This window comes from Lactobacillus kimbladii (genome assembly GCF_000970755.1).
In the GTDB taxonomy this organism is placed as follows: domain Bacteria; phylum Bacillota; class Bacilli; order Lactobacillales; family Lactobacillaceae; genus Lactobacillus; species Lactobacillus kimbladii.
This window is the reverse complement of sequence record NZ_KQ034007.1, coordinates 1,409,453-1,459,239: the sequence shown is the minus strand read 5'-3', so window position 1 is coordinate 1,459,239 and position 49,787 is coordinate 1,409,453. Positions and strand designations below refer to the sequence as shown.

Here is a 49,787-nt window from a genome sequence, read left to right as displayed (position 1 = left end):
ATTTAAGTTTTACTCAACCTTTTTAAAACTCGTATTAAAGGTTTATTATTCTGAATCTGATTATTTCTATATTCATGTATAAGTTGTTCTTCTTGTTTACTTCTAGGCCTAGATGATTTTCTGATTTGTTCTTCAGAAGGAGAAATTAATCTAAATTTATTTTCCATGATGTTATCCTCCTACCTTCCTAATTCTACAAACTACCACAATTAAATTCAACTGTCTATTATTTTAAACTGTGGAACGTAAGTTATAAGGTAATTAAGCATATCAAAATCTACTATAACATGGTCCTTAATAAATAATTTGACGTTTTCTTCCGAATACTCATCATTAGCAATTTTAAGTGAAACGTTATAGAGCTGTTTTTCTAAGTCCGTTTTTGGCCCTAAATTAAAGATCAAAAAATTATTTTGCAAAAAGTCTACAGTTGCTAATAAAGCTGTTCTTTTGTTCCCATTGCTAAATGCCTGGTATCTGGCGATTGTATACCATAGACTAGCAGCTTTAGTGATTATTGTTGGTAGACGATTTTCTCCGAAAACAATTGAATTCTCAACTCTGTATAATAAGTTTTCAATTATGCCAGGCTCTTTTAAATAATAGTCACCGCTATATGATTCTTCATTAAAAATTTCTTGAGATTTAAAGTTTAGTTCACAAGTTCGTTTTACTGTTAAATAACTTATCGGCTGAGCTATAGCCAGTAACTTCTTTAAACCATTTAAAGTTGGAATTTCCATAATTGATGTACCATCTTCATTTGGCACTATCTTATTCCTATTGCTTTCGGTAGGTATTGGTTTCCACTTTTCTTTGGTAAGTAGTCCTTCACCAATTATTTCAGCAAATTCATTTAATTGCATTGTATTATCTTTTGCGTTGGGATCAAAAGGAAAAATTACAAGTCCATCATATTCTTGGTTTTTATAGTGAAATCTTTGCATACTGTTTCTCATATAAAAATTATATTATGTTCAAATTTTATCATTATCTTTAGGAAGCGTATTGGCATTATAACTTCTTCTGTTTAGTTCTCGAGTATAAATTCTTGTCACTAACCATTTAGAATACTCAAAGCAATAATATAAAAAAACAGTTATAAAAGCTAGTTTAAGGAAATAAATATATTGAATTTTATTAGGTGAAAACAATACATTTATTTTTAGATTAGGGCAACATTTGTTAGCATAACCAGCTGTAATCAATTATTTTATAGTTTTTTAACTTAATGGTTAGTATTCTTCAATGTACGAAATATCTTATACGTCTGGAAAGGCTAAAATCGACTTCATATGTCGAAATTATTGCTATAATCGTTGATATAAAGGTATTTTAAGAACTGAGTACAATATCTGTTTTCCCAATAATATGCAGTTACATTCTCATGTTGGTAATTTATTTTTGCTAGTATGAGAATTTTTAGTTTTTTGGAAGTTATAACAGCCCACTAAGATTCTTGCACAAGTATTCTGTTGAAAAATTATTTCTAATTTAAATAATAAAGAAGGATTGGGTCGCACGAACTGCTTGTATTTGATATAATGATTGCAAAGTTTTTTGACACTAAGATTTCTGCTGCAAACAGAATATTTTACAAATTGTCAAAAAGGTTTATAGTGTATACACGTCATTTTTTAAAGGTGGTGCAATGATGAAAAAATCTTATACAACCAGTGCAAATCAAGTATTAGAAATTGCACGTGAACAAGCACAGAATTTTCATCATCGTTTAATTGGTACTGAACACGTACTACTTGCGATGGTAATTGAATCTGATGGTGAAGCCGGCAAGAATTTGCGGGCCTGGGGTGCAACACCGAAAGCGATTCGTGAAGAAATTGAACGTTATACAGGCTATGGTTCAGCTGGTAAAACCAGTTACATGCAAATGTCACCGCGCCTCAGCATGGTCTTGGCATATGCTGGCACTTTAGCAGAACGTGAGGGTTCCTCTAAGATTAGAACCTGCCATATTCTGTTAGGCATGGTGCTCAATGAACAAATATTGGCATCTGTAATCTTACGTAATTTAAATATTGATCTTGATGGTTTGCGTAATGACATTTTACACAGTTTAGGTGAAGACGAACAAGACATGGATAACAGTGATCAATCTGATGATAGTAGCTGGTCCAGTTTTAATGGCACTGAAGAAAGCACTAATAAAAATTCAAGTACGCCAACTCTTGATCAGGTTTCAGTTAATTTAAACGAACGAGCTGAAAATGGTGAAATAGATCCTGTTATTGGTCGAGATCGAGAAGTAGCTCGAGTTATTGAAATTTTATCTCGGCGTAATAAAAATAATCCGGTTTTAATTGGGGAACCGGGTGTTGGTAAGACGGCAGTGGCAGAAGCGATAGCAACTGCAATTGTTGCGAAAAAAGTCCCACACGATTTATTAAAAAAGCAAGTGGTGTCACTTGACTTAGGTGGTCTTGTTGCCGGCACTAAATACCGTGGTGAATTTGAAGACCGCATGAAAAAAATCATTAAAGAAATCACTGCAAATGGCAACATCATTCTTTTTGTGGATGAAATGCACACTCTCATTGGAGCCGGTGGCGCTGAAGGCTCAATTGATGCAGCTAATATTTTAAAGCCATCTTTAGCGCGTGGCGATATTCAAATGATTGGTGCCACAACTTTTGATGAATATCAAAAATATGTTGAAAAGGATCAAGCATTAGCACGTCGTTTTCAAATTGTACGATTGAATGAACCTTCTCGCACTGAAACGCTGGCAATTTTAAACGGACTGAAATCAAAATATGAAAAATTTCATCACGTAAAAATATCACAGTCTGCATTAGAAAATGCTGTTGATCTTTCAAGTCGCTATATTTCTAATCGTTACTTACCGGATAAAGCAATCGATTTGATTGATGAGGCAAGTGCTGCTGTTAAAATTAAATCCGGTAAAGGCTCTAATAACCAGTTGCTGCAAATTAATGACCAAATTGAAAAAGTTATTAGTGAAAAAAATCATGCTGCTGTTAATCAGAACTTTGTCAAGGCTGCGCAACTCCAAGAAAGACAAAATAGCTTACAAAGAAGACAGGACGAATTAACAGCCAAATTTGATTTGGCAACTAACAAGGATGCTACAGTGCAAGCAGAAGATGTTGCAAAGGTAGTTTCAAATTGGACTGGTGTTCCTGTTACCCAAATGAATCGTGATGAAACTAAGCATTTGGCTAACCTTGAAAAAGACCTGCATAAACGGATTATTGGTCAGGAAAAAGCAGTTTCTGCTGTTAGCCGGGCAGTGCGCCGTAGTCGCAGCGGTATTAAAGATGAAAATAGACCGATTGGTTCCTTCTTGTTTTTGGGACCGACAGGTGTTGGTAAAACCGAATTGGCAAAAGCAATTGCCGCAGCCATATTTGGTTCTGAAAACAATTTGATTAGAATTGATATGTCTGAATATATGGATCAAATTGCTAATAGTAAGTTAATTGGTTCTGCTCCAGGATACGTTGGCTATGATGAAGGCGGTCAATTGACTGAACAAGTTCGTCGGCATCCATACTCGGTCGTACTATTTGATGAAGTAGAAAAGGCCCATCCAGATGTATTTAATTTATTGTTACAAGTTCTGGAAGATGGCTTTTTGACTGATTCCAAGGGCCGGAAGATAGACTTTAAAAATACAATTATTATTATGACCTCTAATCTGGGTTCCCGTTCGCTGTTTGAAACTAAGGCTGTAGGATTTAATGCTGATAATACGAGTCAGATAAAACTGCGACAGGATCGTGTTCGTGAAGCATTAAAACAGTTCTTTAGACCTGAATTCTTAAATAGAATTGACGAAACAGTCATTTTTGATGAGCTTAATCAAAAACAATTACGTCAAATTGTTACTCTTTTAACTCGTAAACTAATAGATCGTTTGCATAAGCAAGGCGTACAGCTCAAAATTTCTCGTGCGGCTCTAGATAAAATTGCAAAAGATGGTTATAATCCCGAAATGGGCGCAAGGCCCCTGCGTCGTGCAATTCAAAAAGATATTGAAGATGAAATTGCTACAATGTTGATCAAGGGCGATCTTAATAGTGGTGATATTCTAAAAATTGGTTGCAGTCACAATCATTTAAAATTTGAAGTTAATAAAGAAGATAAAAATAACTTAGTAGGAGCAAAGTAAATTAATTGACACACTTGTAATAGTTTGTTATAGTAGTGCGTGATTAAAAGGCTGATTTTCAGGATTTTGCTGATCTATTGTCCAGCAAAATAATAAAGGACAAAAACGACAATTGTTGTTTTTGTCTTTTTTATGCATAAAATTCCGGCTTTTTGAATTTGTAATCAAAATGTAATATTAGCTTTCTCTGACAGAAAGGGTGTTTTCTCCTTGTTAAATGGACACGTAGTGAATTTTGGCAAACATCGGACAAGACGTAGCTTTTCCCGCATTAAAGAAGTGCTGGAACTGCCTAACTTGACAGATGTGCAGACCGAATCATACCAATGGTTTTTGGATGAGGGTATTAAAGACGTTTTTGACGATATCATGCCAATTAGTGACTTTTCAGGTAAGCTTTCCCTGGAATATTTGGGCTATAAACTGCAAAAGCCAAAATATACCGTTGACGAAGCACGTGATCATGATGCAACTTATGCTGCTCCCATGCACGTTACTTTAAAATTAACTAATCAAAAAACCGGTGAGATTAAAACTCAAGATGTTTTCTTTGGTGATTTGCCATTAATGACTGAATCTGGCTCATTTATTATTAATGGTGCTGAAAGAGTTATCGTTTCGCAGCTGGTTAGGTCGCCAAGTGTTTATTATTCTGGCGATTATGATAAAAATGGTCGCCAAATATTTGGTACTACAGTAATTCCTAACCGTGGTGCCTGGCTTGAATATGAAACTGATGCTAAAAATGTTTCCTATGTTCGAGTTGACCGTACTCGTAAGTTGCCTTTGACTGTTTTAGTCAGAGCTCTTGGAATTGGTTCAGATGATGAAATTTTAGATCTTTTTGGCCAAAGCGATACATTACAATTTACTTTGGATAAGGACGTCCATAAGAATCCAGCTGATTCTCGTGTAGCTGAAGCATTAAAGGACATTTATGAACGTCTACGTCCTGGTGAGCCAAAGACAACTGATTCTTCAAGATCACTGCTTTATGCACGTTTCTTTGACCCACGTCGTTACGATTTAGCACCTGTTGGTCGCTACAAAGTTAACAAAAAGTTATCTTTAAAGAGTCGCTTATATGGTCAAACTTTGGCAGAGACATTAGCAGATCCTGATACAGGTGAAATTATTGCTAAAAAAGGTACTATTGTAACACACGAAGTGATGGATACACTTGAAAAGTATCTTGATCGTGATGATTTTAAGATGGTTACTTACCAACCATCTCAAGAAGGCGTATTACCTGATCCAATTAACGTCCAGGAAATTAAAGTTTACTCCAAAGTAAATCCAGAACGTGTTGTCAAATTGATCTCTAATGGTCATATTGATAAAAAAGTTAAGTATTTGACACCAGCTGACGTTCTAGCATCAATTAATTATTTCTTCCTATTACAAGATGAAATTGGTACAACCGATGATATTGATCACCTTGGTAATCGTCGTATTCGTCGCGTGGGCGAATTATTGCAGAATCAATTTAGAATTGGTTTGGCTCGTATGGAACGTGTTGTAAGAGAAAGAATGTCAATTCAGGATCCTTCAACCGTTACACCACAACAATTGATTAACATTAGACCAATTGTAGCCAGCATCAAAGAGTTCTTTGGTTCATCACAATTGTCACAATTTATGGACCAGCATAACCCGCTTGGCGAATTAACGCATAAGCGTCGTATGTCAGCTTTAGGGCCTGGTGGTTTAACTCGTGACCGTGCAGGATATGAAGTGCGGGATGTTCACTATACTCAATATGGTCGTTTATGCCCAATTGAAACTCCTGAAGGTCCAAACATTGGTTTGATTAACTCTCTTGCTACATATGCAGTGATTAACAAATACGGTTTTATTGAGACACCGTACCGTCGTGTTTCATGGAAGACACACAAAGTTACTAACAAGATTGATTATCTTACAGCTGATGTTGAAGATAACTATATTATTGCTGGTGCTAATACTCCACTTAATCCGGACGGTTCATTTAAAGATGATCTTGTTTTAGCACGTCACAAAGAAGATAACGTCGAAGTTAGTCCAGATAAAATTGACTACATGGACGTTATTCCTAAGCAGGTTGTTTCGGTTGCCTCTGCATGTATACCTTTCTTGGAAAATGATGACTCTAACCGTGCATTAATGGGAGCTAACCAGCAAAGACAAGCTGCACCTTTGATTAATCCTCATAGCTGCCTTGTCGGTACAGGTATGGAGTATCGTGCGGCTCATGATTCAGGAGCTGCTGTTTTGGCTAAAGCTGCTGGTACTGTTGAATATGTTGATGCTAACACAATTAGAGTTAGACGCGATGACAGCACATTAGATAAATATACATTGGAAAAGTATCGTCGTTCAAATAATTCAAAATCTTACAATCAAACTCCTAACGTTAATTTAGGTGATAAGGTTGAAAAAGGTGAAGTTATTGCCAATGGTCCGACAATGGATCATGGTGAACTTGCTCTTGGTCAAAATCCTGTTATCGCCTTTATGACTTGGAATATGTATAACTACGAAGATGCCATCATGCTTTCTGAGCGGCTTGTTAAAGATGATGTTTATACTTCAATTAGTATTGAAGATTATGAATCTGAAGCTAGAGACACTAAACTAGGTCCTGAAGAAATCACTCGTGAATTGCCAAATGTTGGTGAAGATGCACTTAAAGATCTTGATAGTCAAGGTATTGTTCGTGTAGGTGCCGAAGTACATGATGGAGATATTCTGGTTGGTAAAGTTACACCTAAAGGTGTTACTGAATTATCAGCAGAAGAGAGACTTCTTCATGCTATCTTTGGTGAAAAAGCACGCGAAGTTCGTGATACATCATTGCGTGTTCCTCACGGTGGTGGCGGTATTGTCCGCGATGTCAAAGTTTATACCAGAGAAAATGGTGATGAACTTTCTCCTGGTGTTAATACTTTAGTAAGAGTTTATATTGCACAAAAGAGAAAAATCCAAGTTGGAGATAAGATGTCTGGTCGTCATGGTAATAAAGGTACTGTTGCCGCAGTTGTGCCAGAAGAAGACATGCCTTATTTGCCAGATGGAACTCCAGTAGATATTTGTTTAAACCCGATGGGTGTTCCTTCACGTATGAATATTGGACAACTTTTGGAATTACACCTTGGCCGTGCAGCAGATAACCTAGGTATTCATGTCGCTACACCAGTATTTGACGGAGCCAATGAAGATGATGTTTGGGATACTGTTCATAAGGCTGGTATTGATAAAGATGGTAAAACCGTTCTTTACGATGGCCGCACCGGTGAACCATTCCATAACCGCGTTTCCGTTGGTATCATGCACTATTTGAAATTGACTCACATGGTTGATGATAAGATTCACGCACGTTCAATTGGGCCTTACTCATTAGTAACGCAACAACCTCTTGGTGGTAAAGCACAGTTTGGTGGGCAGCGTTTTGGTGAAATGGAAGTTTGGGCCCTTGAAGCATACGGTGCTGCATATACTCTGCAGGAAATTTTGACCTACAAATCAGATGATGTTGTTGGTCGTGTTAAAGCATATGAAGCAATAGTTAAGGGTGAAAGAATTCCTAAGCCAGGTGTTCCGGAATCATTCCGTGTTCTTGTTAAAGAACTGCAATCATTAGGTTTGGATATACGTGTTCTTGATATGAATCATAAAGAAATTGAATTGCGTGATATGGATGATGATTCAAATGAGCATTTGAACATTGATACCCTATCCAAGATGGCGGAAGAGCAACAACGTAAGAAGTTAGCCGAAGAAACCGCTGATTCTGAAGATAATAAAACGGAGACAGAAGAACCGAAGGTCCCTGTAGATAAATCTGACGATGATAATAAGATTTCTCAATAAGTAGGAGGTTAAACTTTTGATCGACGTAAATAAATTTGAAAGCATGCAAATTGGTCTTGCCTCTCCTAATAAAATTCGTAGCTGGTCATACGGTGAAGTTAAAAAGCCGGAAACTATCAATTATCGAACTTTAAAGCCGGAAAAAGACGGTTTATTTGATGAACGAATTTTTGGACCGACTAAAGATTGGTCATGTGCATGTGGTAAATATAAGGGTGTGAGATACCGCGGGATCGTTTGTGATCGCTGTGGTGTTGAAGTTACCTCCTCTAAAGTTAGAAGAGAGCGGATGGGTCATATTGAATTGGCTGCACCTGTTACTCATATTTGGTACTTTAAAGGTATTCCATCAAGAATGGGACTTATTTTGGATATTTCTCCCAGACTTCTTGAAGAAGTAATCTATTTTGCGGCTTATATTGTAATTGATCCAGGTGATACTGAGCTTGAATTTAAACAGCTTTTGACTGAAGCTGAATATCGTGAGCAAAAAGCAAAATATGGCAATCGTTTTACTGCCAAAATGGGTGCAGAAGCAATTCGTGACTTGCTTCGGAAGGTTGATTTAAATAAAGAAGTTACCGATTTAAAGAAAGAATTGGAAACTGCAACTGGTCAAAAACGGACTCGGGCAATCAGAAGACTTGATATTCTTGATGCCTTTAAAGATTCCGGTAACAAGCCAGAATGGATGGTTATTGATGCAGTACCTGTTATACCACCAGATTTAAGGCCGATGGTGCAACTCGAAGGTGGTCGTTTTGCAACTTCTGATTTAAACGACTTATATCGGCGTGTTATCAACCGTAATAATAGGTTAAAGAGATTACTTGACTTAAATGCTCCTAATATCATTGTGCAAAATGAAAAACGAATGTTGCAAGAAGCCGTTGATGCATTGATTGATAATGGTCGTCGTGGTCGTTCTGTGGTCGGACCAGGTAATCGTCCGCTGAAATCTTTATCACACATGCTTAAGGGTAAACAGGGACGTTTCCGTCAAAACTTATTAGGTAAACGTGTTGACTATTCCGGTCGTTCAGTTATCGATGTTTCACCAAAATTGAAATTCTATCAATGTGGTGTTCCTCGTCCAATGGCTCTGGAATTGTTCAAACCATTTGTAATGCATGAACTCGTTAAGCGTAAGATTGCTACTAATATTAAGAGCGCTAAGCGGAAAATTGACCGCGAAGACGATGATGTCTGGGATGTACTTGAGGATGTCATTAAGGAAAGAACGGTGTTACTAAACCGGGCACCTACTTTGCACCGTTTAAGTATTCAAGCTTTTGAACCTGTTCTAGTGCCGGGCAAATCTATTCGACTGCACCCTCTTGCCTGTGAAGCATATAATGCTGACTTTGATGGTGACCAGATGGCTATCCATGTGCCATTATCTGACGAAGCTGTTGCTGAATCACGGATGTTAATGCTAGCTGCTCACCATATTTTGGCTCCTAAGGATGGTAAACCTATTGTTACTCCATCACAGGATATCGTTTTGGGTAATTATTGGCTAACTCAAGCTGAAAAAGGCCGTGAAGGTGAAGGAATGATTTTCAATTCACCTGATGAAGCTACCGTTGCTTATAATAATGGTGACATTCATTATCACACTATTATTGGAATGTCTGCAGATTCAATGCCAAAAAAGGCATGGCCTAAAGGTTATGAGCATGGCATCTTTGTCACTACTTATGGTCGAATCATCTTTAATCTGATTTTCCCAGATGACTACTTCTACGTTAATGAGCCAACTGAAGAAAATTTAAATAACCCACTTGCTGCCAAGTATTTCTTGGAACCAGGCGAAGATATCCATGAAAAAATTGATAGTGTCGCAAATGATTTGATTTCTACACCATTTAAGAAGTCATTCTTGTCCGATTCAATTGCTACAATTTACAAATATTATAAGGTTCAAAGAACGTCTGAATATCTTGATGACTTAAAGACTTTAGGTTATACCAGTTCAACTACTTCTGGTATTACAATCGGCATGACCGATGTTCCTGAAATTCAAGATAAAGATGAAAAAGTTGCTAAAGCCCATAAACAAGTAGATGTTGTGTCTAAACAGTTTAGACGTGGTTTAATCACTGAAGATGAGAGACACGACCGGGTGATTAGCATTTGGAATGATTGTAAAGATCAAGTTCAAGATGAAATTGCCCAGATTTATGACCCACGTAACCCTATTACTATCATGGCAGACTCCGGAGCTCGTGGTAACATTTCCAACTTTACTCAACTTGCTGGTATGCGTGGCTTAATGGCAACACCAAATGGTGGTTTGTTTGAAATTCCAGTTACTTCTAACTTTAAAGAAGGTTTATCAGTTCTAGAATTATTCATGTCCACTCATGGTGCTCGTAAGGGAATGACCGATACCGCCTTGAAGACTGCTCAGTCTGGCTACTTGACTCGTCGTCTAGTAGATGTTGCACAGGATGTTATTATTCGTGATGACGACTGTGGTACTGACCGCGGTATTAATGTTCATGCAATCATGGAAGGTGACGAATTAATTGAACCGCTCTATGATCGTTTACTTGGTCGTTTTACTGCTGAAACAGTGAAGGATCCGAAGACTGGGGCGACAATTGTTGGTCGCAATGTCATGATGGATGAAGATTTAGCACATCAGATTTGTGATGCTGGTGTAACTAATGTTAAAATTCGTTCGATTTTAACCTGTGATACGCCACATGGTGTTTGTCGCAAATGTTACGGAATGAACCTTGCTACTGGCGAAGAAGTTGAAGTAGGTGAGGCAGTTGGTACGGTTGCTGCTCAATCTATTGGTGAACCTGGTACTCAGCTTACTTTACGTACTTTCCATAACGGTGGTGTTGCCGGAGCTGAAGATATTACTCAAGGTCTTCCTCGTGTGCAGGAATTGTTTGAAGCTCGTAATCCTAAAGGACGTGCTGTAATTTCTGAAGTAGATGGAGTAATTGACTCAATTCAGGAAAATCCTGCTGAACATACTCGTGAGATTACCGTCAAAGGCAGAATCGATACTAGAAGTTACAGCGTGCCTTATACTGCTTCAGTTGCTGTTGCCGAGGGTGATGAGGTTCATCGTGGTGACAAATTGACTCTTGGTTCTATCGATCCCAAAGAATTGATTCAGGTTACTGATACCTTAACTACTGAAGAGTACATTTTGGTTGAAGTTCAAAAAGCATATAGAATGCAAGGTGTTGATATTTCTGATAAACACGTTGAAGTATTGACAAGACAAATGTTGCAAAAAGTTCGTGTGCTTGATCCAGGTGAAACTGATCTTTTACCGGGTGAGGTAATGGATATTAATCAGTTTAAGGATCGTAACAAGTCTGTGATTATTTCAGGTGGTATTCCTGCAACTGCACAAAGTGTAATTCTGGGTATTACTAAGGCTGCCCTTGAAACTAACAGTTTCTTATCAGCTGCTTCATTCCAGGAAACAACTCGTGTTCTAACAGATGCTTCTATTCGTGGCAAGAATGATCCATTACTTGGATTAAAGGAAAACGTTATTATCGGTAAGATCATTCCAGCTGGTACTGGTCTTCCAATTTATCGTGATATGGAACCTGAGTCAGACGTAAAGAAACCTAAATCTGTATACTCAATTGCCGATATTGAGAAAAAGATGAAGGAAGCAGACCAAGCTAAGAAATTATAATCTTATTCATTTAAAAAACTGCTCCGTTAGAAATTACTAACGGAACAGTTTTTGTTTACCCGCAATTTTTACTTTAAAATCTTACCAAATAGAATATATGATATTGTCCATAAAATAATGCCAACAATCAGAAAGAAACCAAATATTTTTACTAAGTCTAGTATTGATTTAGTTGGGAACCAGCCACTGAATACTAAACAAGGATATATGGTAACCAGCATGATTAGAAAATGAACGACAGATTGTTTTGTTAATGATCAACTTTTGACATCATAAATAACAGAGGTTGCTGCAACTGCAGTTATTATTAGTCCCGTGATAAATGTCGATTTAATGCTATAATCATCGATATGTTGTAATTTCATAATCCATGAAAATATACTCATAATGATAAAAGGTATGGCGCCACGTATTGCTGCAGATAAAATATAGTGCATCGTTTTTCCTCAATTAATTTTAAATGTTTTTTATACATAAGATTTTATCATAGGTTAAAACGCAAAAGAAAATAGGTGATAAAACTGGATTATATTTAATGAGAAAAAGTGCCGTATATATTTTATAATTTGGAATTTTATGAATAATTAGTGATATTATGATTAAAAAATGATATAATCAGAAAAAATCATGAGAGGGATGTTGAAATTGAGGGAAAATGATTTTTCTTTAAAGAGACTTGTATTATTAGCATTATTAACTGCGATTAACGTTGTTGTTAGTCGAATTTTCATTATTCCAATGCCCCTGACTCATGGAAATATTAATTTGTGTGATGCAATTATTTATTTAGTGGCACTTTTGTTTGGTCCTGTAGCTGGAGGTGTAGTTGGTGGTCTTTCAGGATTTTTACTTGATCTTCTTGGTGGATATGGCCAGTTTATGCTCTTTTCTCTTGTTGTCCATGGTTTAGAAGGCTTCTTTGTCGGGTTTATCTTTAAATACTGGAATTTAAGAAATCAAATGGTCAAGGGGGCAATTGCCGGAGTAGTAGGAGTATTTTTTATGGTAGCCGGATATTTTATCACTAATACAGTTCTTTATACATGGGCTGCAGGCTTTGCCAGCCTTTTTACAAATACAATTCAAGGAGCAGTTGGGGTTGTATTAGCCCTAGTACTGCTGCCAAGTTTTCAGAACTTGATGGCAAGATACAGTTAACACATACTTGAAAAATAATTTTAATAGTTTATAAGAGTTGCTGTCTCATTCTAACTGGGCTGCAGCTTTTTATTTGCATAAAAGTTGAATGATTAATCCAATGTAAATAAAAGGAATAAATGCTATGGGCTGCTTCTCACTCATTTTGTTGCTGAAAAAAATGATAAGCAGAGTTATTGAAGCAATTAAAAAAGTTAAATTTGCCAATTTAGAACTAAAGTAAAAGGATAAGATTAAATAAACTATTAAATCTCCACTACCACATTTTTTTCTAATTATTTCAAAAAGCAAAAGCAAAAAGATGGGAAAAAACTGAATAAAACCAATAATACTAATACTATTTAAATTATTCATTATATGCAGAACCGAAATAACAAGTGCAGGCAGTACCAAGATAATATCGAATTCCTGAACTTGATAATCGCTGATTGCAGTCAATAGTAAACTAAATAAAACAATCGCTGTATATACCCCATGGATGTTACTGAAATTTATTTTACTAAAAGCGAAACCTCCTAAAAATTCTGTAAAAAAATATTCACAGGGTATATGAACTTTACAATAACGACAACGACCTTTAAGTACCAAATAGGAAATTAAAGGTATTTCGTCAAGTAAACACAGCTGCTGATTACAATTAGTGCATTTTGAGCGACTGAAGATAAAGTCTTCTTTGCCGGCTCTTTCGACAATCACACATGCATGAGAAGCTAGGCATGTGCCGATTAAAAAATTGCTAATTTCAAAAATCCATTCCATAATTATTTACCTCGCATAATCAGATACGCAAAAAATTTACCATGCTTTTTAATTAATAAAAATAATTTGCTTTTTTGTGGCAAGCGAGTACAATAGTCATTGTGTATTTTGAAGATTTATCTAGGACTAAAAAAAGAAACTCCTGGATGTGTGAACAAAATAATAAATTTTTTAGGAGGAAAATTTAATGCCAACCATTAACCAATTGGTAAGAAAAGGCCGTCATACTAAGACGACTAAATCAAAGTCACCAGCTTTAAGCTATGGCTACAACAGTATGAAGAAAGAGCTAGTAGCTAACCCAGCACCTCAAATGCGTGGAGTTGCAACTCGTGTCGGTACCATGACTCCAAAGAAGCCAAACTCAGCTTTACGTAAGTATGCTCGTGTGCGTCTTTCAAACTTAATTGAAGTAACTGCTTATATTCCGGGTGAAGGTCATAATTTACAGGAACACTCTGTTGTTTTAATTCGTGGTGGTCGTGTAAAGGACCTTCCTGGTGTTCGTTACCATATTATTCGTGGTGCCCTTGATACTGCTGGTGTTGAAGGCAGAAAGCAAGGCCGTTCCAAATACGGTGCCAAGAAAGATTAAGGAGGAGTTAAATAATGCCTAGAAAAGGACATGTAGCTAAAAGAGATATTTTAGCGGATCCAGTATATAATTCAAAGCTCGTAACTAAGTTGATCAACCATTTAATGATTGATGGTAAAAGAGCTAAGGCTTCTTCAATCCTTTATGATGCTTTTGATATCGTTAAAGAAAAGACTGGCAAAGAGCCACTTGATGTTTTTGAAGAAGCTATGAATAACATTATGCCAGTTCTGGAAGTTAGAGCACGCCGTATCGGTGGTTCAAACTACCAGATTCCAGTTGAAGTTCGTCCAGAAAGAAGAACAACTTTAGGTTTAAGATGGTTAGTTTCATACGCTCGTTTACGTAATGAACATACTATGGATGAACGCTTGGCTAACGAAATTATTGATGCTTCCAACAATACTGGCTCAGCTGTTAAAAGGCGTGAAGATGTTCACCGTATGGCTGAAGCCAACCGTGCATTTGCACACTATCGTTTCTAATTTTTTAGAGAAAGGAAAAAATCTATGGCTAATAAGCGTGAATTTCCATTAGAAAAAACACGTAACATTGGTATTATGGCCCACATTGATGCGGGTAAGACTACCACAACAGAGCGTATTCTTTATTACACTGGTAAAATCCATAAAATTGGTGAAACCCACGAGGGTGATTCCCAAATGGACTGGATGGATGAAGAAAAAGAACGTGGTATTACTATTACTTCTGCAGCTACTACTGCGCAATGGAAAGATTACAGAATTAACATCATTGATACTCCAGGACACGTTGACTTTACTATTGAGGTTGAACGTTCACTACGAGTACTTGATGGTGCTGTAACTGTTCTTGATGCTCAAGCTGGTGTAGAACCTCAAACTGAAAATGTTTGGCGCCAAGCTGAAACTTACGGTGTTCCTCGAATTGTTTTTGTTAACAAGATGGACAAGATTGGGGCAGACTTTGACAAGTCTGTTAAGTCTTTACACGAACGTTTAAATGCCAATGCTTTAGCTGTGCAAATGCCAATTGGTTCTGCCGAAAGCTTCGAAGGTGTTATTGATTTACTTAACATGGTAGCTGATGTTTATGATGAAGATAAACTTGGCTCTAAATGGGATACTATTCCTGTTCCTGATGAATACAAAGAAGAAGCGGAAAAGCGTCGGGGTGAACTGATTGAACAGGTAGCAGATGTTGATGATGACATCATGGAGAAATACCTTAACGGTGATGAGATTTCTGTTGATGAATTAAAAGCTGCTATTCGTAAAGCTACATTGGATTTGAAGATCTTCCCTGTATTTGCAGGTTCAGCTTTCAAAAACAAGGGTGTACAAATGATGCTTGATGGCGTTGTGGACTACTTGCCATCTCCATTAGATGTTAAACCTTATGTTGCTCATGATCCAAAGACTGGTGAAGAAGTTGAATTAGTTGCTGGAGATGAAAAGCCATTCTCCGCATTAGCATTTAAGATTGCTACTGACCCATTTGTTGGTCGTTTAACTTATATTCGTGTTTACACCGGTTCACTTGAATCAGGGTCCTACGTTTTAAATGCTTCTAAAAATAGCCGTGAACGTGTTGGTCGTTTGTTGCAAATGCATGCCAACTCCAGAAGTGAAATTCCTGAAGTATTTTCCGGTGATATTGCTGGTGCCATCGGTTTAAAGAACACTACAACTGGTGATTCATTAACTGACCCTGATCATCCATTGATTTTGGAAAGTTTGGAAGTTCCAGATCCAGTTATTCAAGTTTCTATTGAGCCTGAATCCAAAGCTGATCGTGATAAACTTGACATCGCTTTGCAAAAGTTGACTGAAGAAGACCCGACTTTTAGGGCTGAAACAAATGCCGAAACTGGTCAGACTTTAATTTCCGGAATGGGTGAGTTGCATCTGCAAATCATGGTTGAGCGTATGAAACGTGAATTCCATGTTGAAGCTAAGATTGGTGAGCCACAAGTTGCTTATCGTGAAACCTTCACTAAACCTGCTAAGGCACAAGGTAAATTTGTCCGTCAGTCTGGTGGTAAGGGTCAATACGGTGATGTCTGGATTGAATTTACACCAAATGAAAGAGGAAAAGGTTACGAGTTTGAAGATGCCATTGTCGGTGGTGTTGTTCCTCGTGAATTTATTCCAGCTGTTGACGCAGGTTTGCAAGAATCAATGAAGAACGGTATTCTTGCTGGTTATCCATTAATTGACGTCAAGGCTAAGCTTTATGATGGTAGTTACCACGAAGTTGACTCTTCTGAAGCTGCTTTTAAGGTTGCTGCATCATTGGCATTGAGAAATGCTGCTCCTAAAGCAGGTGCAGTTATCCTTGAACCTATTATGAAGGTTCAAGTAATTACACCTGAAGACTATCTTGGCGATGTAATGGGTTCAATTACAGCTCGTCGTGGTACGATGGACAATATGCAAGATCGTGCTGGTGCTAAAGTTCTAAATTCAATGGTTCCACTTGCCGAAATGTTTGGCTATGCAACTACTTTGCGTTCTTCAACACAGGGTCGTGGTACATTTACAATGGTCTTTGATCACTATTCACCAACTCCTAAGTCCATCCAAGAAGAAATTATTAAAAAGCGTGGCGGCAACGCAGAATAATTTTTAATAGTTAAACAAAAATAAATACAATAATTGAGCTGTTGGCTTTGCCAATAGTTCTTTTTTATTCTGTTTAAAACTTTTTAATTAAGCTTATTAGGAACCAAAAGTTTAAAAATCTAAAAGTATTTTTAAATGGAATTTTGGGACCACATTAATCTTTCTTACACTTATTAAATTTATTATTATAAATTCAGGCAAATTTGTTGAAATTATTCTAGTTGGAGCTTATTTTGTTTACTGCTAGTAATTACATTTTTTAATTTTTATAAAAATTGTTAAAGTTCTAGTATTTTAGCGTTAATATCAAGAAAAGTATCCTTTAAGCCTTGATATTCAGGCATAAAACAGGTATACTATTTTTTGTGTGTCTAGGGCGTATTCTGCCTTAAAGCACATTTTGTTGTAAAGCGTTGATACAAAAGGTTGCGGCACACCAGGCTGCATTGCCACAGAGGTGGTGCTGGGAATTTTTGTGGAAGCTAGTCATCTTTTAAAGAAGACGTTGAGGAGGTAATTTAATGGCAAGTCAATCAATTCGTATCAGACTTAAGTCATACGAACATGGTATTCTCGATGAATCAGCTGCTAAAATTGTAGCTACTGCAAAGAGAACTGGAGCTGAAATCTCAGGTCCAGTTCCATTGCCAACAGAAAGGGTATTGTTTACTGTTTTGCGTTCACCACACAAGAACAAGGACTCACGTGAACAATTTGAAATTCGTACGCATAAGCGTTTAATCGATATTTTAAATCCAACACCTAAAACTGTTGACTCTTTAATGAAGCTTGATTTACCAAGTGGTGTTGACATCGAAATTAAACTTTAATTTTAAAAAGAAAGAGGTGTAATCATGACCAAAGGAATCTTAGGAAGAAAAGTTGGTATGACCCAAATCTTCACTAAAGATGGTATCCTTGTGCCCGTAACTGTTGTTGAAGCAACTCCTAACGTAGTTATGCAAGTTAAGACAGTTGAATCAGACGGCTACGAAGCAGTTCAATTAGGATATCAGGATAAGCGTGAAGTTTTGAGCAACAAACCAGAAAAAGGTCATGCTGCAAAAGCAAAGACTTCGCCTAAGCGCTTCATACGTGAAATCCGCGGAGTTGAGCTTAAGGACTACGAAGTCGGCTCAGAAGTTACTGTGGACACATTTAAGGAAGGTGACGTAGTTGACGTCACTGGTACTACAAGAGGTCATGGATACCAAGGTAACATTAAACGTTGGGGCCAATCACGTGGACCAGAAACTCACGGTTCAAGATACCACAGAATTCCTGGTTCAATGGGTTCCATCATTAACCGTGTACCTAAAGGCAAGCGTTTGCCAGGCCACATGGGAATGAAGAAAGTTACCATTGAAAACTTAGTAATTGAAAAAGTTGTAGCAGATAAGAATGTATTGTTAATCAAGGGCAATGTTCCTGGTGCTAAGAATTCATTGCTTACTGTTAGATCTGCTGTTAAAAGTAATAAATAGGAAGGAGGACTAGAATGGCTAATTTAAAGGTTATTGATCAAAAGGGCAAAGATGCTGGTGAAGTTACTTTAAATGATGAAGTGTTTGGTATTAAGCCAAATGAGAGCGTAGTTTTTGACGCAATTATCAGACAAAGAGCTGGCAGACGTCAAGGCACCTCGAAGGTTAAAAATAGATCCGCTGTTCGTGGTGGTGGTAAGAAACCTTGGAAACAAAAAGGTACAGGACGTGCTCGTCAAGGTTCCATCCGTTCACCACAATGGCGTGGTGGTGGTGTAGTTTTCGGACCAACTCCACGTTCCTATGCGTACTCAATGCCAAGAAAGCAAAGGCGCTTGGCTATTAAGTCTGTTCTTTCTCAAAAGTTGATTGATAAAGATTTAATTGTTTTAGATCAATTGACAATGTCAGCTCCTAAAACAAAAGAATTCAAGTCAATCTTAGACGGCTTAAAAGTTGAAGGCAAAGTTTTAGTTGTTTCTGAAGATAAGAATGTTCAATACTCAGCTAAGAATTTGCCAAATGTTAAGGTAATCACTGCAAATGGTTTGAATGTTGAAGATGTTGTCAACTATGACAAATTAATCTTGACAAAAGAAGCCGTTGAAATGATTGAAAAGAATGTTGAGGGGGCTTCGACGAAATGAGTGCACACGATATCATTTTAAGACCTGTCATTACTGAAAAGTCAACGAACTTAATGGATGATAAGAAATACACTTTCAACGTGCTTTTAACTGCAACCAAGACTCAAGTTCGTGATGCTGTTGAAGAAATTTTTGATGTTAAGGTCAAAAAAGTTAATATCATGAATGTTCGTGGTAAGGATAAGCGTGTTGGTCGCTATTCAGGTAAAACTGCTCGTACACGTAAAGCAATCGTCACCTTAACTGAGGATTCAAACGACATCAAAATTTTCAAAGACGATAACGATAATAAAGAAGAAAACAAGTAATAGGAGGTCAGTCAATTGGCTATTAAAATTTATAAGCCAACCACAAATGGTCGCCGTAATATGACTACTTCTGACTTTGCTGAAATTACCAAGAGCAAGCCAGAGCGTACTTTACTTGAGTCACAATCACACACTGCAGGTCGTAACTCTTATGGTCATATTACTAGTAGACACCGTGGTGGTGGACATAAGCAAAAATATCGTATTATTGATTTTAAACGTAATAAAGATAACGCCAAAGCTGTAGTTAAGGCAATCGAATACGATCCAAATAGAACTGCTAATATTGCGCTTCTTCACTATACCGATGGTATTAAAGCTTATATCCTAGCACCAAAGGGTTTAATAGTTGGTGATGTGGTAGAATCTGGAGCTAACGCAGATATTAAGCCAGGAAACGCTTTACCATTAAAGAATATTCCAACTGGTACATCAATTCACAATATTGAATTAAGTCCTGGTAAAGGTGGTCAGCTTGTTAGAAGTGCTGGAGCCAGTGCTCAAGTTTTAGGTAATGATGGTAAGTACACCTTAGTTAAATTACAGAGTGGTGAAGTTCGCAAGATTTTATCAGTTTGTCGCGCAACTATCGGTGTTGTAGGTAATGAACAACATTCATTAATCCAATTAGGTAAAGCTGGCCGTAGTCGCTGGTTAGGCAGACGCCCACAATCACGTGGTTCAGTAATGAACCCTAATGATCACCCACATGGTGGTGGTGAAGGTAAAGCTCCTGTAGGTCGCCCACAACCAATGACTCCATGGGGCAAGAAAGCTCGCGGTATTAAGACTAGAAATAGTAAGAGAGCCAGCGAGAAGTTAATTGTACGTCACCGTAAAGGTAGCAAATAATAGAAGGAGGGTAATTTAATGAGCCGTAGTATTAAAAAAGGGCCTTTTGCTGATGCATCTTTATTAAAGAAAGTTGATGCACAGGCAGATACAGATAAAAAACAGGTTATTAAAACCTGGTCACGTCGTTCAACTATTTTTCCTTCTTTTGTTGGTTTGACTATAGCTGTTTACGATGGTAGAAAGCATGTTCCAGTATATATTACCGAGGATATGGTTGGTCATAAGTTAGGTGAATTTGTTCCGACAAGAACTTTCCGTGGACATAAGACATCTGACGACAAGGCTACTGCAAAATAAAGAAAGGAGAAACACTTAAATGGCAGAACAAGTTAGTTCAGCTAGGGCAGAAGCAAGAACAGTTCGTATTGCTCCAAGAAAAGCACGTTTAGTCGTTGATTTGATTCGTGGCAAAGACGTTGCTGAAGCATTGGCAATCTTGCAATTTACGCCTAGAGCTGCTTCCCCAATCGTTGAAAAAGTTTTACGCTCAGCAATTGCAAATGCAGAACACAATTATGATCTTGAAAGCGCCAATCTTTATGTATCTGAAGCATACGTAAATGAAGGAGCTACTTTAAAGAGATTTAGACCACGTGCCAAAGGTATGGCTTCTCCTATTAATAAGAGAACTAGTCATGTAGTTGTAGTAGTGTCAGAAAAGAACGATTAAGGGAGGTATATTAATGGGTCAGAAGATTAACCCAAATGGTTTTCGTCTCGGCGTAATTCGTGACTGGGAATCTAAATGGTATGCTGACAGAGGATACAAAGAAACTTTAAATGAAGATCTGCGTATCAGAAAATTCATTGATAAAAAGTTAAAGAATGCCTCTGTTTCTACTGTTGAAATTGAACGTGCAGCCAACAGAATCAACGTATCAATCAATACTTCTAAACCTGGTATGGTAATTGGTAAAGGTGGTTCTGAAGTTGAAGCTTTAAGAAGAGAATTAAATGCTTTGACTAAGAAGCAAGTACACGTTAATATTGTTGAAATTAAAAAACCAGATCTTGATGCCAAATTAGTGGCTGAAAGCATTGCTAGTCAACTTGAAGCTCGTATTGCTTTTAGACGTGCTACTCGTCAAGCCACTCAAAGAACAATGCGTGCTGGTGCTAAGGGAATCAGAGTACAAACATCTGGTCGTTTGAACGGCGCTGACATGGCAAGAAGAGAATGGCATACAGAAGGTCGTGTTCCATTACAAACTTTAAGAGCTGATATTGATTATGCTTGGGTAAATGCCTACACCACATATGGTGAAATTGGTGTTCAAGTATGGATTAACCGGGGTGAAATCTTACCTTCTAAAAGTAAGAAGCCCGAAAAAGCTGCGAAGGGAGGAAGCAAATAATGCCTCTAGTACCAAAAAGGGTGAAACACCGTCGTGAGTTTCGTGGTAAAATGCGTGGCGCTGCTAAGGGTGGTAAGACCATTGCTTTTGGTGAATATGGATTACAAGCCCTTGAGTCCCACTGGATTACTACACAACAAATCGAAGCTGCCCGTGTTGCGATGACTCGTTACATGAAACGTGGCGGTAAGGTTTGGATTAGAATTTTCCCTCAAAAATCATACACTGCAAAGGGTGTTGGTGTCCGGATGGGTTCCGGTAAAGGTGCACCTGCAGGCTGGGTAGCTGTAGTCAAGAGAGAAAAGATTATGTTTGAAATTGGTGGCGTTGATGAAGCTACTGCTCGTGAAGCTTTAAGACTTGCTGCAACTAAGCTACCAATTAAATGCAAATTTGTGACTAAAAGTTCGGAAGTAGGTGGCAATTCTAATGAAGGCTAAAGAAATCAGAGCATTAACCACTGATCAAATGTTAGACAAGGAAAAGCAATATAAAGAAGAACTCTTTAATTTGCGTTTTCAACAAGCAACGGGTCAATTAGAAAATACCGCTCGCCTAAGTAAAGTCCGTAAAAACATTGCTAGAATTAAAACAATTCTTAGCGAAAAAGCATTGGAAAAAGATTAGTGGAAGGGAGTTATTAACTTGAGCGAATCAATCGAAAGAAATCATCGTCACGTATATCAAGGCGAAGTAATTTCTGATAAGAATGACAAGACTATAACTGTTGTTGTTGATACTTATAAGAATCACCCTGTCTACAAGAAACGTATCAAATATTCAAAGAAATATTACGCACAAGATGATAAAAATGAAGCTAAAGTTGGCGATACTGTTCGTATCATGGAAACTCGTCCATTATCTCGTACAAAGCGCTTTCGTTTAGTTGAAATTGTTAAAAAATCTGTTTAATTTTGCGGATTTAGTGAGGGGAGGATTATATAGTGATTCAAAATGAATCCCGTTTGAAGGTTGCTGATAACTCAGGTGCCAGAGAACTTTTAGTTATTAGAGTCTTAGGTGGATCAAGACGTAAGACTGGTAACATTGGTGATATTGTGGTTGCAACTGTTAAACAAGCAACACCAGGTGGCGTTGTCAAAAAAGGTGACGTTGTCAAGGCCGTTATTGTTAGAACAAAATCAGGCGCACGCCGTGAAGATGGATCATACATCAAGTTTGATGAAAATGCTGGTGTAGTTATCAATGCAGATAAGAGTCCACGAGGTACTCGTATCTTTGGACCTGTTGCACGTGAGCTGCGTGAGCACGACTTTATGAAAATCGTCTCTCTTGCTCCTGAAGTCTTATAATAAGTGAGGTGCACTGATGTTTGTTAAAACTGGTGACAAAGTAAAAGTTATTACCGGAAAAGACAAAGGTAAAGAAGGTATTGTTTTATCTGTTAACGTTAAGAAAAATCGTGTGGTTGTCAAAGGCGTTAATAAGATCAAGAAACATCAAAAACCTTCTCAGACTAATGCTAATGGTGGTGTAGTTGAATCTGAAGGATCAATTCACGCATCAAACGTTAAAGTCATTGCTAAGTCAGAAGGCAAAACCAATGACAAAAAAGAAGAAACTAAGAAGTAGAAGGGAGGACACAAATGGCAAATTATTTAGCTCAAGAATATAAAGAAAAAATTGTTCCTGCATTGCAAGAAAAGTTTGATTACAGCTCAGTTATGCAAGTACCAAAGATTGAAAAAATAGTTTTGAACATGGGTGTTGGAGACGCTGTTTCTAATGCTAAAAACTTAGATGAAGCTGTAGAGGAATTGACTTTAATCTCAGGTCAAAAGCCATTGGTTACTAAAGCCAAAAAGTCAATTGCTAACTTCCGCTTGCGTGAAGGTATGTCTATTGGTGCTAAGGTAACTCTTAGAGGCGATAGAATGTACGATTTCTTATATAAGTTAATCAGTGTTTCACTTCCTCGTGTTCGCGACTTCCGCGGTGTATCAAGCCGTTCGTTTGATGGTCGTGGTAACTACACTTTAGGTATTAAGGAACAATTGATTTTCCCAGAAATTGACTTTGATAAAGTTAATAGAACTAGGGGTTTAGATGTTGTTATCGTTACTACTGCCAATACAGACGAAGAAGCTCGTGAGCTTCTAGGTCAGTTTGGTATGCCGTTTGCAAAATAATGGAGGACATTAATGGCTAAGACATCACAAAAAATTAGAAATCATCGTCCTGCTAAATTTTCTTCACGTGAATATACTCGTTGCGAGAGATGTGGTCGTCCACGCTCCGTTTATCGTAAGTTTGGCTTATGCCGTATTTGCTTGAAAGATTTAGCTCACAAAGGTCAAATCCCAGGCCTCAAAAAGGCTAGTTGGTAATACGGATTGGAGGATAGCATAAATGGTCATGACAGATCCGATCGCAGACTACTTGACTAGAATTAGAAATGCCAATATGGCAAAACATAATTCTGTTGAAATTCCTGCATCAAACATTAAAAAATCTATTTCAGAAATCTTGAAACGCGAAGGCTTCATCCGTGATTACGAAGTTACCGATGATAATAAACAGGGTATGATTAAGATTTTCTTGAAATATGGTCCTGACGGCGAACGTGTCATTTCAGGCTTAAAGAGAATTTCTAAGCCGGGTCTTAGAAATTATGTTAGTGCCGAAAACCTACCTAAAGTACTTAATGGTTTGGGTATAGCCATCGTATCTACTTCTGCAGGTGTGATTACTGACAAAGAAGCAAGACAAAAAGATGTTGGTGGCGAAGTTATCGCTTACGTTTGGTAATTCTGACAGAAAGGAGAGCAATCAATGAGCCGTATCGGTTTAAAAACAATTGAAGTCCCGGATAGTGTCACTGTTACCAAAAATGGTGACAATATCACTGTTAAAGGACCTAAGGGTGAATTGACTAGATATTTTGATCCAAAAATTACCTTTAAACAAGAAGATGGCAAGATCAACTTTTCACGTTCAAATGAAAATGATAAAGCACTTCATGGAACTGAAAGAGCTAATCTAGCTTCTATGGTTGAAGGTGTAGTTGATGGTTACAAGAAAACTTTAAAATTAATTGGTGTTGGTTATCGTGCCACTGCACAAGGTAACAAATTAACTTTAAATGTCGGTTATTCTCACCCAGTTGTAATGACTGCACCAGAAGGTGTTTCAGTAAAAGCTACTTCAGCAACTGATATTGAAGTAGAAGGAATTTCTAAGCAAAATGTAGGACAATTTGCTGCTGAAATTCGCGATGTACGTCCGCCAGAGCCTTATAAGGGTAAAGGTATTCGTTATACTAATGAATACGTACGTCGTAAGGAAGGTAAGACAGGTAAATAGTAAAAATTTTGAGGTGAAATTGTGATTTCGAAACCAGATAAGAACAAATTGCGCTTAAAGCGTCATAAACGTATTCGTAGCAAAATTTCTGGTACTGCTGAGCGCCCACGCTTAAGCGTTTTCCGTTCAAACAAAAACATCTACGCTCAATTAATTGATGACGTAGCGGGTGTAACGCTAGCAAGTGCCTCAACTTTAGATGATTCTGTATCAAAGGATCAAACTAAAGTAGAACAAGCTCAAGCTGTTGGTAAAGGTATTGCCGAAGCAGCAAAGGCTAAAAACATTACTAGTGTAGTGTTTGATAGAAGTGGTTATTTATACCACGGCCGTATTTCAGCATTGGCAGATGCCGCTCGTGAAAACGGATTAGAGTTCTAGGAAAGGAGATAAATACATGGCAAACCGCAACGATTCTCGTAATAATCGCAGAAATAAAGACGACATCGAAGATCAGTTAGTAGCAATTAATCGTGTCACCAAGGTTGTCAAAGGTGGTCAAAGAATGAGATTTGCTGCCCTGGTAATTGTTGGCGACAAAAAAGGTCGTGTAGGCTTTGGTACTGGTAAAGCTCAAGAAGTTCCAGAAGCAATCCGTAAGGCCGTTGAAGCTGGTAAAAAGAATATGATCAAGGTTCCTAAGGTTGGTACTACTATTCCTCATGAAGTAATTGGTCATTATGGATCAGGTAGTATCATGATTAAACCTGCTCCAGCAGGTTCAGGTGTTGCTGCCGGTGGTGCCGTTCGTATCGTTATGGATATGGCAGGTATTGCTGATGTTACTTCTAAGTCACTTGGTTCTAATACTCCTATCAACGTTGTTCGTGCAACAATAGATGGATTGAAGAAACTTAGAACAAGTGAAGATGTTGAAAAGCTTCGTCACGCTGAATTAGATTAGGGAGACTGAATAAATGACTGAATTAAAAGTTACTTTAATTAGAAGTGCTGCGCACCGTCTACCTAACCAAAGAAAAGTTGTGAAAGCTCTTGGCTTAGGTAGAATTAATAGTACAGCTACTTTACCAGACAATGCTGCAACTCGTGGTGCATTAATGAAAATTGCCCACCTGATTTCAGTTGAAGAGATTAATAAATAACTAGTTGAGGAGGTGCCAATTAATGAAGCTTCATGAATTACATGCTGCTGAGGGTTCACGCAATACAAGAAAACGTGTTGGTCGTGGTACTTCAAGTGGTTTTGGAAAGACTTCTGGCCGTGGCCAAAAGGGACAGTTGTCTCGTCAAGGCGGTCATACCCGTCTAGGTTTTGAAGGTGGTCAAATGCCATTATTTAGAACCATGCCAAAACGTGGATTTAAGAACGTTAATCGTAAAGAGTATGCAATCATTAACTTAGATGACTTAAACAAGTTTGAGGATGGCAGCGAAGTTACAGTTGCTGGTCTTAAAGAAAAAGGTTTGGTAAAGAAAGAATTATCAGGCGTTAAATTGCTTGCAAAAGGTGAGTTAAAAGTTAAGTTAAACGTAAAGGTTAACAAAGTTTCCGCCACTGCTAAAAAAGCAGTTGAAGAAGCAGGCGGATCTGTTGAGGTGATCTAATGTTTTCGACCTTGAAGAACGCCTTTAAGGATAAAGAAATAAGAAATAAAATTTATTTTACACTCTTTATTCTTTTGATATACCGAATTGGAGCGAATATTACTGTTCCAGGTGTCAACGCAAAAGCGATTACTCAAGTTGCACAAACTGGTTTAGTTCCGATGCTGGATACAGTTTCTGGTGGGGGACTAGATAATTATTCAATTTTCTCATTAGGTGTTTCCCCTTATATAACTGCACAAATTGTTATTCAGCTGTTACAGATGGATATTGTTCCAACACTAGTAGAGTGGGGCAAACAAGGTGAAGTTGGACGACGAAAGACTAATAATGTAACTCGTTGGCTTGCTTTGTTTGTGGCATTTATTCAAAGTATAGGAATTACGCTTGGTTTCAATGCATTAACACAAATGGGCCTAGTTAAGTCACAAAATTGGCAGTCTTATGGCGAAATTGCAATAATTATGACGGCTGGAACGATGCTTTTAACTTGGCTTGGTGATGAAATTACTGATAAAGGTTTAGGTAATGGAGTTTCAGTAATTATTTTTGCTGGTATTATAGCTCGGCTACCTCGTGGCCTTTGGCAACTTTATAAAGATGGCGTTATCAATAATAACGCTAGTGATCGTTGGCAAGGGATTTTGTTCTTCATCGCGATTATCATTGCAATACTTATCGTAACCCAATTAGTTACATGGGTAGAACAGGCAGATCGTCGAATTCCAATACAATACACAAGACGAGCAACTATTAGTGGCTCTGAAAGTTTTTTGCCATTAAAGGTTAATGTTTCTGGAGTTATTCCAGTCATATTTGCTAGTTCATTCATTATTACACCAGCAACAATTTTGATGGCCTTTCAGAAGTCTCAAGGCGATCAACAATGGTATAAAATAATGACCAACATATTTAGTATGCAAACTACCCCTGGAGTCATAATCTACACTGTTTTAATTATCTTGTTTACATTCTTTTACGCTTTTGTTCAGGTTAATCCTGAGAAGCTGGCTAAGAATTTACAAAAACAAGGTGCGTACATTCCGAGTGTTTGGCCCGGTAAAGATACACAGGATTATGTATCAAAGGTACTAATTAGGTTATCAACTGTAGGATCTGTATTTTTAGGTCTGGTAGCATTATTGCCACAGCTTGCTACTAATTTTTGGGATTTACCAAGTTCAATTGGATTAGGCGGTACTAGCCTTTTAATTGTTATTGGTGTTGTCTTGGAACTATCTCGTCAAATTAACGGATTGTTAATGAAGAGAGAGTACGTTGGATTCATCAGATAGGAATGGATAAATGATTAATATATTTCTTTTAGGGTTGCCTGGTGCTGGCAAAGGTACGGTATCAGAACAAATTGTCGATAAATATCATCTAACTCATATTTCAACTGGGGATATGTTTAGAGAAGCAATGGCTAATGAGACTAAAGTTGGTCTTGAAGCTAAAAGTTACATTGATAAAGGTGATTTGGTACCAGATGAAGTTACTGCAAAATTAGTTGAAGAGCGCTTAGGTCAACCAGACATTAATGAAGGCTATATCTTAGACGGCTTCCCGAGGACAATTGTTCAAGCAGAGCTTTTCGAAGATATTGCTAAGCGCATGAATAAGCAACTAACAAATGTAATTTCACTTGAAGTCAAAGAAGAAACTTTGATAAGACGTTTATCAGCACGCTTTATGTGTAAAAAGTGCGGTGCAACATATAACAAGATTACGAAAATGCCTAAAGTTAAGGAAACTTGTGATCGTTGTGGTAGCCATGACTTTTACCAACGTGAAGATGACAAACCTGAAGTAGTACAAAATCGTTTAAAAGTAAATGAAAAGATGAATGCACCGCTGAAAGACTTTTACCAGAAAAAAGGTTTGTTAACTGTTGTAGATGGTGAACAGACACCTGAAGAAGTGTTTAAGAATGTTGATGCGGTTTTAAGTAAAAAGCAATAATTTGTATATTTACTTTTCCGTGTTATAATTTCAAAGTATGACTGTTTAAATGCGGAGGAACGGCTTTGGCAAAAGATGATGTCATAGAAGTAAAGGGTAAGGTTGTTGATACCCTACCTAATGCTATGTTTAAAGTTGAATTGGAAAATGGAGCTGTGATTTTAGCACATGTTTCCGGTAAGATTAGGATGCACTATATTCGCATTTTACCTGGAGACCGTGTTACTGTGGAACTTTCTCCTTATGATTTGACTAAAGGTAGAATAACTTATCGATTTATAAAGTAATAACGGAGGGAAACATGAAGGTTAGACCATCTGTTAAACCAATGTGTGAACATTGTAAGATAATTAAAAGAAATGGTCGTGTAATGGTTATTTGCTCTGCAAATCCAAAGCACAAGCAACGTCAAGGTTAAAATAATAGGAGGTGCAATTTATGGCACGTATTGCTGGTGTTGACTTACCAAGAGATAAAAGAATAGTTGTTGCATTAACATATATTTACGGAATTGGTGAACCAACAGCACAAAAAATTTGTGCGGATGCTGGTGTTTCTGAAGACATACGTTCAAAAGATTTGACTCCAGATGACCAAGAGAAGCTTCGTGCAGAAGTTGATAAATACCGTGTTGAAGGTGACTTACGTAGAGAAGTAAGTATGAACATTAAGCGGTTAATTGATATTGGTTCTTACCGTGGTATTCGTCACCGTAGAGGACTTCCGGTTCGCGGTCAAAATACCAAGAATAATGCCCGTACACGCAAGGGTAGTAAGAAAAATAAATAGAAATTTTAAGGAGGTTTATTGATGCCTAAAACAGCACGTAAACGTCGTGTGAAGAAGCACGTTGAAAAAGGCGTTGCTCATATTCATTCTACGTTTAACAATACTTTAGTCATGATTACTGACGTTCAAGGCAACGCGATTGCTTGGTCTTCAGCTGGGGCATTAGGCTTTAAAGGTAGTCGTAAGTCTACACCATTTGCTGCACAAATGGCGGCCGAAGCAGCAGCTAAGAGCGCAATGGATCAAGGCATGAAACATGTAGAAGTTTCTGTTAAAGGTCCTGGTGCTGGTCGTGAATCTGCTATAAGATCACTACAAGCGACTGGACTTGAAATCACCGCTATTCGCGATGTTACACCAGTTCCTCATAATGGTTCTAGACCACCAAAACGTCGTCGTGTTTAATTTTGTTCTTAATGAAGGACATTGCGTTTTGAAAGGGGCCTAGTAATGATTGAATTTGAAAAACCAAATATTACCGTAGTAGACCAAGAGAAGTCTTATGGTAAATTTGTTATTGAACCACTTGAACGAGGCTTTGGTACTACTTTAGGTAACTCATTACGTAGAGTTTTACTGACATCTATCCCAGGTACAGGACTTGTTTACGTTCAAATAGATGATGTCTTACACGAATTCTCAACCGTTCCAGGCGTAAGAGAAGATGTCGCTAAGATAATCCTGAACCTTAAGAAACTTGAATTAAAGTCTTTTTCAGATGAACAAAAGATTATTGAAATTGACGTAGAGGGTCCGGCTACTGTAACCGCCGATGATCTTAAAGCTGACGCAGACATTCAAATCCTAAATCCTGATCAATATATTTGTACTATTGCTGACGGTGGTCACTTGCATATGCAAATTGCTGTTAAAAATGGTCGTGGCTATGTTGCAGCAAGTGATAATAAGAGTGAGGATATGCCAATTGGGGTTATTCCGGTTGATTCTTTATTTTCTCCAATAAAAAAGGTTAATTATCAAGTTGAATCAACTCGTGTTGGTAAAAGAGACGATTTTGACAAGCTCACTTTAGAGATTTGGACAGATGGTTCAATCAAGCCTAACGATGCCCTCAGTTTCGCAGCCAAAATATTAGTTGCACACTTTAAAGTGTTTGAAACTGCTGATGCAAATACTAAATTCAATGATGTAATGGTTGAAAAAGAGGACGATACAGCTGAAAAGAAGCTTGAAATGACAATTGAAGAGCTTGATCTTTCTGTTCGTTCATACAATTGTCTTAAGCGTGCCGGTATTAATACGCTGCAAGAACTGACTGATAAAACAGAAGCAGATATGATGCGTGTACGTAATTTAGGACGTAAATCGTTGGAAGAAGTTAAAAATAAATTAGCTGACTTGGGACTATCATTACGTCAAGAAGATTAATCAAAGAAATAAAGGAGGTAAACTGATGGCATACCGTAAATTGGGACGCGACAGTGCACATAGAAAAGCAATGCTGAGAGAAATGACTACTCAATTAATCATGAAGGAACGCATCACTACTACCGAAGCTCGTGCTAAAGAAGTTCGCAAAACCGCCGAAAGGATGATTACTTTAGGCAAACGCGGAGATTTGGCTGCAAGAAGAAGAGTAGCTGCTTTTGTTCGAGATGAAGTTGCTGATATTCATGAAGAAAAGGATGCAGTAGTTGTTAAATCAGCTTTGCAAAAGCTTTTTAGCGATATTGCACCTCGTTACAAAGATAGAAATGGTGGATACACCAGAATTATGAAGCTTGCTACAGCTCGTAAGGGTGATGCAGCTCCAATGGTTATTTTAGAATTAGTTTAATTCAAATAATCCAAACTTAATAGCTATTAAGAATTATCCGTGAGAGTGAGAATAAGCGTTAAGATGATGACGAAAGTTTAGTCTAGCTTAGATAATTATATTATCCCTCCTCATGGGTGATTTTTTTTGCTCTTTTTATTTTGTTTAAGCACCAAAAAAGTAAGATAATTTTTTAAAATGAATTCAGAACGAATTAAGTCTTATTAGGTAATATAAATGATAATTTTGATCTATAAAGGTTTCAATCAGTATTCAGAATTGTTGCTTTTTTTGGTACAATTGAATCAGACTTTTAGGACGGTGAGAGTATGGCAACCGATAATATTATTAAAATAAAAAATGTAAGTTTTTCCTATCCAGAGTCAGACGCTCCCGCTATAGATAACATTAGTTTCAATGTAAAAAGGGGTTCATGGACTTCAATTATTGGTCATAATGGTAGTGGAAAATCTACGATTATCCGCTTAATTAATGGTTTGCTAGTACCAGATGAAAATGGTAATCCTTCAATTGAAGTAGATGGAATAAAACTAACGGATGATACAGTTTGGGAAGTTCGCAATAGAGTAGGCATTGTCTTTCAAAATCCTGATAATCAGTTCGTGGGAACAACAGTGGCTGACGATGTTGCATTTGGCTTAGAAAATCGTGGCATTCCTCATTCAGAAATGGTTAAAATAGTTCCGGAAGCGATTAAAGCTGTGGGCATGAGCGAATACACAAATGCAGAGCCTGCAAATTTATCGGGTGGTCAAAAACAAAGAGTGGCTATTGCTGGTATATTAGCTATTAAGCCTAAAATTATTGTGTTAGACGAAGCTACTTCAATGCTTGATCCTGAGGGAAGAAATCAAATACTCTCAATTGTTAAGAATATGAAAGAAAAGTATGACTTGACGGTAATTTCCATTACTCATGACATTGATGAAGCTAATATGGCTGATCAAGTTTTAGTAATGAATGATGGTAAATTAATTACACAAGGAAGTACTAAAACTGTTTTTAGTCAAGTTAGCCTTCTTAAAAACATAGGTCTAGATGTACCGTTTTTTGAGCAAATTAAAGAAAAATTGCAGCAAAATGCAATAAAATTACCTGATAACTTAGATTCAGAAAAAGAGTTGATCAATTATCTATGTCAATTAAATTCAAAAATGTAAGCTATATTTATTCTCCCGAAACTCCACTTGCAAAAAAGGGGTTAGATAATGTTTCTTTTGAGTTAAAAGATGGGTCTTTTAATGCAATAATTGGACATACGGGTAGTGGGAAATCGACTCTTATGCAGCATTTTAATGCTCTTATTAAACCTACAACAGGAAAAATAGAAATAGCTGGTACAACTATAACGCCAGAAACTACAAATAAAAATTTAAAAGATTTAAGAAGACATGTAAGTTTGGTTTTTCAGTTTCCTGAAACGCAATTGTTTGAAAATACAGTTTTAGATGACATTGCCTTTGGTCCTAAAAATTTTGGTTATGACAATGAAAAAGCTCTTGAAAGTGCTAAATATTGGCTAAAAAAAGTTGGCTTATCTGAAGAAATTGGCAAAAGGTCACCATTTGAACTTTCTGGTGGACAAATGAGAAGAGTAGCAATAGCTGGAGTAATGGCGTATGAACCAGATATTCTTTGTTTGGATGAACCAGCGGCCGGACTTGACCCGGAAGCGCGTAAACAAATGATGGCACTATTTTCTGATTATCAAAAACAAGGACACACAGTAATATTAGTTACACATAATATGGACGATGTAGCCAAGTATGCCGACAATGTTTTAGTTTTGGAACAAGGTAAACTAATTAAACAAGACAAACCGACAGAAATTTTTAAAGATCGTAAGTGGTTGCAAGAGCATCATCTAGAAGAACCCAAAGCTTCTCTATTTTCAGGCAAATTAACTAACTATAAATTTACCGAAATGCCATTAACCATTAATAATTTAGTTAAAGAAATAGAAAATAATATAAAGAGGTGATTGTGTGAGTAAAATCTTAATTGGTCGTTATGTAGCTGGAGATTCAATAGTCTATAGAATGGATCCTCGAGGGAAATTACTTGCAACAATTCTTTTTATTTTGTTTGTCTTTTTGGCTAATAATCCAATTTCATATATTATAGTGACTATTTTTAGTTTAGCCGCAGTTGCTGCTACAAAGCTAAAGCCCAAAATCTTCTGGGATGGAGTAAAGCCATTAATTTGGTTGATTTTGTTTACCTCTTTTTTACAATTATTTTTTACTGTAGGAGGAACAGTATACTGGCGTTGGACGATCTTTGCCTTGTCAAGTTACGGGATCACTAACGCAATTTTTATATTTATTCGTTTCACTGTAATTATTTTAATCTCTACAGTAATGACTGTTACAACTAAGCCGCTTGAAATTGCTGATGCTATCGAATGGCTATTAAAACCGTTAAAAATAATTCGTGTTCCCGTGGATAAAATTGCACTGGTAATGTCTATAGCACTACGCTTTGTGCCCACTCTATTTGATGAAACTTTTAAAATAATGAATGCGCAACGTTCACGTGGTGCAGATTTTAATAACGGTGGATTAATTACTAGAGCAAAGGCCATCACACCACTTTTAGTACCGCTATTTATTAATTCTCTGGAAACAGCAATTGATTTGTCAACTGCAATGGAGTCTCGCGGATATCGCGGTGACAAGGGGAGAACAAAATTTAGAGTTTTAAAATGGTCTAAAGTAGATCTTTTAAATTTGGGATATTTTATTTTATTGTTAGGACTTCTATTATTATTTAGGACACAATGATGACAACAAGATATAAAATGACGGTCGCTTATGACGGACACCTATTTCATGGCTTTCAGTACCAGCCACATCAAAGAACTGTGCAAGGTACAATTGAAACCGCATTATCTAAAATGACAAAAGGCAAAGCTGTGATTGTCGAAGGCTCAGGACGCACAGATGCTGGTGTCCATGCACTAGGTCAGGTAATTCATTTTGATTATCCAGGTAAACAAATTTCACCTGAAAGAATGATTTGTGCACTGAATTCAATAATGCCATTAGATATTATATTTAAAAAATGCGAAGTAGTTGATGAAAAATTTCATGTTAGATATAGTGCAAAAGGTAAGTGGTATCGCTATCGTATTAGTTTAGACAGATTTGTTGACCCCTTTAAACGTTTCTATACAGGACATTATCCGTATCCAGTTAATATTGAAAAAATGAAAAAAGCAGCTACTGATTTGTTGGGTACTCATGATTTCACTAGTTTTGCGGCTAGTGGAGGCCAAATAAGGAATAAGGTACGTACTATGTATTACGTAAATGTTGCTAAAAATGAGCAATCTAATGAAATTATCTTTGATTTTATTTGTTCAGGATTTCTTTATAACATGGTTCGTATTTTAGTAGCTATGTTATTAGAGATTGGCAGAGGTAAACGTCCTGTAAATGATATTCCCCGGGTAATATCTGCTAAGGATCGAGAACAGGTGAGAGAAACTGCTCCAGCAAGTGGACTATTTTTGTATCATGTTTTTTATGAAAATATACCGGAAAAGTACAGGCTTGATAGGGATTAATATTGACTTTTTAATTAAAAAGACTTATTATATTTAAGTATGTTTGTCCACGATAGGCCCCGGAATCTTATTGTTTTCAAACAACGTATAAACGGAGGAAATTAAATTGCGTACTACACAATTAGCGAAACCTAATGAAATTGAACGTAAGTGGTATGTTATTGACGCAACAGATGTATCTTTAGGTCGTCTGTCAACTGCAGTAGCAACTATTTTAAGAGGTAAGAACAAGCCTCAATATACACCAAACGTTGACACTGGTGATAACGTCATTATTATTAATGCCGCTAAACTAAAGTTAACGGGTAAGAAAGCTACTGACAAGATTTATTACCATCACTCTGATTACCGTGGTGGTATAAAAGCCACTCCAGCTGGAGACTTGCTGGCTAATAATCCAGTTAGATTAGTTGAATTGTCAGTTAAGGGTATGCTTCCTAAAAATACTCTCGGTCATCAAGAGTTTATGAAGATGCATGTTTATGCTGGTGCTGATCACAAGCATGAAGCACAAAAGCCTGAAGAATTAGACATTAACAAATTAATCTAGGAGGTTAAATAATGGCACAACAAGTTGCATATGCAGGTACCGGTCGGCGCAAGAATTCTGTTGCGCGTGTTCGTTTAGTACCAGGTAGCGGCAAGATTACTGCTAATAACAAAGATATTGATCAATACATTCCATTTCCTAACTTAGTTAAGGATTTGAAACAACCATTGACTTTGACTGAAACTGAAAATCAATACGACGTTAAGGTTAACGTAAATGGTGGTGGTTTCTCTGGGCAAGCCGGAGCTATTCGTTTAGGAATTGCACGCGCTCTTCTAGAAGTTGACCCTGATTTTCGTGGTCCTTTAAAGAAAGCGGGATTCTTGACTCGTGATCCAAGAATGGTTGAACGTAAGAAACCTGGTCTTAAGAAAGCTCGTAAAGCTTCACAATTTAGTAAACGTTAATCAGTACGATTATATCAGCGTTTTAAAGCACTTCATGGTTTATACCATGAGGTGTTTTTTTATAATTTTTTAGCAAAATTTACACCATTACTTTTAAGGTTACGGTAGGCAATTTCACAAACAGCAATTAGTCTGACATTTGAAGTATTGGTACTAATTATGAGAGTGTCACTATGTGTAGAGTCTCTGAAAAAGCATCTAATGTTGTTCTGCTTGCTCTGTTGTCTTTATTCAATAACAGGGAATATCTCTTTAATAACAAGTTTATTTATCACAACAACGAATTCATATACACTATTACTGAGTTTGGGTAAATATATTTTAGTAGCTTTATTATTCATTGAGTTAAAGAAGATAAGTGTACTAAAAAAGCAATATGCGCTACTGACTTTGATAAACTTAATTTGAAGTAGTTTAATGGTTGGATATATGATGTTGCAATCATAGTGAGGTATAAATATGGACACAAAACCAGTAATAGATGTGCTAAATTTAAGTAAGCGGTACGCAGATTTTCAACTACAAATTAACAATTTAAAAATAAATGAAGGTAGTATTGTTGGTTTAATTGGTGAAAATGGGTCAGGTAAGTCAACTTTTTTGAATTTACTATTAAATCAAATAAAAAGTGAAATAAGCAATGTAAAAATTTTTGGTTTGGATTATGTTAAAGATGAATGCCAGATAAAACTTAACTTAGGTGTAATTTTGGAGCAAAATTATTTTCCAAACTCATTTTCTGTTCAACAAATTGAAAAAATGCTAGAAAAGGTTTATCCATGTTGGGATAAAAAACTCTATCACAATTTAATTGATGAGTTTGATTTGCCTACCAATAAGCCTATTAGTAATTTTTCAAGAGGGATGCTTGTTAAATTAAGTTTTGCTGCCACACTTTCTCATCACCAAGACTCTTAATTGCCGTATTATCAATCGTTTCAATGATAATTTCAACAAAAGTATATTCCAACACATTTAAGTAGTTAGGAGTTTGAACTATTATGACTAAAAAATTATATCATCAAATAGCTGTTGCTTTAGCAATAGTTTCAATTGTACTCGCAGTCGGGATACTAATTTGGGGAGAAAAAGGGACTGCTTTTATTGCAATTATTCCCGCCTTAATTGCAGATTTAATAGAACGTAAGGGAAAGAAAGCAAAATAAGTAAGCGTAAATCTATTGTTTGTTGAAAATATGCTTTTTGTTCTTAACTTTTGAATATTAGAAAGACATTAGCTGAGTATAAAAGTGCCTTTCTAATTTATGTTCTATTGGAATAATTAATTGGGAATATTCTACAAAAGTTTACCAAAGTAAGTTATTGAGTAGTGTGAACTTTTAGTATTTATCAACTCAATTCATATATTTTAGAAGTGAAACTCATATCATTCATTTGAAGTTAGTTGAAACTTATTGAAGCACTAGTTTCAGAAAAGCGAGAAGACACCTGATATTAAAGTCTTTTGAAATATAGTTAAACCAGATCTTAAGCAGGTTCGTAACGCTTCACGATTTAGTAAGCGCTATTTACTAATTCTTAGTGTATTGCATTATTTATTATAATAATTATCAAAGGTAGGATTATGACAAAAATTGAATTAACACGTTTTCGTATTAAAAAAGGTAAAGAATTAAGAGCACAGGAATGGATGGATTTTTTAAATAAACATCATCAAGATACTGTGGCAACAATGGCTGGAGAAAGAATGTATATTGAGACTGTATTTAAAGAGGAAAGTTCGGATGGTTACACATACTTTTATTGGTATTCTATGCAAGGAGAAGGAGGAAATGCAGTCGAAGATTCGGATAGTTATATTGATCAAAAACACTTAGAATATTGGGACGAGTGTATAGATACTGCATATAGGCCAGTGGATATGAAAGTGATGGAAAAACTAGTAGCACCTAAAATTAACAGCATTATAGATGCTGATTAAGTGAAAATGTTAGGCTGCTTGAATAAAAGAAGAATGAAAAACGTCAGATTCTAGTCTGACGTTTTTATTATTTGATTTTTATTCATATCTTAAAGCAGTGATTGGATCTAGTTTTGCTGCTCGTTTGGCTGGTAACGTACCTGCTAAAAAGGTAATTAGACAGATAATGCCAATAATTAGTAAACTGCTTGACCAGTTGAATTGAATTAAAGTAAAGCCATCTAGACCTTTTAAGAATGATTTAGCAGCAAAATTGTTTAAGGCATTGCCTAAACCCATTGCTAGTAGTAATCCCAATGAAGAGCCAAGCAAACCAATTAAGATTGCTTCACAGCTGAAAATGGAAAATACTTTACCCTTGCTGAGTCCTAATGCCTTCATAAGACCAATTTCTTTTGTACGATCTCTCACTGACATGTACAGAGTATTGACTACTCCAAAGCTGGCAGCTACCAAGGCGATAGCTCCAAAAACAATTAAAACCCCAGTGACTGCGTTGAATGTTAGGAAAAGCTCATTGACTGCTTCCTTAAGAGTCATACCCGAATATCCTTTTTTAGTTAGATTATCTTCAATTTTTTTAATACTGCTAGCACTCTTGTTAATAGGGGTAGCCATAACACTGATGTACTTATCTTTTAAAACTTGCGGAAGTCCTTTTTGGTTTGCTGAAACTATTTTTTGTCCTAAGCCATTACTGTAGATAGCAAAACCTTTTGATACTACACTATCATTTCTAACTCCAACAACTGTAGCAGATATTTTAGTTCTTTTCTTAGTGACGAGTGATTTTGTGACTAAAGTTACTTTTTTACCCAGAGCATCTTGTGCATTTTTGAAGCCATAAGATTTAACCATTGGTTTAGTGATTAAAATCTGAGCCTGTTTTCCGCTAGTAGCAACTTGGTGACCAACTTTTAAGTCATAGTTGATCCCTTCGGTTATTTGCGCAATTATAAGATATTTAGTTTTATTAGGCCCTTGGACATAGTCAACATCACAGTCCTTTAACGCTTTAAAATCTTTTAAGCCTTTAACTGATTTGATTTTTTTAACGTCGTTTTTGTCCATCATACCATCAGCGTTTTGACTGCTCTTCTTGGTATTATATTTTTGAGGTTCATTCGTATCTTGACTGGAACTCCCAGGCAAAATAGACATTTGCTCAGTTTTACCTATATTGCCGACCTGCTTTTTCAAATAATCATTAACACCATTATTAATACCCATAGTAAAGGCAATAGTTAAGGAGCCAATGAAAACAGCTATAATGGTTAGAAATGTCCTCGCCTTATTGTGCCATAAGTTTGTAGCTGCAGAATTTAGAATATCATGGAATCTCATTGCTGTGCTCCTCCCACTATTTGACCATCTTTAATTTGAACCTGACGCGCACACTTTTTTGCTAAATCAGGATCGTGAGTAACAATTATTAAGGTAATATTTTTCTCTTGATGTAGTTTAAATAAAATATTTTCAATATTTTCGCTAGTAGCTGAATCCAAGTTTCCTGTCGGCTCATCTGCAAAAATAATTTCTGGGTTGTTCACTAAGGCCCGCGCAATACAAACACGCTGCTTTTGACCCCCTGACAAGTCACTTGCTTTATTTTTAGCTTTACTTTCTAAGCCAACTGCTTTGATGGCTGCCAATGCCTTTGATCTGCGTTCTTTTCCTGTAATTCCACCTATTTTTAAAGGAAGCATTACATTTTCTAACACGCTATCTTGAGCATTTAAGAAAAATTGTTGAAAAACAAAGCCAAAGGTCTGATTGCGCAGCTTATTTAATGCTTTATTTTTAATTTTACTTGTGGGTTCATTATTTAAAAAGACGCTGCCAGTAGTAGGGTGATCGAGGAGTGCCAAGATGTGCATTAAAGTAGACTTGCCTGAACCACTTTTGCCAATGATAGCAACAGAATCACCTTTGTCAATCTGTAAATTAATTCCTCGTAAGGCTTCAAATTTGGTTGCTCCCTTGCCATAGGTGCGGGTTACCTCACGGGTTTCAAGTAAACTCATAGATTCTCCTTCTTTCTTGTATTACTGTAATACATATATAATACACAATGATTAAAAAAAGGCAAATATTTTTTAAAAATTTTTCAGACTAGGCAAACCAGGATTCCATAATTTTTATCTCTGGTTTTTCAAAGTTAATTTGTGTGAGTGCGCCATAAGGTAGAGCGGTCCTTGGATAGGCGTGGCCAATATTTACATTATATAAAATTGGTGTATTGAACTTAGCAGTTTCTTCTAACAAGATTTGTTTGTATTCTGCAAAATACTTTTTATCTTGAGGTTTGCCTACTAAAATTGCGCGAACATTTCCTAAAATACCAACTTCTTCTAATTTAGCTAATTCTTGACGATAAAGTTCAGGAGCTGGTTTTTCTTCACAAGTTTCTATAAAAAGTATTTTATCTTTGGCTTCTTCCGGTGTGAGTATAAGCTGATACTGATTAATAACTGCTGGTTCATATGGATAACGATTAGGGACTAAGTCATCATAAAGGCTGTCAATGCAGCCACCCCATAGTCTACCTCGAACTTTTCCATGGCCACGTAAAACTTCATAACCGGTGTCTTTATGACTTATTCTTTCCTTACCAACTTGCTTAATTGAGAAATCAGTTCTTTCTTCATACCAGGTTTCACTTGCAGGAATCAGAGTAACAGGCAAATTTTCAAAGTAATGTATTAAAGTCTTTTTTGTATAAGGCAAAAGTTCATTAGCCAGTTCTGCAAAATCAGTTAAAAAGCTCGGTCCATAGAATGTTTGCAAGCCCATTTTGTAAAACATTAGATGATTATTCGTAGTATCAGAGAAGCCACTAAATAACTTGGGATGATCACAGACAGTTTTTTTAAATTCCTGATCTGCCATTAAATAGGGCAAAGTTCTGTAAGTGTCATCTCCGCCAATAGCAGCAAAAATACCTTTAATTTCTGGATCTAGAAATGCTGCTTTTAAATCGGCGGCACGTTCAGCTGGATGACTTTTAACATAAGTACTACCTGAAAGAGCATGTGGCATAAATACAGGACTTATGCCAAGTTGTTTCATGTGCTTGATTCCTTGTTTCAGTTCATGGGAAGCAAAACTCTCACCTAGAGTACCAGCTGATAAACTAACAATTGCTACTTTATCACCTACATGTAATTGCTTGGGTTTTATTAGCATAGATTGCTCATCTTCTTTCTTAATGAACTTCAATTTTATTAATAATACAATAAAAATTTACTCTTAAAAACTTTTTAAAGAATCAAAATATTAAAGAAGAATAGATTTTTATCATTTTATGTTATGCTAAATTCTTTCAAGGAAGAACCAGATAGTTTATCAAATTACTGTTTCAGGTAAAACCAGATTAAAAGTAATTATAAATGCACGCAATTAGAGTTACTAGCTAACAACAGATGGTAAAGCATTAAGTACAAGGGTTCAAAGCCTGATGAACTTTATCAAAATAATTTCAAGAAAAATTTTCTTCTGGCAGATTCAACAGAAGGAAATATTACTATTAAATAAAATTTATACCCATTGTCTGTTATAAGCAAATTGAGTCCTAAACGCCAAAAAGCTTTCAGGGCTATTTTTTATATCTATATATTTCATATAGGAAATGATACAAGTTACACAAAGATTTACAAAACGGGCAGATTGTGCTTTTTTTAATAATTAAATATAAAAATATGTCGCCTATATGTACATGTATACTGGAGAGAGCGATTACATGATGCTAAGATGATTAATAGGAGATGAAATTATGAAATTAGAAAAAGCTATGACAGTTCTTGGATGGATTGCTTCTATAACGGCTATCATAATGTATGTGTCTTATATACCGCAAATTATTAACAATTTACATGGCGTTAAGGGTAGTCCTATTCAGCCATTAGCAACGGCAATTAATACATTTTTATGGGTAATTTATGCCTTGTTTAAAAAAGATCGAGATATTCCTTTAGCTGCTTGCAACGCAGCAGGAGTTGTGTTTGGATTAATCACATTTTTCACTGCACTATAGTTTTGTTAAAGTTTGAGAGGTAAGAAAATGGTAAAAGTAAAGATTACTAATCCCCAAGAGAAAATTAAAATTCCTGTTCCAGTTAAGTTTTCGGTTTCCGATGATATAACAGGGGATTATTGGGTTGTTAAAAATAATTCTGGAAAGACTTTTGTGGCACAGAGGTTACATAATGATTCAGATCATAATTTTGTCGCTATTGTCAATTTCTCTGGTCCAGAAGAGGAATTATCTTTTGATCACGAAATTGAAGAGGACAAAGTTAAAGGTATTAAAGAGATACCTACAGCTAAAGAAAATGATGTTTATGTACATTTGAATACTGGTAAATTTGATTTCGAACTTTGTCGTGGTACTGCTCAAGGTGAAGGTTCATCTAAATGGGGTTTACGACATTTTATGGCTGTGGATGAAAAACGGGATTTGCTGCCATCAGGAAATAATGCCATGGGTGGCTTTTATGGTCCCTTCTTTACTCCTGATAATGGTTTGATTAATCCGGCTGAACATTTAATTGTAGATATCAAACCAATTGAAAATGGTCCTGTTATGAAAGAGTACCGTTTATCAGGCAGAATACCAGACGGTTTAAAACCGGAATTACACGGAAAGCGTTTTGCTTTGGACTGGTCCTTTTATTACGATGTTCCTTTCTTTTCGCGCGTTTACCATGTAGATCATTTTCAAACCACAGTTAATCAGCGCTCTATTGTGGACAAAATCACTGTCGGTGATGAATTTGAAAGCGGGATTGGACAATTAGTATTTGATCGCTTTGCCACTTATGACGGTGTATGGTATCGCGAAGGAGATCCATATTCTGGTCAACTGGCAAATAAAGTACAAGAGTTAGTTCATGATGGTCAAAAACGGAGTGATCGGTTTGAAGATTTTAGAAAGCAACTTACCAGCAATATGGCTAATGCACATTGGGACCTGTATTGGCGCTTATTCTCTGTTTGGGAAAATGCATTATCTCAAGATGAAATAGAGACTAATTTGCATGATGTGCGTCAGAAAGCTTTTGTATTGGCTGAGTTGAATGATCGTCCGTGGTTATTTAGTGCTGATCCTGTCAATGTGAGTGCAGTTAAGGATCAGACTGTCTTTGCTGGGCCCGCAACTAAGAGTGCTGAAATTAATACTCAAACCGGTCAGGCCATGGTTTGGCAAACTGAACATGCCTCAAATGCTTTTCAAATTGTTCAGAGACCACAATCTGGCTGGCAAAATTGGGGAACTAATGCAGAAAATGAGTGTCCCTCACTACCAGTTGGTAGTTTGATTCATACTGCGTATGGACCTTACCAGAATAATTGGCGTGAGGTAGCAGATAGTTTGGAAGCCTTAGCTGATGTAAGAGCAGAAGCAGAGTAAAACAGGTTTAAAATTTATGAGCCAAAAAATTCAAGAAATCCTGCTATTTAAGCTAGATTTTTTGGCTTTTTTATAATTTAAATGTGCGCAAAACATATTTAAAAGATATTTGGCAAAATCCAAATTTTAAATAACACTTTGCAAAAGAAAAGAAGCTATTTAAAACATATAGTGCAAACACTATAAGCATAAAAATAGCCAAAAATTGCCAGTTCCTGTATACTAATGTTAAGCTTTTATGGGAAAGAGGATGTTTAGTTTAGAAATAGGATTTTTTAAACTAAAGATAATTTTTAAAAAAACGTTGTTAATTAACAATTACTTTTTAATAATCATGTAAGCAGAAAACTTCGGATAATTACCAGAGGCTTTCTGCTTTTTTAAAAATTATCTTTATTGCATTAATCAAGCTTAGCTTTTATAAAATCGGCTTAATTACGATTATATGGCTTTTCTATTCAAACAGCTTAATTGTAAATTTAATCGAATAATGGAGGAGATAGCATGTCCCAAAAATCAGAACTACTATTCAAATTAACCCCCGAGTCCGGTTTAACTGATGCTGAGATAGAAAAAAAGCTCAGTGAATTTGGCCCTAATGAATTGCTTGAAAAACAAGCTGTTCCACTATATAAAAAAATATGGCATCATCTAAAAGATATTTCGTCCTTAGTCCTTTTATTGGCGATAGTATTAGCAACATATATGGCTATTTTTCAAAACGGTGGCTGGACTAAGACAATTGTAATTAGCCTAATTTTAATAATTAATGTTGTAATCGGCTTATATCAAGAGTCTTCAGCTGAAAAATCTCTAGCTGCTTTGAAGGCAATGAGCTTGCCAACGGCTAATGGTAGAAGAAATAATCATGATATTACAGTAGCTGCTTCCGAATTGGTGCCAGGTGATTTAATCTATTTAAATACCGGTGATCAGGTACCAGCGGATGCTGTAGTATTAAAAGAAACTAACTTAACTGTTGATGAAGCGATTTTAACCGGTGAAAGTTTACCTGTTTCGAAAACATGTTATCGTCTCAAAGGCCATTTATCTGACGATGAACGCGTTTATTCTGGCACTGCTGTTGTTGGTGGTAGAGCCTTGGTTCAAGTTTCAGCAATCGGAATGGCAACAGAGCTTGGTAAAATTGCTAACCTTTTGAATAAAACTCAAAAAAGAGCAACTCCTTTGCAGGGCAAACTGGATCATTTATCAAAATGGATGACAGCTTTCGCCGGTCTAGGTGGTCTGATAATTTTTGTTTTAAGCATGGGTATGCAGAATAAGACTTTAGCAGAAAGCTTAATGATTGGACTTTCCTTAGCAGTTGCGGCAGTTCCCGAAACCTTGCCAATTATTGTGACAATCAGTTTATCTCGCGGTGTCAAAAAAATGGCTGATCGTAATGCTATTATTAGACACATTGGTGCTGTGGAAACTATTGGTAACGTGGATGTTGTTGCCACTGACAAAACTGGCACTTTAACACAGAATAAAATGACGATTACTGAGTATTGGACGCCAGAAACGGGCATTAAAAAAGCAGCTGATTTACCTAAAGCTGGGCAAAATTTGTTGAAACTGCTGGGTTTAGCTAACAATGCCAAAATCATGGAAATAGATGGCTCAAGAGAAGTCGTTGGCGATGCTACTGAAGTTGCGATTGTTAATTGGTTACACCAACAGGGCAGCTCACGGCAAGAGCTGGAAAAAGAGACACCTCGGATAGCAGAAGACCCATTTGATTCCAATAAAAAAATGATGACGACGGTTCATCGTTTAAGTGATGGACGTCAATTAGTAATCGTTAAAGGTGCTTGGGACAGGTTGCAGCTAGATAAAAAAGAACCCATTAAAACCGGTCAAAAGGCCCATGATGATTTTGCTAAAAATGCGTTAAGAGTATTGGCAGTTGGGTATAAGGTAATAGCTGCTAACGCAGACCCAACCAACTGGATTGAAAATAATTCTAATTTAAAACTTGCTGGTATGGTTGGTTTAATTGATCCACCTCGTCCTGAAGTATCCAGAGCTGTTACTAAAGCAAAACAAGCTGGCATTAAGACTGTAATGATTACTGGGGATCATCTTGTAACTGCCAAAGCAATAGCTAGAGAAATAGGAATTTTAGACTCTAACCAAAAAGCAATCACAGGGTCAGAATTACAAAAAATGACGGATTCTGAACTGAAAGATTGTATTAAAGATATAAGAGTTTTTGCTCGTGTTTCTCCCAGTGACAAAATCAGAATAGTTCAAGCTTGGCAAGATATTGGTAAAACAGTCGCAATGACAGGCGATGGCGTGAACGATGCACCGGCTCTTAAAGCAGCGGATGTTGGAATTGCCATGGGCAAGACGGGTACAGAAGTGGCAAAAGAAGCTGCTGACATGATTTTGACGGATGATAATTTTGCCACAATTATTAAAGCTGTGGCAGAAGGCAGAACTGTTTATCAAAATATTATTAAGGCAGTTGAATTCTTAATTGGTGTCAATTTCGCCCAAATTTTCTTAATGGTTATTAGTACAATTATAGGTTGGGGTGCACCACTTTTAGCAGAACAATTGTTAATTATTAATGTCCTTGCCGATGGAATACCTGGATTCTTTATCAGTAAAGAACCTGGTGAACCAAACATAATGGATCAAAATCCGATAGGTAATGATGAAAGCATTCTTGGCCGTGGATTAATGCAAAGGATGATTATCCGTGCGGTTACTTTTACGATTTTAACATTGAGCGTTTATGCCTATGGCAGGTTTATTCTTTCAACTAACAATTCACAAGTTGGGATGACACTGGTCTTTCTAGTATTAGCACTAGGATCTATGATTGATATCTACGCTATTAAAGATTCTCAACCAATCACTGTGCAAACATTTAAAACCAATAAAATGCTTAATTGGGGACTACTACTAAGTATGATGCTAGTTTTATCACTGACACTCTTACCTCGTTTGCGACAATTTTTGCACTTTGCCTTGCTACCCGTTCAGGGCTGGCTGGTCGTTTTGATTGGTAGTTTAATTCCTGTTTTTGTTCTGGAAGTTAATAAACGTTTGACTAACAACATTCAAATGGAACCAGAAAAGAATAGTTGCTAAAGAATTGATTTCAAAATAAGCCTTGAAAGTCGTCAAAATTTCAAGGCTTATTTTTTGTCATTACTGATAAAAATTTTTCTTTTTATAGTTAAATAATCAATTATTATTGACATATAAATGTAATAAAGTTACAATTTTGTTACAAATTATTATTTTAGTTTATTTTTGAGGTTAAAAAATGAAACACAAGTATTTTAGAACAGTTTTATGTTCTGCAGCCATCCTTTTTTCTTTTACACCATTGACCACTTTAACCGTGACCAAAGCAGAAAGTACTGATACTGCTAAGCCAGCAGCAGTTAGTCCTGCAACCGACCCGGGTATGACCGTTACGCCTGCTAAACGGTTTTCTAAAGAAGGTTACGTATTTAAATTAGCTAGGAATGCTATTGTTTATCCCGCAGTTAATGATGTCATCAATGATACCTCTAAACCGTTTGACAAAAGTTGGGTTAAGAAAATGGCAGATAAAAATATAAAATTTAAGATTACTGAATTTGGTACCGGTAGGGTTGAATTGGTCGCTCACATAGTTGATCAAAGTGGCAAAAATCAAGGCTGGGTTAATTTCTTTAACGGTGATCTTTATAACATATATGCTAAGAGAAAAGCTTTACAGCCACTGATCAAAGTCGAGTTAAAAGTCATGGATTCACAGTTTGAAGGCAAAAAGCCATCACTAATTCAAACTAAAAATGAGGCTAAAAAGCTACACGGTCAAAACAAAAAAATTGCCAATAAATCAATAAAGGAAATAAAAGACTGGTTTGCTTACAAAGGTGATTTATCGTATACACAATATCCATCACTATTAGTTGGTAAATAGTAATTATTTATAAAAATGCGTGTAAAAGTATCAAACTTTTACACGCATTTTGTTTCAAATAGAACAATTAAAAAACTAAAAACTCAAATTAACTGGTAATAAATTTTAAGCTAAAGCTTTTTGTTTTTTGGTTTCTAACACTTTAAAGTCATGTTGAATAGGCTGGGTAATTTTAGTCGTTGTAGCAGGATCCAGAACAAATTTTGTCATTGTTGGGCAATCTTCAGGCTGAATATATAAACTTCTATTGGAAACGTCATATCCTGCCCAGTAACCTGAATAATCACATTTGTCTTCACCTTCGTGAAGATGCTCTAATCCCCGTGGAATCATGACCGATTTGAATACATTATATAGTTGAGGAATTCCTTGATCTGAATGGAATGGTGCTAAAAATTTAGAAATAAATGTTCCACGAACAAAACGTGATGGAGCAGTATAGTCACCAGGTAATCCTAATAATCCAGAACCACTTTCAATTTGTTTAATGTCTAGCTGATCGCTTATTTGGTGATGACCCAAATTGTGATTGGTTAAATGTAAGTAATTACGCAAATTGTCGAGGTGCCAAGGATATTCTGGACTATTGGTCATAACGCCAATACCATCATATATTTTAAAGGCACCATTGTTAACTGGTTCCAAAATAACGCTTTTGCCACTTGGATCACAGAAAGTGTAATGCATTGGAATTGGAGTAGGGATGCCTGTGTCTGCATTTTCCCAATCAGGATAATTCGTTTTCTCTTGACCAAGATGCTTAAAAGCTTCTTTTATTTCAGCGATACTGCCAAAATTACTTAAAACATATGCGACAACTTCTTCGCCAATTATAGGTTTTAATCCGCGCTTTTTAAGACTTTCTACTGTATCCCAAGAAGCCTCTTCTAAGAATTGTGCATCACCAACTATACCTGCACTATTTATACCATCATTAAAGAAAAGTGAATCATTGACGTTGATACCCATAAAGGGATATTTAGTCGTCCAGCTTTGGTGCAAACCCTTTAATTCATAGTTTGCAGGAAAAGTAGTCATTTTGCTATCCGCACTAGGTTTAAAGGGATCAAATGTAAAGTCCATAGTCCGTCCCCAAAATACGTCACCACTATCAGATTTAATTGCAATAGTTGTACACATGCTTAATACCTCCCAATTATTTGTTTTGCCTTTTTAAGGGTAATCTAATTTTATCATATTTTTTAAATACCACAAAAAAATAGGGTGTTTAAATAATCTTGTGTAAAGTTCAATTTTTTTCTTTAGATAATTTAGTCATAAAAAAGCCCCAAAAGTTGTCCAACTCTTGGGGCTCAGTACCAGCTTCACCTTTTTTTAGTTAAAAATTTACAAACTATCCTGAATATTGTCGGCTAGGTAATTGTATAACATGCCCGCCTTTAGGTTCTTAGTGTCAATTCCCAGCGCTTCCGCAATTGCATATGCAAATGCCCAAGCAGTTGCCGGACCACGACTAGTAATGACTTTATGTTCGTCATCAGTTACAGTAATATCTTCCTTGAAGTGACCGTTTGGTGCATCTTTTTCTGTTTGTTTTTCAAAACCCGGATAACATGTGTAGTCAGCGCCAGCTATAACGCCATAACGGGCAAGAGCAATGGGGGCAGCACACATTGCGGCATCCCACTTGCCAGCGTTATGCCGTTTTATCATCAGATCTGCCAGTTTTTTATTATCACGTAAATTTTCTGCTCCGGTTGTACCACCTGGAAGAGCTACTATGTCATAATCCAATAGACTATCGGCAACAGTTTTATCACAGGTAAGTTTGATATTGTGTGCACCATTTACCGTTGTACTAGTAAGCCCAACCATATCGGCTTGAATACCTAAGCGCCGTAATACATCAATAACGCTTAAACCTTCAACTTCTTCACAACCATCGGCAAAAATCACAGCTACTTTTTTCATTTGTTTTACCTCACAATTCTTATACTTTATTATAAACTAGCTTAATTCTAGGTAAAATAATAAATCACTTAATTTATTTAAATGTAAAGTTGGACGTGGACTAATTGGCATTTTTACTTTCTTGGGCGCTAGCCAAAGAGAATCCAGGTTAGCATTTTCGGCACCCTGAATTTCATCGACTAAGTTTGTCCCAATTACAAGACAAGTAGCTGGCGTCAGATTCTGCTGCTGCAATATTGTTGTCAAAACCTTCTTATTTGGAAACTTACATGCAAAATCGTCTTTAAAATAAACTGCGGAAAAATAATTTATTAGTTCTGTATTTTGCATGCGGTATGAAGCCACATCTTTTTTCTCTTTCGTCAGCAAAATCAAGTTAACTTTATTTTTCACTTCATCTAAAAAAGGCAATACATCTTTATTTAGCTGATCTTGTTTTTGTAACTGGTTATCAAAAGCGCCTTTCGCAGAAATCCAGTCATTTTTAAAGAATTCCTGCAAAGTTAATTTGATGCGCTCATCAAATCCTAGTAATTTAGTCTTTTCTTGTAATGATTTATATTGTATGCGCTCAGTTGGACCATATTCTCTGCCAGTTAATTTCAAAGTTTGCCTAAGTGCATTTTGTTCTGCAACTTTTTCGTTTAATAAGCTTCCTTCAAGAATAAAAATTAAAGTTTTATATTTTGCCAAGTGTACTTTTCCTTTCATTAACTAACCCTCTGCATTATAACGATTAGCTAAGCTAAATTAAAGACAAATATTTATGAACAAGTTTTTACTCATAATTTTTCTGAGTTCTCACACAGCCACCTGAATAGTTTTATTATTTTTACTATAGTTCAAGGATTTTTGATTAATATGTTAAAAATTATTGTGTTTTACGAAAATTGTGATACTATTTAGACAAATATCTAATTAGATATTTATCTAAATAGAAAGGAAAAGAAACTAATGTGAGTTTTGAGTCTAGTTTTAAGGCCTTGTCAGATCCAGTGCGCCGCAAAATATTGCAGCTTTTAAAAAATGGACCAATGTCGGCAGGAGATATTGCTAATCATTTTAATATGACTAAAGCTACTATTTCATACCATCTTAATATGCTGAAAAAGGCTGATTTAATTGAAGAGGAACACGAAAAAAACTTTATTTATTATTCGCTA

Annotated in this window: 59 protein-coding genes and 1 pseudogene (1 of these 60 cut by a window edge); 50 read left to right on the top strand and 10 right to left on the bottom strand. The window is 36.4% G+C overall.

The window, feature by feature from the left end; translation table 11 throughout:
• Positions 1–2 precede the first annotated feature (2 nt).
• Positions 3–167, bottom strand: coding sequence for a hypothetical protein (locus JF75_RS10600; protein WP_156962767.1), 165 nt, complete (start codon positions 165–167; stop codon positions 3–5).
• Between the two features lie 48 nt (positions 168–215).
• Entirely contained in the window at positions 216–947 is a 732-nt protein-coding gene (locus tag JF75_RS10160) for a type II toxin-antitoxin system death-on-curing family toxin (protein ID WP_052697095.1), read from the bottom strand.
• Positions 948–1,654: 707 nt separating this feature from the next.
• On the opposite strand from JF75_RS10160, the gene JF75_RS07355 reads away from it, so the two are divergent.
• The 3 genes from JF75_RS07355 to rpoC all read left to right on the top strand — a co-directional run bounded on the left by JF75_RS07355 (position 1,655) and on the right by rpoC (position 11,678).
• A complete protein-coding gene (locus JF75_RS07355) occupies positions 1,655–4,153 on the top strand; it encodes an ATP-dependent Clp protease ATP-binding subunit (protein ID WP_046332464.1) in 2,499 nt (832 codons plus the stop codon).
• Positions 4,154–4,363: 210 nt separating this feature from the next.
• Positions 4,364–8,002: a DNA-directed RNA polymerase subunit beta gene (rpoB, locus tag JF75_RS07350; RefSeq protein WP_046332463.1), complete on the top strand. Its 3,639-nt coding sequence runs from the start codon at positions 4,364–4,366 to the stop codon at positions 8,000–8,002.
• A 16-nt stretch (positions 8,003–8,018) separates the two neighbouring features.
• Positions 8,019–11,678, top strand: coding sequence for a DNA-directed RNA polymerase subunit beta' (gene rpoC / locus JF75_RS07345; RefSeq protein ID WP_046332462.1), 3,660 nt, complete (start codon positions 8,019–8,021; stop codon positions 11,676–11,678).
• A 68-nt stretch (positions 11,679–11,746) separates the two neighbouring features.
• Here the strand turns inward: rpoC and JF75_RS10680 are convergent.
• Positions 11,747–11,923 (bottom strand): annotated as a pseudogene (locus JF75_RS10680) (DUF3021 domain-containing protein); the annotation flags it as partial.
• A 391-nt stretch (positions 11,924–12,314) separates the two neighbouring features.
• On the opposite strand from JF75_RS10680, the gene JF75_RS07335 reads away from it, so the two are divergent.
• On the top strand, positions 12,315–12,836 hold the full coding sequence (locus JF75_RS07335) for an ECF transporter S component (protein ID WP_209423244.1): 522 nt from the start codon (positions 12,315–12,317) through the stop codon (positions 12,834–12,836).
• Positions 12,837–12,905: 69 nt separating this feature from the next.
• Here the strand turns inward: JF75_RS07335 and JF75_RS07330 are convergent, their stop codons facing one another.
• Positions 12,906–13,595, bottom strand: a complete 690-nt coding sequence (locus JF75_RS07330; protein WP_046332460.1) for a prepilin peptidase — start codon at positions 13,593–13,595, stop codon at positions 12,906–12,908.
• 187 nt (positions 13,596–13,782) lie between these two features.
• Between JF75_RS07330 and rpsL the strand changes: the two genes are divergently transcribed.
• The 41 genes from rpsL (at position 13,783) to JF75_RS07130 (ending at position 37,348) form a co-directional block, all read left to right on the top strand.
• Positions 13,783–14,190: a 30S ribosomal protein S12 gene (rpsL, locus tag JF75_RS07325; RefSeq protein WP_034980479.1), complete on the top strand. Its 408-nt coding sequence runs from the start codon at positions 13,783–13,785 to the stop codon at positions 14,188–14,190.
• A gap of 14 nt (positions 14,191–14,204) precedes the next feature.
• A complete protein-coding gene (gene rpsG, locus JF75_RS07320) occupies positions 14,205–14,675 on the top strand; it encodes a 30S ribosomal protein S7 (RefSeq protein WP_046332459.1) in 471 nt (156 codons plus the stop codon).
• 24 nt (positions 14,676–14,699) lie between these two features.
• Positions 14,700–16,793 carry an elongation factor G gene (gene fusA, locus JF75_RS07315; protein ID WP_046332458.1) on the top strand — a complete coding sequence of 698 codons (2,094 nt, stop codon included), beginning with the start codon at positions 14,700–14,702 and terminating at the stop codon, positions 16,791–16,793.
• A gap of 521 nt (positions 16,794–17,314) precedes the next feature.
• On the top strand, positions 17,315–17,623 hold the full coding sequence (rpsJ, locus tag JF75_RS07310) for a 30S ribosomal protein S10 (protein ID WP_045928455.1): 309 nt from the start codon (positions 17,315–17,317) through the stop codon (positions 17,621–17,623).
• Positions 17,624–17,647: 24 nt separating this feature from the next.
• Positions 17,648–18,277, top strand: a complete 630-nt coding sequence (gene rplC / locus JF75_RS07305) for a 50S ribosomal protein L3 (protein WP_046332457.1) — start codon at positions 17,648–17,650, stop codon at positions 18,275–18,277.
• A 14-nt stretch (positions 18,278–18,291) separates the two neighbouring features.
• Positions 18,292–18,924: a 50S ribosomal protein L4 gene (gene rplD, locus JF75_RS07300; protein WP_046332456.1), complete on the top strand. Its 633-nt coding sequence runs from the start codon at positions 18,292–18,294 to the stop codon at positions 18,922–18,924.
• Complete coding sequence (gene rplW / locus JF75_RS07295; protein ID WP_034980462.1) at positions 18,921–19,232, top strand: 50S ribosomal protein L23; 312 nt, start codon at positions 18,921–18,923, stop codon at positions 19,230–19,232. Before rplD ends, rplW begins: the two co-directional genes overlap by 4 nt.
• Before the next feature lie 15 nt (positions 19,233–19,247).
• Positions 19,248–20,084 carry a 50S ribosomal protein L2 gene (rplB, locus tag JF75_RS07290; protein ID WP_046332455.1) on the top strand — a complete coding sequence of 279 codons (837 nt, stop codon included), beginning with the start codon at positions 19,248–19,250 and terminating at the stop codon, positions 20,082–20,084.
• Positions 20,085–20,102: 18 nt separating this feature from the next.
• Positions 20,103–20,384 carry a 30S ribosomal protein S19 gene (gene rpsS / locus JF75_RS07285; RefSeq protein WP_034980456.1) on the top strand — a complete coding sequence of 94 codons (282 nt, stop codon included), beginning with the start codon at positions 20,103–20,105 and terminating at the stop codon, positions 20,382–20,384.
• Positions 20,385–20,403: 19 nt separating this feature from the next.
• The gene (gene rplV / locus JF75_RS07280) at positions 20,404–20,757 is read left to right on the top strand and encodes a 50S ribosomal protein L22 (protein ID WP_034980453.1); all 354 of its coding nucleotides are present in this window, start codon (positions 20,404–20,406) and stop codon (positions 20,755–20,757) included.
• 13 nt (positions 20,758–20,770) lie between these two features.
• Positions 20,771–21,442, top strand: coding sequence for a 30S ribosomal protein S3 (gene rpsC / locus JF75_RS07275; RefSeq protein ID WP_046332454.1), 672 nt, complete (start codon positions 20,771–20,773; stop codon positions 21,440–21,442).
• On the top strand, positions 21,442–21,882 hold the full coding sequence (rplP, locus tag JF75_RS07270) for a 50S ribosomal protein L16 (protein WP_046332453.1): 441 nt from the start codon (positions 21,442–21,444) through the stop codon (positions 21,880–21,882). The genes rpsC and rplP overlap by 1 nt, the downstream gene beginning before the upstream one ends.
• A complete protein-coding gene (gene rpmC / locus JF75_RS07265; protein WP_046325352.1) occupies positions 21,872–22,069 on the top strand; it encodes a 50S ribosomal protein L29 in 198 nt (65 codons plus the stop codon). The genes rplP and rpmC overlap by 11 nt, the downstream gene beginning before the upstream one ends.
• An 18-nt stretch (positions 22,070–22,087) precedes the next feature.
• Positions 22,088–22,354 carry a 30S ribosomal protein S17 gene (gene rpsQ / locus JF75_RS07260; protein ID WP_052726888.1) on the top strand — a complete coding sequence of 89 codons (267 nt, stop codon included), beginning with the start codon at positions 22,088–22,090 and terminating at the stop codon, positions 22,352–22,354.
• Between the two features lie 32 nt (positions 22,355–22,386).
• Entirely contained in the window at positions 22,387–22,755 is a 369-nt protein-coding gene (rplN, locus tag JF75_RS07255; RefSeq protein WP_034980437.1) for a 50S ribosomal protein L14, read from the top strand.
• Between the two features lie 16 nt (positions 22,756–22,771).
• Complete coding sequence (gene rplX / locus JF75_RS07250) at positions 22,772–23,035, top strand: 50S ribosomal protein L24 (RefSeq protein ID WP_045928451.1); 264 nt, start codon at positions 22,772–22,774, stop codon at positions 23,033–23,035.
• A 14-nt stretch (positions 23,036–23,049) separates the two neighbouring features.
• The gene (rplE, locus tag JF75_RS07245; protein WP_034980431.1) at positions 23,050–23,592 is read left to right on the top strand and encodes a 50S ribosomal protein L5; all 543 of its coding nucleotides are present in this window, start codon (positions 23,050–23,052) and stop codon (positions 23,590–23,592) included.
• A 12-nt stretch (positions 23,593–23,604) separates the two neighbouring features.
• Positions 23,605–23,790 (top strand): type Z 30S ribosomal protein S14, encoded by a 186-nt coding sequence (locus JF75_RS07240; RefSeq protein ID WP_034980430.1) that lies wholly within the window; start codon positions 23,605–23,607, stop codon positions 23,788–23,790.
• Between the two features lie 22 nt (positions 23,791–23,812).
• A complete protein-coding gene (gene rpsH, locus JF75_RS07235) occupies positions 23,813–24,211 on the top strand; it encodes a 30S ribosomal protein S8 (protein WP_038523731.1) in 399 nt (132 codons plus the stop codon).
• A gap of 24 nt (positions 24,212–24,235) precedes the next feature.
• Positions 24,236–24,766, top strand: a complete 531-nt coding sequence (gene rplF / locus JF75_RS07230; protein WP_046332452.1) for a 50S ribosomal protein L6 — start codon at positions 24,236–24,238, stop codon at positions 24,764–24,766.
• 21 nt (positions 24,767–24,787) lie between these two features.
• Positions 24,788–25,147 carry a 50S ribosomal protein L18 gene (rplR, locus tag JF75_RS07225; RefSeq protein WP_034980422.1) on the top strand — a complete coding sequence of 120 codons (360 nt, stop codon included), beginning with the start codon at positions 24,788–24,790 and terminating at the stop codon, positions 25,145–25,147.
• A gap of 16 nt (positions 25,148–25,163) precedes the next feature.
• On the top strand, positions 25,164–25,670 hold the full coding sequence (gene rpsE / locus JF75_RS07220) for a 30S ribosomal protein S5 (protein ID WP_034980420.1): 507 nt from the start codon (positions 25,164–25,166) through the stop codon (positions 25,668–25,670).
• Between the two features lie 13 nt (positions 25,671–25,683).
• Positions 25,684–25,869 carry a 50S ribosomal protein L30 gene (rpmD, locus tag JF75_RS07215; RefSeq protein WP_046332451.1) on the top strand — a complete coding sequence of 62 codons (186 nt, stop codon included), beginning with the start codon at positions 25,684–25,686 and terminating at the stop codon, positions 25,867–25,869.
• 22 nt (positions 25,870–25,891) lie between these two features.
• Positions 25,892–26,332, top strand: a complete 441-nt coding sequence (rplO, locus tag JF75_RS07210; RefSeq protein ID WP_046332450.1) for a 50S ribosomal protein L15 — start codon at positions 25,892–25,894, stop codon at positions 26,330–26,332.
• Positions 26,332–27,627, top strand: coding sequence for a preprotein translocase subunit SecY (secY, locus tag JF75_RS07205; protein ID WP_046332449.1), 1,296 nt, complete (start codon positions 26,332–26,334; stop codon positions 27,625–27,627). The genes rplO and secY overlap by 1 nt, the downstream gene beginning before the upstream one ends.
• A 10-nt stretch (positions 27,628–27,637) precedes the next feature.
• On the top strand, positions 27,638–28,294 hold the full coding sequence (locus JF75_RS07200) for an adenylate kinase (RefSeq protein ID WP_046332448.1): 657 nt from the start codon (positions 27,638–27,640) through the stop codon (positions 28,292–28,294).
• A gap of 65 nt (positions 28,295–28,359) precedes the next feature.
• Entirely contained in the window at positions 28,360–28,581 is a 222-nt protein-coding gene (infA, locus tag JF75_RS07195; RefSeq protein ID WP_034980408.1) for a translation initiation factor IF-1, read from the top strand.
• A 14-nt stretch (positions 28,582–28,595) separates the two neighbouring features.
• The gene (gene rpmJ / locus JF75_RS07190) at positions 28,596–28,712 is read left to right on the top strand and encodes a 50S ribosomal protein L36 (protein WP_006729432.1); all 117 of its coding nucleotides are present in this window, start codon (positions 28,596–28,598) and stop codon (positions 28,710–28,712) included.
• 20 nt (positions 28,713–28,732) lie between these two features.
• Positions 28,733–29,083 carry a 30S ribosomal protein S13 gene (rpsM, locus tag JF75_RS07185; RefSeq protein WP_034980405.1) on the top strand — a complete coding sequence of 117 codons (351 nt, stop codon included), beginning with the start codon at positions 28,733–28,735 and terminating at the stop codon, positions 29,081–29,083.
• 21 nt (positions 29,084–29,104) lie between these two features.
• The gene (rpsK, locus tag JF75_RS07180) at positions 29,105–29,488 is read left to right on the top strand and encodes a 30S ribosomal protein S11 (RefSeq protein WP_034980403.1); all 384 of its coding nucleotides are present in this window, start codon (positions 29,105–29,107) and stop codon (positions 29,486–29,488) included.
• Positions 29,489–29,533: 45 nt separating this feature from the next.
• Positions 29,534–30,472: a DNA-directed RNA polymerase subunit alpha gene (locus JF75_RS07175; RefSeq protein ID WP_034980402.1), complete on the top strand. Its 939-nt coding sequence runs from the start codon at positions 29,534–29,536 to the stop codon at positions 30,470–30,472.
• Between the two features lie 25 nt (positions 30,473–30,497).
• Entirely contained in the window at positions 30,498–30,881 is a 384-nt protein-coding gene (rplQ, locus tag JF75_RS07170) for a 50S ribosomal protein L17 (RefSeq protein ID WP_046332447.1), read from the top strand.
• 308 nt (positions 30,882–31,189) lie between these two features.
• Positions 31,190–32,041: an energy-coupling factor ABC transporter ATP-binding protein gene (locus JF75_RS07165; RefSeq protein WP_046332446.1), complete on the top strand. Its 852-nt coding sequence runs from the start codon at positions 31,190–31,192 to the stop codon at positions 32,039–32,041.
• Entirely contained in the window at positions 32,017–32,862 is an 846-nt protein-coding gene (locus JF75_RS07160) for an energy-coupling factor transporter ATPase (protein WP_046332445.1), read from the top strand. The genes JF75_RS07165 and JF75_RS07160 overlap by 25 nt, the downstream gene beginning before the upstream one ends.
• 4 nt (positions 32,863–32,866) lie before the next feature.
• Entirely contained in the window at positions 32,867–33,664 is a 798-nt protein-coding gene (locus JF75_RS07155) for an energy-coupling factor transporter transmembrane component T family protein (RefSeq protein WP_046332444.1), read from the top strand.
• Positions 33,664–34,449, top strand: coding sequence for a tRNA pseudouridine(38-40) synthase TruA (truA, locus tag JF75_RS07150; RefSeq protein WP_046332443.1), 786 nt, complete (start codon positions 33,664–33,666; stop codon positions 34,447–34,449). Before JF75_RS07155 ends, truA begins: the two co-directional genes overlap by 1 nt.
• 106 nt (positions 34,450–34,555) lie before the next feature.
• On the top strand, positions 34,556–34,999 hold the full coding sequence (gene rplM / locus JF75_RS07145; protein ID WP_045928442.1) for a 50S ribosomal protein L13: 444 nt from the start codon (positions 34,556–34,558) through the stop codon (positions 34,997–34,999).
• A gap of 11 nt (positions 35,000–35,010) precedes the next feature.
• Positions 35,011–35,406, top strand: coding sequence for a 30S ribosomal protein S9 (gene rpsI, locus JF75_RS07140; RefSeq protein WP_034980394.1), 396 nt, complete (start codon positions 35,011–35,013; stop codon positions 35,404–35,406).
• 459 nt (positions 35,407–35,865) lie between these two features.
• Positions 35,866–36,324 carry an ATP-binding cassette domain-containing protein gene (locus JF75_RS07135; RefSeq protein WP_245190717.1) on the top strand — a complete coding sequence of 153 codons (459 nt, stop codon included), beginning with the start codon at positions 35,866–35,868 and terminating at the stop codon, positions 36,322–36,324.
• An 83-nt stretch (positions 36,325–36,407) separates the two neighbouring features.
• The gene (locus JF75_RS10595) at positions 36,408–36,572 is read left to right on the top strand and encodes a hypothetical protein (RefSeq protein WP_156962766.1); all 165 of its coding nucleotides are present in this window, start codon (positions 36,408–36,410) and stop codon (positions 36,570–36,572) included.
• 419 nt (positions 36,573–36,991) lie between these two features.
• Entirely contained in the window at positions 36,992–37,348 is a 357-nt protein-coding gene (locus JF75_RS07130; RefSeq protein WP_046332442.1) for a DUF6176 family protein, read from the top strand.
• Between the two features lie 78 nt (positions 37,349–37,426).
• Here the strand turns inward: JF75_RS07130 and JF75_RS07125 are convergent, their stop codons facing one another.
• From JF75_RS07125 to JF75_RS07115, 3 genes are all read right to left on the bottom strand, one after another.
• Positions 37,427–38,692: an ABC transporter permease gene (locus tag JF75_RS07125; protein WP_046332441.1), complete on the bottom strand. Its 1,266-nt coding sequence runs from the start codon at positions 38,690–38,692 to the stop codon at positions 37,427–37,429.
• The gene (locus tag JF75_RS07120; RefSeq protein WP_046332440.1) at positions 38,689–39,372 is read right to left on the bottom strand and encodes an ABC transporter ATP-binding protein; all 684 of its coding nucleotides are present in this window, start codon (positions 39,370–39,372) and stop codon (positions 38,689–38,691) included. The genes JF75_RS07125 and JF75_RS07120 overlap by 4 nt, the downstream gene beginning before the upstream one ends.
• 88 nt (positions 39,373–39,460) lie before the next feature.
• The gene (locus JF75_RS07115; RefSeq protein WP_046332439.1) at positions 39,461–40,534 is read right to left on the bottom strand and encodes a S66 family peptidase; all 1,074 of its coding nucleotides are present in this window, start codon (positions 40,532–40,534) and stop codon (positions 39,461–39,463) included.
• 586 nt (positions 40,535–41,120) lie between these two features.
• Between JF75_RS07115 and JF75_RS07110 the strand changes: the two genes are divergently transcribed.
• The 4 genes from JF75_RS07110 (at position 41,121) to JF75_RS07095 (ending at position 46,692) form a co-directional block, all read left to right on the top strand.
• Positions 41,121–41,381, top strand: a complete 261-nt coding sequence (locus JF75_RS07110) for a SemiSWEET family transporter (protein WP_034980382.1) — start codon at positions 41,121–41,123, stop codon at positions 41,379–41,381.
• Between the two features lie 27 nt (positions 41,382–41,408).
• Positions 41,409–42,758: a hypothetical protein gene (locus JF75_RS07105; RefSeq protein WP_046332438.1), complete on the top strand. Its 1,350-nt coding sequence runs from the start codon at positions 41,409–41,411 to the stop codon at positions 42,756–42,758.
• A 504-nt stretch (positions 42,759–43,262) separates the two neighbouring features.
• A complete protein-coding gene (locus tag JF75_RS07100) occupies positions 43,263–45,866 on the top strand; it encodes a cation-translocating P-type ATPase (protein ID WP_046332437.1) in 2,604 nt (867 codons plus the stop codon).
• A gap of 178 nt (positions 45,867–46,044) precedes the next feature.
• Positions 46,045–46,692: a hypothetical protein gene (locus JF75_RS07095; protein ID WP_046332436.1), complete on the top strand. Its 648-nt coding sequence runs from the start codon at positions 46,045–46,047 to the stop codon at positions 46,690–46,692.
• Positions 46,693–46,797: 105 nt separating this feature from the next.
• Here the strand turns inward: JF75_RS07095 and JF75_RS07090 are convergent, their stop codons facing one another.
• The 3 genes from JF75_RS07090 to JF75_RS07080 all read right to left on the bottom strand — a co-directional run bounded on the left by JF75_RS07090 (position 46,798) and on the right by JF75_RS07080 (position 49,317).
• Positions 46,798–47,832, bottom strand: a complete 1,035-nt coding sequence (locus JF75_RS07090; RefSeq protein ID WP_046332435.1) for a linear amide C-N hydrolase — start codon at positions 47,830–47,832, stop codon at positions 46,798–46,800.
• A 207-nt stretch (positions 47,833–48,039) separates the two neighbouring features.
• Positions 48,040–48,624, bottom strand: coding sequence for a DJ-1 family glyoxalase III (locus JF75_RS07085; protein WP_046332434.1), 585 nt, complete (start codon positions 48,622–48,624; stop codon positions 48,040–48,042).
• A 36-nt stretch (positions 48,625–48,660) separates the two neighbouring features.
• Positions 48,661–49,317, bottom strand: coding sequence for an HAD family hydrolase (locus JF75_RS07080; protein WP_046332969.1), 657 nt, complete (start codon positions 49,315–49,317; stop codon positions 48,661–48,663).
• Between the two features lie 263 nt (positions 49,318–49,580).
• On the opposite strand from JF75_RS07080, the gene JF75_RS07075 reads away from it, so the two are divergent.
• A protein-coding gene (locus tag JF75_RS07075; protein WP_034980372.1) for an autorepressor SdpR family transcription factor crosses the window boundary here: on the top strand, positions 49,581–49,787 show its 5' portion. Its footprint extends 72 nt past the window's final position; 207 of the gene's 279 nt are visible here — the first part of the coding sequence; the start codon lies at positions 49,581–49,583; its stop codon lies off the right edge, out of view.

Bases quoted from the DNA above. Each gene is read 5' to 3' on its own strand.
- rplX (WP_045928451.1), top strand. From the start codon at position 22,772: ATGTTTGTTAAAACTGGTGACAAAGTAAAAGTTATTACCGGAAAAGAC.
- rpsG (WP_046332459.1), top strand. From the start codon at position 14,205: ATGCCTAGAAAAGGACATGTAGCTAAAAGAGATATTTTAGCGGATCCA.
- JF75_RS07175 (WP_034980402.1), top strand. From the start codon at position 29,534: ATGATTGAATTTGAAAAACCAAATATTACCGTAGTAGACCAAGAGAAG.
- JF75_RS07120 (WP_046332440.1), bottom strand. From the start codon at position 39,372: ATGAGTTTACTTGAAACCCGTGAGGTAACCCGCACCTATGGCAAGGGA.
- JF75_RS07200 (WP_046332448.1), top strand. From the start codon at position 27,638: ATGATTAATATATTTCTTTTAGGGTTGCCTGGTGCTGGCAAAGGTACG.
- rpmJ (WP_006729432.1), top strand. From the start codon at position 28,596: ATGAAGGTTAGACCATCTGTTAAACCAATGTGTGAACATTGTAAGATA.
- rpmC (WP_046325352.1), top strand. From the start codon at position 21,872: ATGAAGGCTAAAGAAATCAGAGCATTAACCACTGATCAAATGTTAGAC.
- rplP (WP_046332453.1), top strand. From the start codon at position 21,442: ATGCCTCTAGTACCAAAAAGGGTGAAACACCGTCGTGAGTTTCGTGGT.
- JF75_RS07095 (WP_046332436.1), top strand. From the start codon at position 46,045: ATGAAACACAAGTATTTTAGAACAGTTTTATGTTCTGCAGCCATCCTT.
- rplQ (WP_046332447.1), top strand. From the start codon at position 30,498: ATGGCATACCGTAAATTGGGACGCGACAGTGCACATAGAAAAGCAATG.
- rpsM (WP_034980405.1), top strand. From the start codon at position 28,733: ATGGCACGTATTGCTGGTGTTGACTTACCAAGAGATAAAAGAATAGTT.
- rpmD (WP_046332451.1), top strand. From the start codon at position 25,684: ATGACTGAATTAAAAGTTACTTTAATTAGAAGTGCTGCGCACCGTCTA.
- rpsC (WP_046332454.1), top strand. From the start codon at position 20,771: ATGGGTCAGAAGATTAACCCAAATGGTTTTCGTCTCGGCGTAATTCGT.
- rplD (WP_046332456.1), top strand. From the start codon at position 18,292: ATGGCTAATTTAAAGGTTATTGATCAAAAGGGCAAAGATGCTGGTGAA.
- JF75_RS07355 (WP_046332464.1), top strand. From the start codon at position 1,655: ATGAAAAAATCTTATACAACCAGTGCAAATCAAGTATTAGAAATTGCA.
- JF75_RS07085 (WP_046332434.1), bottom strand. From the start codon at position 48,624: ATGAAAAAAGTAGCTGTGATTTTTGCCGATGGTTGTGAAGAAGTTGAA.
- JF75_RS07110 (WP_034980382.1), top strand. From the start codon at position 41,121: ATGAAATTAGAAAAAGCTATGACAGTTCTTGGATGGATTGCTTCTATA.
- rplC (WP_046332457.1), top strand. From the start codon at position 17,648: ATGACCAAAGGAATCTTAGGAAGAAAAGTTGGTATGACCCAAATCTTC.
- JF75_RS07160 (WP_046332445.1), top strand. From the start codon at position 32,017: ATGTCAATTAAATTCAAAAATGTAAGCTATATTTATTCTCCCGAAACT.
- JF75_RS07105 (WP_046332438.1), top strand. From the start codon at position 41,409: ATGGTAAAAGTAAAGATTACTAATCCCCAAGAGAAAATTAAAATTCCT.
- rpsK (WP_034980403.1), top strand. From the start codon at position 29,105: ATGCCTAAAACAGCACGTAAACGTCGTGTGAAGAAGCACGTTGAAAAA.
- JF75_RS10600 (WP_156962767.1), bottom strand. From the start codon at position 167: ATGGAAAATAAATTTAGATTAATTTCTCCTTCTGAAGAACAAATCAGA.
- rpsL (WP_034980479.1), top strand. From the start codon at position 13,783: ATGCCAACCATTAACCAATTGGTAAGAAAAGGCCGTCATACTAAGACG.
- rplE (WP_034980431.1), top strand. From the start codon at position 23,050: ATGGCAAATTATTTAGCTCAAGAATATAAAGAAAAAATTGTTCCTGCA.
- rpsJ (WP_045928455.1), top strand. From the start codon at position 17,315: ATGGCAAGTCAATCAATTCGTATCAGACTTAAGTCATACGAACATGGT.
- rpsS (WP_034980456.1), top strand. From the start codon at position 20,103: ATGAGCCGTAGTATTAAAAAAGGGCCTTTTGCTGATGCATCTTTATTA.
- JF75_RS07135 (WP_245190717.1), top strand. From the start codon at position 35,866: ATGGACACAAAACCAGTAATAGATGTGCTAAATTTAAGTAAGCGGTAC.
- rplW (WP_034980462.1), top strand. From the start codon at position 18,921: ATGAGTGCACACGATATCATTTTAAGACCTGTCATTACTGAAAAGTCA.
- rpsI (WP_034980394.1), top strand. From the start codon at position 35,011: ATGGCACAACAAGTTGCATATGCAGGTACCGGTCGGCGCAAGAATTCT.
- JF75_RS07125 (WP_046332441.1), bottom strand. From the start codon at position 38,692: ATGAGATTCCATGATATTCTAAATTCTGCAGCTACAAACTTATGGCAC.
- rpsH (WP_038523731.1), top strand. From the start codon at position 23,813: ATGGTCATGACAGATCCGATCGCAGACTACTTGACTAGAATTAGAAAT.
- JF75_RS07330 (WP_046332460.1), bottom strand. From the start codon at position 13,595: ATGGAATGGATTTTTGAAATTAGCAATTTTTTAATCGGCACATGCCTA.
- JF75_RS10160 (WP_052697095.1), bottom strand. From the start codon at position 947: ATGCAAAGATTTCACTATAAAAACCAAGAATATGATGGACTTGTAATT.
- secY (WP_046332449.1), top strand. From the start codon at position 26,332: ATGTTTTCGACCTTGAAGAACGCCTTTAAGGATAAAGAAATAAGAAAT.
- rplO (WP_046332450.1), top strand. From the start codon at position 25,892: ATGAAGCTTCATGAATTACATGCTGCTGAGGGTTCACGCAATACAAGA.
- JF75_RS10595 (WP_156962766.1), top strand. From the start codon at position 36,408: ATGACTAAAAAATTATATCATCAAATAGCTGTTGCTTTAGCAATAGTT.
- rplV (WP_034980453.1), top strand. From the start codon at position 20,404: ATGGCAGAACAAGTTAGTTCAGCTAGGGCAGAAGCAAGAACAGTTCGT.
- JF75_RS07130 (WP_046332442.1), top strand. From the start codon at position 36,992: ATGACAAAAATTGAATTAACACGTTTTCGTATTAAAAAAGGTAAAGAA.
- JF75_RS07335 (WP_209423244.1), top strand. From the start codon at position 12,315: ATGTTGAAATTGAGGGAAAATGATTTTTCTTTAAAGAGACTTGTATTA.
- truA (WP_046332443.1), top strand. From the start codon at position 33,664: ATGACAACAAGATATAAAATGACGGTCGCTTATGACGGACACCTATTT.
- JF75_RS07165 (WP_046332446.1), top strand. From the start codon at position 31,190: ATGGCAACCGATAATATTATTAAAATAAAAAATGTAAGTTTTTCCTAT.
- JF75_RS07090 (WP_046332435.1), bottom strand. From the start codon at position 47,832: ATGTGTACAACTATTGCAATTAAATCTGATAGTGGTGACGTATTTTGG.
- rplF (WP_046332452.1), top strand. From the start codon at position 24,236: ATGAGCCGTATCGGTTTAAAAACAATTGAAGTCCCGGATAGTGTCACT.
- JF75_RS07115 (WP_046332439.1), bottom strand. From the start codon at position 40,534: ATGCTAATAAAACCCAAGCAATTACATGTAGGTGATAAAGTAGCAATT.
- fusA (WP_046332458.1), top strand. From the start codon at position 14,700: ATGGCTAATAAGCGTGAATTTCCATTAGAAAAAACACGTAACATTGGT.
- rpsE (WP_034980420.1), top strand. From the start codon at position 25,164: ATGGCAAACCGCAACGATTCTCGTAATAATCGCAGAAATAAAGACGAC.
- JF75_RS07100 (WP_046332437.1), top strand. From the start codon at position 43,263: ATGTCCCAAAAATCAGAACTACTATTCAAATTAACCCCCGAGTCCGGT.
- JF75_RS07240 (WP_034980430.1), top strand. From the start codon at position 23,605: ATGGCTAAGACATCACAAAAAATTAGAAATCATCGTCCTGCTAAATTT.